The sequence below is a fragment of the Embleya sp. NPDC059237 genome (assembly GCF_042754105.1).
Taxonomy (GTDB): Bacteria; Actinomycetota; Actinomycetes; order Streptomycetales; family Streptomycetaceae; genus Embleya.
Genome location: NZ_JBHZAE010000013.1, coordinates 173,015 through 228,545, shown reverse-complemented (window position 1 = coordinate 228,545; position 55,531 = coordinate 173,015). Strand labels below are relative to the sequence as shown.

The 55,531-nt window shown below is 70.5% G+C and carries 54 protein-coding genes and 3 pseudogenes (1 of these 57 only partly in view); 25 read left to right on the top strand and 32 right to left on the bottom strand.

Annotated features, from left to right (window positions below; translation table 11 throughout):
• Nucleotides 1–238: 238 nt before the first annotated feature.
• The 10 genes and pseudogenes from ACFXKZ_RS34845 to ACFXKZ_RS34800 form a co-directional block, all read right to left on the bottom strand.
• On the bottom strand, nt 239–562 hold the full coding sequence (locus tag ACFXKZ_RS34845; protein ID WP_380005953.1) for a transcriptional regulator: 324 nt from the start codon (nt 560–562) through the stop codon (nt 239–241).
• Nucleotides 559–1,020: a hypothetical protein gene (locus ACFXKZ_RS34840; protein WP_380005951.1), complete on the bottom strand. Its 462-nt coding sequence runs from the start codon at nt 1,018–1,020 to the stop codon at nt 559–561. The genes ACFXKZ_RS34845 and ACFXKZ_RS34840 overlap by 4 nt, the downstream gene beginning before the upstream one ends.
• A gap of 626 nt (nt 1,021–1,646) precedes the next feature.
• Nucleotides 1,647–2,645 (bottom strand): zinc-dependent alcohol dehydrogenase family protein, encoded by a 999-nt coding sequence (locus tag ACFXKZ_RS34835; RefSeq protein WP_380005949.1) that lies wholly within the window; start codon nt 2,643–2,645, stop codon nt 1,647–1,649.
• Nucleotides 2,645–3,448, bottom strand: a complete 804-nt coding sequence (locus tag ACFXKZ_RS34830) for a HisA/HisF-related TIM barrel protein (RefSeq protein WP_380005947.1) — start codon at nt 3,446–3,448, stop codon at nt 2,645–2,647. The genes ACFXKZ_RS34835 and ACFXKZ_RS34830 overlap by 1 nt, the downstream gene beginning before the upstream one ends.
• Complete coding sequence (locus ACFXKZ_RS34825) at nt 3,445–4,347, bottom strand: FAD-dependent oxidoreductase (protein ID WP_380005945.1); 903 nt, start codon at nt 4,345–4,347, stop codon at nt 3,445–3,447. Before ACFXKZ_RS34825 ends, ACFXKZ_RS34830 begins: the two co-directional genes overlap by 4 nt.
• Nucleotides 4,348–4,573: 226 nt before the next feature.
• A pseudogene (locus ACFXKZ_RS34820) lies at nt 4,574–4,732 on the bottom strand (NAD(P)-binding protein); the annotation flags it as partial.
• Nucleotides 4,733–4,814: 82 nt separating this feature from the next.
• Nucleotides 4,815–5,462: a hypothetical protein gene (locus tag ACFXKZ_RS34815; RefSeq protein WP_380005943.1), complete on the bottom strand. Its 648-nt coding sequence runs from the start codon at nt 5,460–5,462 to the stop codon at nt 4,815–4,817.
• 73 nt (nt 5,463–5,535) lie between these two features.
• On the bottom strand, nt 5,536–8,628 hold the full coding sequence (locus ACFXKZ_RS34810; RefSeq protein WP_380005941.1) for an amino acid adenylation domain-containing protein: 3,093 nt from the start codon (nt 8,626–8,628) through the stop codon (nt 5,536–5,538).
• Nucleotides 8,629–9,012: 384 nt separating this feature from the next.
• Nucleotides 9,013–10,113: an FAD-dependent oxidoreductase gene (locus ACFXKZ_RS34805; RefSeq protein WP_380005939.1), complete on the bottom strand. Its 1,101-nt coding sequence runs from the start codon at nt 10,111–10,113 to the stop codon at nt 9,013–9,015.
• The gene (locus tag ACFXKZ_RS34800) at nt 10,114–10,287 is read right to left on the bottom strand and encodes an FAD-dependent oxidoreductase (RefSeq protein WP_380005937.1); all 174 of its coding nucleotides are present in this window, start codon (nt 10,285–10,287) and stop codon (nt 10,114–10,116) included.
• Nucleotides 10,288–10,775: 488 nt separating this feature from the next.
• Between ACFXKZ_RS34800 and ACFXKZ_RS34795 the strand changes: the two genes are divergently transcribed.
• From ACFXKZ_RS34795 to ACFXKZ_RS34785, 3 genes are all read left to right on the top strand, one after another.
• Nucleotides 10,776–10,949 (top strand): CsbD family protein, encoded by a 174-nt coding sequence (locus ACFXKZ_RS34795; RefSeq protein ID WP_380005935.1) that lies wholly within the window; start codon nt 10,776–10,778, stop codon nt 10,947–10,949.
• Nucleotides 10,950–11,438: 489 nt separating this feature from the next.
• Nucleotides 11,439–11,753, top strand: coding sequence for a hypothetical protein (locus ACFXKZ_RS34790; RefSeq protein ID WP_380005933.1), 315 nt, complete (start codon nt 11,439–11,441; stop codon nt 11,751–11,753).
• A gap of 193 nt (nt 11,754–11,946) precedes the next feature.
• Nucleotides 11,947–12,309: a hypothetical protein gene (locus ACFXKZ_RS34785; RefSeq protein WP_380005931.1), complete on the top strand. Its 363-nt coding sequence runs from the start codon at nt 11,947–11,949 to the stop codon at nt 12,307–12,309.
• A gap of 339 nt (nt 12,310–12,648) precedes the next feature.
• On the opposite strand, the gene ACFXKZ_RS34780 is transcribed toward ACFXKZ_RS34785, so the two are convergent.
• The 11 genes from ACFXKZ_RS34780 to ACFXKZ_RS34730 form a co-directional block, all read right to left on the bottom strand.
• Complete coding sequence (locus tag ACFXKZ_RS34780; RefSeq protein WP_380005929.1) at nt 12,649–13,206, bottom strand: hypothetical protein; 558 nt, start codon at nt 13,204–13,206, stop codon at nt 12,649–12,651.
• A gap of 138 nt (nt 13,207–13,344) precedes the next feature.
• Nucleotides 13,345–14,991 (bottom strand): SpoIIE family protein phosphatase, encoded by a 1,647-nt coding sequence (locus ACFXKZ_RS34775; protein ID WP_380006113.1) that lies wholly within the window; start codon nt 14,989–14,991, stop codon nt 13,345–13,347.
• On the bottom strand, nt 14,991–16,766 hold the full coding sequence (locus ACFXKZ_RS34770; protein ID WP_380005927.1) for an ATP-binding protein: 1,776 nt from the start codon (nt 16,764–16,766) through the stop codon (nt 14,991–14,993). Before ACFXKZ_RS34770 ends, ACFXKZ_RS34775 begins: the two co-directional genes overlap by 1 nt.
• Nucleotides 16,767–16,768: 2 nt before the next feature.
• On the bottom strand, nt 16,769–17,767 hold the full coding sequence (locus ACFXKZ_RS34765) for a SpoIIE family protein phosphatase (protein ID WP_380005925.1): 999 nt from the start codon (nt 17,765–17,767) through the stop codon (nt 16,769–16,771).
• A gap of 68 nt (nt 17,768–17,835) precedes the next feature.
• Nucleotides 17,836–18,270, bottom strand: coding sequence for an anti-sigma regulatory factor (locus ACFXKZ_RS34760; RefSeq protein ID WP_380005923.1), 435 nt, complete (start codon nt 18,268–18,270; stop codon nt 17,836–17,838).
• Entirely contained in the window at nt 18,267–18,665 is a 399-nt protein-coding gene (locus tag ACFXKZ_RS34755) for an STAS domain-containing protein (RefSeq protein ID WP_078980827.1), read from the bottom strand. Before ACFXKZ_RS34755 ends, ACFXKZ_RS34760 begins: the two co-directional genes overlap by 4 nt.
• Nucleotides 18,662–19,546, bottom strand: a complete 885-nt coding sequence (locus ACFXKZ_RS34750) for an STAS domain-containing protein (protein ID WP_380005921.1) — start codon at nt 19,544–19,546, stop codon at nt 18,662–18,664. The genes ACFXKZ_RS34755 and ACFXKZ_RS34750 overlap by 4 nt, the downstream gene beginning before the upstream one ends.
• Nucleotides 19,547–19,690: 144 nt before the next feature.
• Nucleotides 19,691–20,524 (bottom strand): DUF1295 domain-containing protein, encoded by an 834-nt coding sequence (locus ACFXKZ_RS34745; protein ID WP_380005919.1) that lies wholly within the window; start codon nt 20,522–20,524, stop codon nt 19,691–19,693.
• Nucleotides 20,525–20,627: 103 nt separating this feature from the next.
• Nucleotides 20,628–21,902, bottom strand: coding sequence for a class I SAM-dependent methyltransferase (locus ACFXKZ_RS34740; RefSeq protein WP_380005917.1), 1,275 nt, complete (start codon nt 21,900–21,902; stop codon nt 20,628–20,630).
• Complete coding sequence (locus tag ACFXKZ_RS34735) at nt 21,899–22,681, bottom strand: DUF1365 domain-containing protein (RefSeq protein ID WP_380005915.1); 783 nt, start codon at nt 22,679–22,681, stop codon at nt 21,899–21,901. The genes ACFXKZ_RS34740 and ACFXKZ_RS34735 overlap by 4 nt, the downstream gene beginning before the upstream one ends.
• Nucleotides 22,678–23,949, bottom strand: a complete 1,272-nt coding sequence (locus tag ACFXKZ_RS34730; protein ID WP_380006111.1) for an NAD(P)/FAD-dependent oxidoreductase — start codon at nt 23,947–23,949, stop codon at nt 22,678–22,680. The genes ACFXKZ_RS34735 and ACFXKZ_RS34730 overlap by 4 nt, the downstream gene beginning before the upstream one ends.
• Nucleotides 23,950–24,202: 253 nt before the next feature.
• On the opposite strand from ACFXKZ_RS34730, the gene ACFXKZ_RS34725 reads away from it, so the two are divergent.
• Complete coding sequence (locus ACFXKZ_RS34725; RefSeq protein ID WP_380005913.1) at nt 24,203–24,850, top strand: carbonic anhydrase; 648 nt, start codon at nt 24,203–24,205, stop codon at nt 24,848–24,850.
• Between the two features lie 79 nt (nt 24,851–24,929).
• On the opposite strand, the gene ACFXKZ_RS34720 is transcribed toward ACFXKZ_RS34725, so the two are convergent.
• Nucleotides 24,930–25,916, bottom strand: coding sequence for an L-threonylcarbamoyladenylate synthase (locus ACFXKZ_RS34720; RefSeq protein ID WP_380005911.1), 987 nt, complete (start codon nt 25,914–25,916; stop codon nt 24,930–24,932).
• A 268-nt stretch (nt 25,917–26,184) separates the two neighbouring features.
• Nucleotides 26,185–27,108: an NmrA family NAD(P)-binding protein gene (locus tag ACFXKZ_RS34715; RefSeq protein WP_380006109.1), complete on the bottom strand. Its 924-nt coding sequence runs from the start codon at nt 27,106–27,108 to the stop codon at nt 26,185–26,187.
• Between the two features lie 106 nt (nt 27,109–27,214).
• Here ACFXKZ_RS34715 and ACFXKZ_RS34710 point away from each other — a divergent pair, with 106 nt between their 5' ends.
• Entirely contained in the window at nt 27,215–27,778 is a 564-nt protein-coding gene (locus ACFXKZ_RS34710; protein ID WP_380005909.1) for a TetR/AcrR family transcriptional regulator, read from the top strand.
• 210 nt (nt 27,779–27,988) lie between these two features.
• On the opposite strand, the gene ACFXKZ_RS34705 is transcribed toward ACFXKZ_RS34710, so the two are convergent.
• Nucleotides 27,989–28,903, bottom strand: a complete 915-nt coding sequence (locus tag ACFXKZ_RS34705; RefSeq protein WP_380005907.1) for an MBL fold metallo-hydrolase — start codon at nt 28,901–28,903, stop codon at nt 27,989–27,991.
• A gap of 101 nt (nt 28,904–29,004) precedes the next feature.
• Between ACFXKZ_RS34705 and ACFXKZ_RS34700 the strand changes: the two genes are divergently transcribed.
• The 3 genes from ACFXKZ_RS34700 (at nt 29,005) to ACFXKZ_RS34690 (ending at nt 33,824) form a co-directional block, all read left to right on the top strand.
• A complete protein-coding gene (locus ACFXKZ_RS34700) occupies nt 29,005–29,934 on the top strand; it encodes an AraC family transcriptional regulator (RefSeq protein ID WP_380005905.1) in 930 nt (309 codons plus the stop codon).
• Nucleotides 29,935–30,851: 917 nt separating this feature from the next.
• Nucleotides 30,852–32,564 (top strand): FAD-binding oxidoreductase, encoded by a 1,713-nt coding sequence (locus ACFXKZ_RS34695; RefSeq protein ID WP_380005903.1) that lies wholly within the window; start codon nt 30,852–30,854, stop codon nt 32,562–32,564.
• 534 nt (nt 32,565–33,098) lie between these two features.
• Nucleotides 33,099–33,824: an alpha/beta fold hydrolase gene (locus ACFXKZ_RS34690; protein ID WP_380005901.1), complete on the top strand. Its 726-nt coding sequence runs from the start codon at nt 33,099–33,101 to the stop codon at nt 33,822–33,824.
• Between the two features lie 428 nt (nt 33,825–34,252).
• Here the strand turns inward: ACFXKZ_RS34690 and ACFXKZ_RS34685 are convergent, their stop codons facing one another.
• The 3 genes from ACFXKZ_RS34685 to ACFXKZ_RS34675 all read right to left on the bottom strand — a co-directional run bounded on the left by ACFXKZ_RS34685 (nt 34,253) and on the right by ACFXKZ_RS34675 (nt 36,211).
• The gene (locus ACFXKZ_RS34685) at nt 34,253–34,672 is read right to left on the bottom strand and encodes an ATP-binding protein (RefSeq protein ID WP_380006107.1); all 420 of its coding nucleotides are present in this window, start codon (nt 34,670–34,672) and stop codon (nt 34,253–34,255) included.
• A gap of 422 nt (nt 34,673–35,094) precedes the next feature.
• Nucleotides 35,095–35,607, bottom strand: a complete 513-nt coding sequence (locus ACFXKZ_RS34680; RefSeq protein WP_380005899.1) for a universal stress protein — start codon at nt 35,605–35,607, stop codon at nt 35,095–35,097.
• Between the two features lie 73 nt (nt 35,608–35,680).
• Nucleotides 35,681–36,211, bottom strand: a complete 531-nt coding sequence (locus ACFXKZ_RS34675) for an HPP family protein (protein WP_380005897.1) — start codon at nt 36,209–36,211, stop codon at nt 35,681–35,683.
• A gap of 248 nt (nt 36,212–36,459) precedes the next feature.
• Between ACFXKZ_RS34675 and ACFXKZ_RS34670 the strand changes: the two genes are divergently transcribed.
• The 3 genes from ACFXKZ_RS34670 to ACFXKZ_RS34660 all read left to right on the top strand — a co-directional run bounded on the left by ACFXKZ_RS34670 (nt 36,460) and on the right by ACFXKZ_RS34660 (nt 40,524).
• Nucleotides 36,460–37,344, top strand: coding sequence for a universal stress protein (locus tag ACFXKZ_RS34670; protein WP_380005895.1), 885 nt, complete (start codon nt 36,460–36,462; stop codon nt 37,342–37,344).
• A gap of 50 nt (nt 37,345–37,394) precedes the next feature.
• On the top strand, nt 37,395–37,955 hold the full coding sequence (locus ACFXKZ_RS34665) for a hypothetical protein (RefSeq protein ID WP_380005893.1): 561 nt from the start codon (nt 37,395–37,397) through the stop codon (nt 37,953–37,955).
• Between the two features lie 142 nt (nt 37,956–38,097).
• Nucleotides 38,098–40,524: a glycoside hydrolase family 65 protein gene (locus ACFXKZ_RS34660; protein WP_380005891.1), complete on the top strand. Its 2,427-nt coding sequence runs from the start codon at nt 38,098–38,100 to the stop codon at nt 40,522–40,524.
• Between the two features lie 13 nt (nt 40,525–40,537).
• On the opposite strand, the gene ACFXKZ_RS34655 is transcribed toward ACFXKZ_RS34660, so the two are convergent.
• The gene (locus ACFXKZ_RS34655) at nt 40,538–40,879 is read right to left on the bottom strand and encodes an SHOCT domain-containing protein (RefSeq protein ID WP_380005889.1); all 342 of its coding nucleotides are present in this window, start codon (nt 40,877–40,879) and stop codon (nt 40,538–40,540) included.
• A 277-nt stretch (nt 40,880–41,156) separates the two neighbouring features.
• Between ACFXKZ_RS34655 and ACFXKZ_RS34650 the strand changes: the two genes are divergently transcribed.
• A complete protein-coding gene (locus tag ACFXKZ_RS34650; protein WP_380005887.1) occupies nt 41,157–41,564 on the top strand; it encodes an HPP family protein in 408 nt (135 codons plus the stop codon).
• A gap of 116 nt (nt 41,565–41,680) precedes the next feature.
• Nucleotides 41,681–41,869: a hypothetical protein gene (locus ACFXKZ_RS34645; protein WP_380005885.1), complete on the top strand. Its 189-nt coding sequence runs from the start codon at nt 41,681–41,683 to the stop codon at nt 41,867–41,869.
• Between the two features lie 51 nt (nt 41,870–41,920).
• On the opposite strand, the gene ACFXKZ_RS34640 is transcribed toward ACFXKZ_RS34645, so the two are convergent.
• Nucleotides 41,921–42,952, bottom strand: a complete 1,032-nt coding sequence (locus ACFXKZ_RS34640) for an Acg family FMN-binding oxidoreductase (protein WP_380005883.1) — start codon at nt 42,950–42,952, stop codon at nt 41,921–41,923.
• Between the two features lie 350 nt (nt 42,953–43,302).
• Between ACFXKZ_RS34640 and ACFXKZ_RS34635 the strand changes: the two are divergent.
• The 4 genes and pseudogenes from ACFXKZ_RS34635 to ACFXKZ_RS34620 all read left to right on the top strand — a co-directional run.
• Nucleotides 43,303–43,689, top strand: a pseudogene (locus tag ACFXKZ_RS34635) (CBS domain-containing protein); the annotation flags it as partial.
• Between the two features lie 206 nt (nt 43,690–43,895).
• The gene (locus tag ACFXKZ_RS34630; protein ID WP_380005881.1) at nt 43,896–44,921 is read left to right on the top strand and encodes a zinc-dependent alcohol dehydrogenase family protein; all 1,026 of its coding nucleotides are present in this window, start codon (nt 43,896–43,898) and stop codon (nt 44,919–44,921) included.
• Nucleotides 44,922–45,023: 102 nt separating this feature from the next.
• Nucleotides 45,024–45,443: a CBS domain-containing protein gene (locus ACFXKZ_RS34625; RefSeq protein WP_380005879.1), complete on the top strand. Its 420-nt coding sequence runs from the start codon at nt 45,024–45,026 to the stop codon at nt 45,441–45,443.
• Nucleotides 45,444–45,557: 114 nt separating this feature from the next.
• Entirely contained in the window at nt 45,558–46,337 is a 780-nt protein-coding gene (locus ACFXKZ_RS34620) for a potassium channel family protein (protein ID WP_380005877.1), read from the top strand.
• A 68-nt stretch (nt 46,338–46,405) separates the two neighbouring features.
• On the opposite strand, the gene ACFXKZ_RS34615 is transcribed toward ACFXKZ_RS34620, so the two are convergent.
• A complete protein-coding gene (locus tag ACFXKZ_RS34615; protein WP_380005875.1) occupies nt 46,406–46,894 on the bottom strand; it encodes a hydrogenase maturation protease in 489 nt (162 codons plus the stop codon).
• A gap of 161 nt (nt 46,895–47,055) precedes the next feature.
• Here ACFXKZ_RS34615 and ACFXKZ_RS34610 point away from each other — a divergent pair, with 161 nt between their 5' ends.
• Genes ACFXKZ_RS34610 through ACFXKZ_RS34590 form a run of 5 tightly spaced genes read left to right on the top strand, consistent with a single transcriptional unit; the run spans nt 47,056 to nt 51,641 of the window.
• Entirely contained in the window at nt 47,056–48,201 is a 1,146-nt protein-coding gene (locus tag ACFXKZ_RS34610; protein ID WP_380005873.1) for a 4Fe-4S dicluster domain-containing protein, read from the top strand.
• Nucleotides 48,198–48,662 (top strand): cyclic nucleotide-binding domain-containing protein, encoded by a 465-nt coding sequence (locus ACFXKZ_RS34605; protein WP_380005871.1) that lies wholly within the window; start codon nt 48,198–48,200, stop codon nt 48,660–48,662. Before ACFXKZ_RS34610 ends, ACFXKZ_RS34605 begins: the two co-directional genes overlap by 4 nt.
• A complete protein-coding gene (locus ACFXKZ_RS34600; protein WP_380005869.1) occupies nt 48,659–49,456 on the top strand; it encodes an FAD/NAD(P)-binding protein in 798 nt (265 codons plus the stop codon). The genes ACFXKZ_RS34605 and ACFXKZ_RS34600 overlap by 4 nt, the downstream gene beginning before the upstream one ends.
• 2 nt (nt 49,457–49,458) lie before the next feature.
• Nucleotides 49,459–50,265, top strand: a complete 807-nt coding sequence (locus tag ACFXKZ_RS34595; protein WP_380005867.1) for an oxidoreductase — start codon at nt 49,459–49,461, stop codon at nt 50,263–50,265.
• A complete protein-coding gene (locus tag ACFXKZ_RS34590; protein WP_380005865.1) occupies nt 50,262–51,641 on the top strand; it encodes a Ni/Fe hydrogenase subunit alpha in 1,380 nt (459 codons plus the stop codon). The genes ACFXKZ_RS34595 and ACFXKZ_RS34590 overlap by 4 nt, the downstream gene beginning before the upstream one ends.
• 136 nt (nt 51,642–51,777) lie before the next feature.
• On the opposite strand, the gene ACFXKZ_RS34585 is transcribed toward ACFXKZ_RS34590, so the two are convergent.
• Nucleotides 51,778–52,032 carry a universal stress protein gene (locus tag ACFXKZ_RS34585; protein ID WP_380005863.1) on the bottom strand — a complete coding sequence of 85 codons (255 nt, stop codon included), beginning with the start codon at nt 52,030–52,032 and terminating at the stop codon, nt 51,778–51,780.
• 863 nt (nt 52,033–52,895) lie between these two features.
• Here ACFXKZ_RS34585 and ACFXKZ_RS34580 point away from each other — a divergent pair.
• Nucleotides 52,896–53,417, top strand: a complete 522-nt coding sequence (locus ACFXKZ_RS34580; RefSeq protein ID WP_380005861.1) for an RHS repeat domain-containing protein — start codon at nt 52,896–52,898, stop codon at nt 53,415–53,417.
• On the opposite strand, the gene ACFXKZ_RS34575 is transcribed toward ACFXKZ_RS34580, so the two are convergent.
• The gene (locus ACFXKZ_RS34575; protein WP_380005859.1) at nt 53,390–53,989 is read right to left on the bottom strand and encodes a lytic polysaccharide monooxygenase; all 600 of its coding nucleotides are present in this window, start codon (nt 53,987–53,989) and stop codon (nt 53,390–53,392) included. The two genes, ACFXKZ_RS34580 and ACFXKZ_RS34575, sit on opposite strands and share 28 nt — an antisense overlap.
• Nucleotides 53,990–54,330: 341 nt before the next feature.
• On the opposite strand from ACFXKZ_RS34575, the pseudogene ACFXKZ_RS34570 reads away from it, so the two are divergent.
• Nucleotides 54,331–54,405 (top strand): annotated as a pseudogene (locus ACFXKZ_RS34570) (TetR/AcrR family transcriptional regulator); the annotation flags it as partial.
• A gap of 160 nt (nt 54,406–54,565) precedes the next feature.
• Nucleotides 54,566–55,531: the 5' portion of a hydrogenase expression protein HypE gene (locus ACFXKZ_RS34565; RefSeq protein WP_380005857.1), read on the top strand. The gene runs 120 nt beyond the window's last position; only the first 966 of its 1,086 coding nucleotides appear in the window; the start codon lies at nt 54,566–54,568; its stop codon lies off the right edge, out of view.

The window sequence follows — 55,531 nt, the reverse complement described above, 5'->3', positions numbered from 1 at the left end:
CCCGGCTCCCGGGCCGACGGCGGGATGCCGACGGTTGCCCGCGAACGTGGCCGTGGCGCACCTTCGCGAATTGTGCGTCACGGCCACCTTCAAAGATCGCCATCACGGGTCGGCCAGGAACTCATCCGATCGTCAGGCGGATCGCCCACGCGTGGATGGCGGCACCGGGAGTGGGGTCGTCGCCGGCGTCGGTCGTGCCGCGCCGGGCGGGTGGTGCGCCGGCGCGGCCGTGCCGGCGTCAGGAGCGGGTGGCGGGACTGTCGGTGGGCGTTGTGGCGCCGGCGACGATGGCCTGGAGCGCCGCGACGTGCCCGTCGAAGGCGTTTCGGCCCGCGTCGGTCAGGCGGGCGCGCACCTTGCGGCGACCGCTGCTGATGCGGCGCTCGGTGGTTGCGTATCCGGCCTCTTCGAGGGTGGCGAGTTGCTTGGACAGCGCCGATTCGGAGAGCCCCAGTCGGTCCTTGAGGTAGGCGAACTCCGCCCAGTCGGTGGCGGCCAGCGTCGCCACCAGCGTCAACCGGGTGCTGGGGTGGATCAGTTCGTCGAACCGCGGCGCCGTCATGCCCGCGCCCACCGGCGCGCAACGCTCAGGATGTCCGGTCCGCCGAAGCCGATGACGGCGGCGACCAGCACGGCGGCCCAGATGGCGGCGTGCTCCGCGCCGTCGGCGTCCAGTGCGAGCGCGGCGGCGATGGTGGCGCCGACGAGCACGACCAGCATGCCGATCACGACCAGTGGGGTGCGGCGCCCGGCAACGGCCGCGCTGAGCTGTACTCGGCCGGTGCGTCGGCGTCCGCCGAGCAGGCGCGTCGCGACGATCGCGTGACCGGTGCCGAAGGCCGCGGCCGCGGTTGCGCCCAGCCACGGCCATACGCTGCCGAGCACGCCCAGCACGGTCCAGGCGGCGGCCATCGCCCACCAGTAGCCGCGGGGCAGACCGACTTCGTCGGCCACGTGGCGCCGGGCACGGTCGACGGCGTCCAGCGCGGCGCGGGCCTGCTCCGGAGCGGTGTCGGTCATGATGGAACCTCACTTTCCTGATGGGAAAGTAAGCATCCGACTTTCCCGCTGGGAAAGTCAAGGGCCATCGGGCGGGCGAATCGACGTCCGGCGCCGCTATCGCGCAACTCTTGCTTTCGGGCCGTGCGTGGGCCCGGGTCGCCGGGGGCTGTGGGAGGCACCCGGCCCGCGAAGTCCCCCCGGGGACGGGGACTTCGCGGCGGGCGTGGCCGTGGTCGCCGGGCGAATGGCGACTGCGGCGGTGCCGGTACGCGGTCGGGTTCGGTCGTTCCGGGCCGACGAGCACCGCGACGACGACCCCGCCGTCCTCGCCTCCTGCGGACGCCCCGTCTCGGGGAAACCGCGGCTCGGTGTGGGTCGTTGGTGACAACTGTCGCGCTTTGGTCCATCGGACCGGGACGCCGGGTCGGCGGCCGGGTGTCGACTGGTGGCCTCGCGGAGCGATCCTGGCCGGGGCGGGTTGGTGGCCAGGTACCAGGTGGATCGCGCGGGCAGGGCGGCCGGATCCATGGTGGCGACCACCAGGCGGGCGGTGCCGTCGCCCATTCAACGACACGGCGGCGAGCCGTCCCACCCCGGGTATGGCGCCCGGCGGGAGGGGAGTCGCCTGTGCACGCTTTCGGCAGTCAGCCCACGAGCAGGATCTTGCCTGTGCCCGCGCGGCTTTCGGCGTTTCGGGCGGCGTTGCCGACGTCCGCGAGGTCGTGGCGACCCGCGACGGGCGCGTCCAGGTGATGGTGTGCCAATTGCTCGGTCACCGTGCGCACGAGTTCGCCGACCTCATCGGGCAGCATGGCCTTCAGGCGTTCGGGGAGCCAGAAACCGTCGAGGGTGACGCCGTGGAAGACCAGCGAGTCGGGTGGGAGCGCGATGTCGGATCCCGAGAGCATGCCGTAGACGGTCATCCGTCCGCCGTCGCGCACGCAGTCCAGCGCGAGTCGGCCGGTGGCGCCCCCGACCGCGTCGAGGGCGGCTGTGACGCCCCCGGCTCCGGCGAAGGTCGCGATCTGCTCACGGGCCCGCTCCGGGGGGTCGGCGAGGACTTCCGCCGCATCGTCGTCCGACGGGGTCGGGCGGCGGTGACGTCGGCGGATCACACCGACGCACCGGATGCCGCGTCGTCGCGCCAACGCCGTGATCATCCGACCCACCGTGGAGGTGGCGGCGGTGTGGAGGAGCACGTCACCCGCGGCCAGATCCAGGTCGTCCAGGAGCAGGTTCGCGGTCATCGGGTTGACGGTCATCTGGCAGGCGAGGTCGTCCGGCAGACATTCGGGGATCTCGATCACGTCCGCGACGGGCACGTTGAGGTACTCCCGCCAGGTTCCGTCGGCGGACACCGCGACGCGGCTGCCCGGCCGCAGGTGCACGTCGGGAGCCGCCTTGTCCACGACTCCCGCTCCCTCGAAACCCACCGGGGCGGCCGGTGGACAGCCCGGTGCGAGCGGCCCGAAGCGGGCCGCTCGGCCGTAGCGTCCGCGGATCCACAGCAGGTCCGAGGGGTTGATGGGGCGCGCGGTCAGGCGTACGCGGACCTCACCCGGGAGGGGGTCGGTCGGCGCGATGTCGGTCACGGACAGCACGTCGGCGGGTTCTCCGTGCTCTCGGAAGACGACGGTGCGCATCAGTGGCCCGGCCGGTAGAGGCTGTCGGCGAGGAGGAAGTCCCGGATCTCGGCGACGGAGTGTTTGCCGTCGTGGACCATCTTGTTGACCAGTACGTAGGTGGCGTGGCCCTCGCGCAGGGCGTCGCGCAGATGTTGGAGCGTGCCGCACCCTCCGGAGGCGATGACCGGCAGTCCGGAGGTCTCGGACACGGCCCGGGTCAGGGCGAGATCGAAGCCCTGCCCGGTTCCCTCGCGATCGATGCTGTTCGCCAGGATCGCTCCGACCCGCAAGCCGGCGAATCGGCCCGCCATGGACGCGGCGGTGGCTCCGGAGGGCTGCTCGCCGTCGCGGACGTACGCCTCCCAATCGTCCGGACCCGTCCGCCTGCTGTTGATGACACCCATGACTTGTTCCCCGCCGTATTCGCTCACAGCCGCTTCCAGGATCTGCGGGTCGTCCACCATCGCGGTGCTGACGGACACGACGTCCGCGCCGGCCGCCAACAGGTCTCCCATGTGCCGTACGGACGGGAGACGACCGTGCTCGACGGAGACCAGCGGATCGATTCCGACCTCCTTGATCCCGCGCAGCACGCCGGGGAGGTAGTCGATGCGCTCCCACGTGTCGAAGACGTCGAGGAACACCTTTCGGGCGCTGCCGGCGGCGTAGGCCCGGGTGATCTCGACGACGTCCGACGGGTTGCGCAGCCCGGGTATCGCGGACGGCTCGGTGGTGACGCCGCGGGAGACGTCGATACAGGGGATGACGAGGTCGCCGATGTGGGCCTCGCGGTTTTGGAACGCGGGCGTGGGGGTGGTCATGGTGTCGCCTTCCGAGGTGGGGTGAGTGCTGCCAGGCGGGGGCTGTCGGGGGCCAGGGCTCGTGCCACGTCCACGGCCGAGACCACGGCCGATTCCTGGGTCGAGACCTGCGTCATGACGTGGCCTGCGAAGTACAGGCCGCGGTGGCCCTGGAGTTCGCGGAGTCGGCCTTGTGCGGCGAACGTCGCCGGGAACGGCAACAGGGTGCGAAACCCGGCCCGGGCGAGGAGGCGACGCGGCAGGCTTTCGCGGTGGTCGAGTCGGCTGACGAAGGCTTCGCCGCCGTCGTCGAATCGGCGTCGGACGGTGCTCAGTGCCCGGCCACCGTCGACGGTGACGTTCGTCGTGGATCGGTACAGGGAGTCGGGACAGAGGTAGCAGGGATCCAGGTGCACGCCGTGAGCGATGTCCGCGTAGCGGTATGCGCAGAGCGCGCGGCGGGCCACGTCCGCTTCCGGCAGGTCCCGCAGCGCCTCCGCGGCGGCGTCGGCCGAAACGGCCAGGACGATCGCGTCCACGGTGTGCGTGTCGCCCCGAGAGTCGATCATCGCCAGTCGATCGCCCACGCGGCGGATGTGCCGCAGCGCGGTGCCGGGGCGCAGGTCCGCGGTATTCAGTCGGGCGGCCAGTCGGTGGGCCACGTCCTGCATGCCCTCGCGCAGGGTCTGCGTGGTCGGTGTCGTGCCGGCCGGCGCGTCACTTGCGAACACCGCCGCCGTCGCCCGCGCGGACAGCGTCGACGCCCGGGACAGATCACAGGCCCAGAGCGAGGAGGGCAGGGCGTAGACCAGGTTCTCCTTCACCGCCGCGGGTAGCGGCCACGGTTCCACGACGTCGCGCAGCGGAGTCGCCCAGTCCAGGTCTTGGGCGATCCAGTCGACGGCCTCGCGCACGAGCATGGCGATCGCCCGCCGCGCGTCCGCGGTCGAAGGGCCGCTCTCCGCCGCCTCGTCGTCGCCCGGCGCGGTCAGGGGGGCCTTGGAACAGCGGGAGTTCCCGTCCGGCCTCCGCGATGGTGTAGGTCGCCGCGGTGGTGATCCAATCGTCCTCGCCCAGTCCGAGGTTGCGCGTCAGGCTCTCGAAGAGCGTGAACGCCTCCAACGACACGCTGTACACGCCCAGGTCGATCACCCGCGCGACGCCGCCCGCGTCGACGAACCGCCGCGAACGCAAGTTTCCACCGAGGTCGTGCCGGGCTTCGAGTACGACGCTGTCGTGGATTCCGTCGATCAACCAGGCCAGGGTCAGCCCGGCGACACCCGCCCCCGCGATACCGATTCTCACCGGGTCTCCTCCTGTCGATCGAATCGTCGGCCGGTGACCGGGCGCCGAGGCGGCGCGTCGGCTCCGGACCGCTCTGGGGTGCTCACACGGCGGCCGCGGCGCGCCAGAAGTCGCCGATGCTGTCGTCCAACAGGCGGGCGCACAGGAGGACTTCGTCGGGGTCGTCACCTCGGTCGAGACCGTCCTGGACGACCTCCAGCGCGAGGCGACACAATTCGTCGGGGCTGTCGTCCTCGTAGTAGGACAGGAACTCGTCCGGCACCTTCAGGCCCACTGCCCGCACACGCGCGACCAGTTCGGCACACCCGGAGTAGTAGCAGGTCAGGTCGGCGTACGAGGACATTCCCGTGGCCGCCTGCGATCCCTGGACAGCCACCCAGGAGACGACGCCGTCGAAGGCGTACGCCGCGCTCTCCGGCGGCCGGAACTTCATCTCGGCCGGGTCCAGGCCCAGGGCCCGGGCGCACTCGTCCAGTTTGGGGGACGCGTCGTAGACCAGGCGGCCCAGTTGCAGGTACAGGTCGGCGGCGGGGCGGTGCGGGAAGCGGGAGAGCATCGTGCCGTAGGCCGCCAACTCCGTGCGGTGACACTGGGCTTCGATGCCGATCAGGCGTCGCAGGTGGTCCGGGGTCAACTCCGTGTCGGTGGCGAGCAGGGCGTTGGGGACGGGGTGGGCGAGGCGCCGGTTCTCGACTTCCTCGACGAGTCGTGCGGCGTCGATGCGGGTCATCGGGGATCTCCTGATTCGTTGTGTGTGGTGGTCCGGTCGCGCGATTTCGCGCGTCGGGCTCGGGTGGTTGCGGTCAGTGCCCTTCGGGCGGCGGTGCGAGATATCCGGTGTGGCGGAACTCGCGCAGGTAGGTATCCAGTAGCTCCGCGTCCACGGGCGGGCAGACCAGGCCGCTTTCGGCGAGCGCCGCTTCGGTGTTGTGACGACCGAAACGAGGGAAGGTGCCGTCGGTGTACATCTGCTTGACCGTGACGTCGCTGTCATGGGCGGGTTCGACGAACATGGCGACATACGGGGCCATGGGGTGATCGGGCAGTTGGGCGGTGAGGTCGGCGAGCATGCCACTCCAGGCGTCGTAGGGCATGGTGCGCACGGGGTAGCCCATGGCGACCAAACGCTCGACCAGCAGCGGCAGTCGGGCGTCGTGGGGGTTGGTGAGGTGATAGACGCGGCCGTCGGGTTCCTGGTGGGTGATGATGTGCACGATCGCCTCGGCGGTGAAGTCCACGGGCACGAAATCCAGGGGCAGGCCCATGTCCGGTGCGAGGCCGGTCTCGGCGATGGTGCGAAAGAGCGCGCACATCATCGTGTCGGTGTTCCACACGCCGCGGTCGCGGGTGCCGGTGATCTCGTAGGGCCGGTGGATGGCCACCGGGAGACCGCGCCGGCCGGCCTCGGCGATCAGCTTCTCGGCGACCCACTTGGTCTCGGGGTAGCCCAGGGAGATGCGGTCGGCGTGCTCGAGCGGGGTGTCCTCGTCGACGTGCTCGATCCCGGCGGTACCGAAGCCCGCGATCACCGCGATGCTGGAGATGTGGTGGACCGGCTTGAGGGTGTGCTCGCCCGCGAGTTCCAGGACGGTACGGGTTCCCCCGACGTTGATCGGCGCCAACGCCGCATACGGGTAGGCGAAGTTGACGCGCGAACCGCAGTGCACGATCAGGTCGATCCCGCGGGCCAGGCCGTTCCAGGCGTCGTCGGAGAGGCCGAAGCGCGGCTCGGCGAGTTCGCCCGGCACGGGGACGACGCGGTCCGTCAGCGGTTCGGGGTCCACGCCGTGCCGCCGCATCCGGGCGGCCAGGCGGTCGAGGGCCTCCTGCGCGTCGTCCGCGCGGATCAGGCAGTGCACCCGCTCCACCCCCGCGCCCAGGAGCTGCTCGACGAGGTGTACGCCCAGGAAACCGGTCGCTCCGGTGAGGAACACCTGCCGAGGGCTTCGCGGATGCGTGGACGCGGGCGCGTCGAAGCGCACTTCGGGAGCGAGTCGGGCCTCCGCGGCGAAGTCCACGGGCGTGTCGTCGTGCGCACGTCCCTCGTGCAACGCGTGCACCGCGGCGGCGAAGTCGGCCAGCGACGGGTCGCCGACCAGGTCACGGATCATCGTGCGGCCGTATCCGGGCTCTATGTGCAGCCGTTCGCGAAGAGCGGCGGTGATCCGCGTGGCACTCAGGGATGTGCCGCCCAACGCGAAGAACGTGTCGTCGCGGGACACCGCGTCGGCGTTCAGGACGTCGCGCCACACCCGGGCGACGGCCTGTTCCCATTCGCCGCGCGGTTCCTCGTCGCCGGTGTCCGGTGTCGATGCCGGTGCCGACAACTCGGCGAGTCTGCCCCGGTCGATCTTGCCGCTGGTGGTCAAGGGCAGACGATCGACCACGGTGATGCGGGCGGGGACCATGTAGGTGGGGAGCCGGTCGCGCACATGCTCGTGCAGGCGTTGCGCGAGGCGCCGCCGCTCCCGGTCGGAATGTGCCACGACCGCGGCCACCAACACCTCGCCGGCGCCCTCGCCCACGACGCCCACGGCGGCCTGCCGCACACGTGCGTGGGCCGACAACACCGCCTCGACCTCGTCCAGTTCCACCCGGTAGCCGCGCAGCTTGACCTGGCGGTCGCGGCGCCCCAGGTACTCGAGCGCGCCGTCCTCGCGCCACCGCGCCATGTCGCCGGTGCGGTACAGGCGCGAGCGCACCTCGGGGGGCGTCCAGGGGTCCTCGACGAAGCGTTCCGCCGTCTTCTCCGGGTCGTTGAGATAGCCCAGCGCGACGCCGTCGCCGCCCACCCACAACTCGCCGGTCTCGCCGGGGTCGGCGATGGTCCGGTCGTCACGGACCACGTACGACGTCGAGCCCGCGACGTTGATCCCGATGGGTACGTTCTCCGCCCGCGCGGACAACTCGTCGACCCGGTGGGTCGTGGACAGCGAGGAATTCTCGGTGGGCCCGTAGCCGTTGAGGAGCATTCCCGGCCGCCCGTGGCGCAGCACGGCCCGCACGGCGCGCGGTCCGACCGTGTCGCCGCCCACGATCAGGCAGCGCAGGCTCGCGAACATCTCCGGGGCGACGTGGGTGTGTTGGTGGAACAGTCCGGCACTCAGCCACGTCACGCTGATCCGCGCTTCGCGCAGCACGCTCTCCAACGCCTTGGAATCCAACAGGTCCTCGTCGCGGGCGACGACCAGGCAGGCGCCGTTGAGCAGGGTCGCGAACATTTCGAGGCAGGAGACGTCGAAGGTCGGATTCGTGGTCGCGAGCCATCGGTCCTCGGGCAGGACACGAAGGTCGCCGGTGTCGCGGGCCAGCCTCGTCTGGCCGCGATGGGGACACACCACACCCTTGGGCGCGCCGGTGGAACCGGAGGTGTGGATGACGTACGCCGCCTCTCCCGCGGCGCGCCCGCGCCACCATTGTTCGTCGGCTCGGTCGGGGGCGGCGAACAACTCGTCCGTGCCTACGACGTCCACGCCGTCGGGTACCTCGATGTCCGCGCCGGGCGCGGACACCGCCGTGCGGACGTCGGCGTCGGTGAGGATTTGTGCGATGCGGTCGGCGGGGTAGGAGGGATCGACGGGCAGGTACACGGCACCCGCGTACAGGATCGCGAGGGTTGCGGCCACCGCGTCCGCGGAGCGACCGATCAGCACGGCGATGTGGTCCCCCTTCGCCGCGCCGCGTGCCCGCAGGCCCGTGGCGCCGCGGCGAACCCGCTCCCCCAGCTCGCCGTAGCTCCAGACTCCGCCGACCCATTCGACGGCGGGCGCGTCGGGGCGCGCGGTGACCTGCTCCGCGAAGAGCGCCGGGATGCCGGCATCGCGCGGGTAGTCCGTGCGCGGGCGGTTTCGGATACGGGCGTGCTCGGGACACGGGGGGTGATGCGAGGTGACCATGGAATCTCCTGCGAAAATGAAAAAGCTCATGGAAAATGCAGGTCCCGACGCGTCCGCAGGAAAGCGTTGGCAGTCGGAGCCGCGATCATGGAACCCGGTTTCCGATGTGCAAGTCGGCGGAATCCGGAAGGCGCCTGAATATCGATCATGAATTACCGGAAAGACGCCGTTGGTAGGCTTGGCGTCCTTCGATCCGTTACGACCCGGACGATTGATCGACAATCGGTGTTTGTGAATCACCGAAGATGCCGGGTATCGGAAACCCGAAATAGCGACTTCGCCTCGCGCTTGCTCGGCATCACGTTTCGCGGCCCGCTCGCTTGCCCGATTGTGCGCTGCTACGGCGGCGGTGTCGGCCGTCTCCTGGCGGACCGGGGTGGCCGGTCAGTGCCGGGATGGGTCGGCGGCGACCACGGCCAATCGGTCTCCGCGGGTGACCAGCGCACGCACCACCCGGATCGCCGAGCGCACCGCGCTCTCCTGGCTGTCGGCGCCCCCGAGGTGGCTGCCCGCGAAGTACACGCCGTGGCGGCCCTGATGACTTGCGAGCGACCGGGCGGCCCGTGCCCCGGCGACGGTGGGGCGCAGTTGGCGAAAGTCCGCGCGGGCGATGATGTCCTCGGGCTCGGCGCGGTGGGTGATCCAGCTCTTGAACACGTCGGTGCCCAGAACCGGCCCCAGCCGAACGGTGCTCTCGGCCCATCGATCATCCGTGGTGATGCAGGTGGTGGACCAGTACGCCCGGTCGGCGGGCATGTGCGCCGGATCGCGGTGCAGGGCCACCGTGGTGGGGACGTAGTCGAACGCCGCCAGCAACTCCGCCGAGGGCTTCAGATCGGAACAACCCGCGACGAGGTCCAGGGCTCGGGGAGCCGAGGTCGCAACGACGACCGCGTCGTATGCGCTCATGCCGGCCGCGCCGAGCAGGCACGGGCGCCCGTCCTCGACGTCGATGGCGCGTACGGGTGCGCCGACGCGGACGTTGCTGCCGAGGGAGTCGGCGATGCGGGAGACGAGTTCCCCCAGACCGGTCGCCAGCAGGTGCCAAACCGGGGCGGCGTCCGGGTGCTCGGGCGACGCGCCCGTGATCCAGCCGGCCACCGCTCGTGCGGGTATCTCGGCGGCCTGGTCCACGGTGCAGCCGACGAGGGACGCGCACCAGGCCAAGAAGGTGTCCCGCACCTCGTCGACCGGCAAGTCCCGTGCGCCGGCGAGGTCGCCCACCGTCGTGGTGACCGGCCCGTTCTCGGCCTCCAGTCGTGCCGTAGCGGTGAGCAGTTCCGTGAACGTGTGTGCCGCCGGGCCCGACACCGGCGTACGCCCCTCGGTTGCCGCGGCCGAGGAGTCGGGGGTGACCAGCGTCGGCGCCGCCCGACCCGCCCGCGAGAGCGTCGTGGTCACCGGGACGTCCAGCGTGTGGTCGACGCTCAGCCCCAGGGCCCGGCGCAACGCCGTGTGGCACGGGTACGCCGTCGGGGAGAGCAATTAGGCACCGAGATCCACCGCGACCGGGCTGTCCCCGGCGCCGCCGAACGTGGCGGTACGGATGTTGCCACCGATGCGATCGGCGGCCTCGTACACGGTGACCTGATGCTCCTCGTCCAGCAGCCAGGCGGCGGTCAGCCCGGCGATGCCCGCTCCGATGATCGCGATGCGCATCGTTGTCTCCCCAAGGGTGGGGGAGTGGCACCGGGAGTTTCGCCGAGGTCCGACAGTATGCGCCGCGACACTCGGAGGAAGCCCGGAAACCCACGCCCACCCGATTATTCGTTGACGGTTGACAGGACGCTCCTCACCAATTTCCCGGGTCCAATGCATTGTCCACCCATAATGACCGGAAATCATCGGCCCGAATTCCCCTGTGCAACTGGAGTGGCGCGGCACCTCTCATTTCCCGTGCGTATCGAATTCTGGGGATTCGATCATTCGATTCAAGCCGCCGGGCCCAAGAGAAGGGATGATCCCCGGAACCCGATGGTGGATGACACGGACCGGTAGCAGCAGACAAGAGGGCCGCCACAGGTCTGGGCGGCCCAACAGCGCCGGCATGCGCGGGGTGGGGGTTGTGTTCCGGCGTCTCGACCGGGGTGTGAATCGGCAAGGTCGGGGCAGGCGTGGGACGTCATCGTCGATCCGGAGGAGTACGCATGAGCGCCGCGAACAAGGCCGACAACATGGCCGACAAGGTCAAGGGCAAGGCCAAGGAGACCGCCGGACGTGCGGTCGGCAACGAGCGACTCGAAGCCGAAGGCCGTGCGGACCAGGTCAAGGGCGACCTCAAGCAGGCCGGCGAACACGTCAAGGACGCCCTCAAGGACTGACGACGCACACGAACGACCCGGGGCCGGCGCCGACACCCATCGGTACCGGCCCCACGCACGTGCGGGCCGGCGGCGGGGGAGCGGAGCCGGGCCAAGTACCCGGCACGGTCGGTCTCCTCCGTGCCGGTTCACCGGCCCGCGGCCTCAGGTGGACTCGAAGCTGCCGGCCCCGAGTAGGAGGGCGCCGTCGCGCGCTGGAACGAGGCGGCGGAGATGCCGGACGGGGTGTCGGTGGCGCCGCCCGAGGCACGGACGCCCACCCGGTTCCTCACGCCGGGGACTCACCCCGATGTACACCCGCGCGGGTCCGCCCACCCGAAGGGCCCACCGCCAGGGGCGCTCCCGCACCGGATGGCATTGGATGGGCGAGGAATCATGGGCGACCATCGGGTCCGCCCACCCGCCCACCCGCCCACCGCCCGCTGCTGAACGGCAGGGACGCGACTGCCGCGGCGCGCGGTGCGGCACCCGAGGGAAGGATCGACACGGATGAGCGAGACGACGGAGCGGCCGGTCCTGCGGGCCGCCGGCTCACATCTGTATCCCGGCGCGTTGGTACGTGTGCACACTCCCGGGTCGACGGACCCGCACCGGGCCGGCAGGGTACCGGGCGACCTGATGTTCGCCGACGGTTCGCGAACCACCGCACAGGTGCTGATCGATCCGGACGAGCGGGCGACCCTGTGGGTGGCCGAGTACACCACCACCCGCGGCACCACGATCTCCGAACGGGTCTGGTCGACACACCCGTCCCCTGACGGCTCGGGCGACGTCATCCTCCGCATCGGCACCCGACTGCCGTAGTGGTTCCTGCCGTCGGTACGGCGGGTTCCCGACGGTCGGCGAGGAGCCTTTTGAGCATGAACTCCCTTGTGTTTCAACGTACTTCCTTGCGGATTAGGTCACATGGATCATGCCGGATCCAGTTCAATCCGATGGTCGGGTCGTTCGATCCGGCGGCCGACACCCGTCGGTCGTTTCCCCGAAAGGAAGGTCCATGAACCGCAAGCTTCGTAGGGCGTCGGGAGTCCTGGCCATCGGCCTGGCCCTCGGCGCGCTCTCCGCCGTCGCTCCGGCCGTCGCCGCGCCCGGCACGGCGCCTACCGCGGCGGCCACCACGTCCACCGGCACGAGCCCGTCCGCGCTGGACGACTTCCAGTGGCGGTACAAGCGGGCGTTCTCGTCCACCTACGCCTGCGAGCAGTACGCCGTAGGCCTGTTGAACAACCCCCACTACAAGGCGTACGCCTGCCGTCCGCGTTGGGACGAGCCCGGCGTCGAGCTCTGGATCCTGTCGGACGTCCCGCTCCCGTTCGCGGTTTCGCTCCGTCAGGAATCCGCAGTGACGTTCCCGCTGTAGTTTCGACCGGTTCATCGAGACGATCCGCCACACACCGTCAGCCTCCCGGTCGACCGTCCGCATGTCGGTCCTCGCAACGTAGGTGTGCCGCTCCCGACGCCGTCACGTCCTTCGCGACGGTCCGGCAGGGGACACCGCGCGCCGTTTCGTGCATTCGACCGACGCAGGTCCGTGACCCGGGCGGTTGTGGGTGAGGGTCTCGAGTACGGCACGTCGGCCGCACCGGTTCGTCGGGCGGCCGGCGTGTCGAACGACCCCGTCGCCGACCGCGTTTCATCGCGCGGGTCGCCGTGTCGGTGCGTCTTGTTCGATCTTGAGGGAGTCGAGCCCGCCGGCGGATCAGGAGAGGTGGGTGAGTTCCACCACGAGTGGGCCGCCGGCCGCGGTCAGGCCCGCTTCGGTCGTGCACTGTGGCTTGGGCAACGGTGACAGCGTCCGAGTGGTGACCGTCGTGTCGCCCGCGAAACGTCCGGACCGGACCTTGCCCTTGAAGACCGCCGACCGCCCCCCGCCGACCGGGGTTTCGACGCCGCCGGATTCCTCGAGTGTGCTGGTGCCGCCGTCGTCCCAGGTGATGGTCGTCGTGCGCGTGCGCGTGCCCCCGTCGCAGCTCATCAACCCCGACATGGTGGAGGTGACGCGGCCCGAGGCGGGCAGCGCGCCACCGAACGGCAGGCAGGACGTCAACTCGCCACTGCCCTCGCCCGCGACCTGACGCAGCGTCGAGTTCAACCCCGGAGTGAAGGTCTCGGTCTGGTACCCGGTACAGGTCTGCACCACGGGCACCGGCAGTGCGCGCGCGGCGGATTCGGCCGGACTCGCGACGCCGGCCACGACGAACGCCGGCACGGCCGCGAGACCGACCAGTCCCAGGCCGAGAAGTCGTGTGCGGTTCATGGGTCAACCTCGCAGATGGATGGTTCGCGGCGGATACCGCGACCGTGCAACGACTCGGGACCGGAGGGGAGTTACGGCTGGTCGCCCGAACGGATGAAACCGGGCGTGCGAGGCCGCCGACCGCCGCCTGCGGGACGGCTACCCGGTCCTGCGCAGCAGGAGAAGGGCGATGTCGTCGCGTTCGTCTCCTTCGAGGGCGGACAGGAGATGGTCGGCGAGGGCGTTCAGGTCGGTGCGGAAGGACTCGTCCCGGAGTGTCTCGGTGCGCAGGCGTGCCATGCCCGCGTCCAAGTCGCTGGTGCGTTCCTCGACGAGGCCGTCGGTGTACAGGAGGATGGTCGCCTTCGCGGGCAGTTCGTGGCGTACGGTCTCGGGCCTGGGCACTTCCAGTCCGAGCAGTGCACCGGCGACCGTGAGGTAGTGCGTATCACCGTCCGCGGTCACGATCAGCGGGGGCAGGTGGCCGGCATTGGCGATGTCGATCGTGCCGGTGCGGGGGTCGAGCATCAGCACGCACACCGTCGCGGTCTCGTACGGGTGATAGCGCATCAACATGGCGTTGAGGCGTTCGAGGATCGTGTGCGGTTCGTGTCCTTCGCTTGCGTAGGCCCGTAGTCCGTGGCGTAGTTCGCCCATGATGGTCGCCGCGTGCAGGGAGTGTCCGGCGACGTCGCCGATGGCGACGAGCAGGCGGTCGCCGATCGGGACGGCCTCGTAGAAGTCGCCGCCGATCTCGGTCTCGTCGGACGCGGGACGGTAGCGCACCACGATGTCCACCGAGTCGGACGAGGGCAACCGGGACGGCAGGAAGGTGCGTTGGAGCGACAGGGCGAGCGCGTGCTCCTGGGCGTGGGAGCGGAACGCCTCGACGGCGAGGGCTCCGGTGCGCGCGAGTTCGCGCAGCGCCCGCTCCTCCTCGGGGTCGCGGGCGGCGGTCGCGGGAACGGCGAGGGCGGTGGGCGGACGGCTGGCCTTGGTCCGGCAGATCGCCAGACGGACGTTGCCTTGCGCGAGGCTGTCCGGGAGCGTCCGCAGCCAGTTCTCGGCACTGATCACGACGGATTTCGAGCCCGTGCCCTCGTGGAGATTCGTGAGACGCGAGAGAGCGTCGAACAGCGTCGGTGGAACGTTTCCTTGTTGGGGGTCGAGGCCGAATTCGCTGATCAGGGTGCGGCGGGTGATGCCGCCCTCGCCCTGGACATAGGAGGCGGCCGGCCCTCGGCTGATCAGGGAGGCGCCCGTCACGATGGCGTCGCCGAGTTCCTCGAGGGTGGAGGCGGCGTTCACGAGCATGGTCGCGCGGGCGAGCTCGGACAACACCGCCGCGGTGTGCTCGGCACGACGGCGCGCACGCGAGTAACGCAGCGCGGACTCGAGGGTGGCCAGCAGTACGTCGGGATCGATGGGATCGACGAGGTAGGCGTCCGCGCCCCGGTACAGACCCTGGGCGCGCTCACCCACCGTGATGGCGGACGCGGAGACGTGGACCACCGGCACGGAGGCGGTACGGGCGTCGGACTTCAGGCGTTCGCACACCTCGAAGCCGCCGGCGTCCGGCAGGCGTACGTCGACGATGGCCGCGTCCAGCGCGTCGCCCTCGTCGGCGGCGGCGAAGGCCAGGTCCAACGCCTCGGCGCCGGTCGCGGCCTCGACGACGCGGTGCCCGGCCCGCCGGAGCCAGCTGCCGAGGATGTAGCGCTTGGTCTCGGTGTCGTCGACGACCAAAACGGTGGCGGCGGCTTGGGGCGCGACACGGTGATCCGCGGCGGTCGCGGGGGGTCGCATCACGTGGCGCCTCCGTCGGCGTGGTCGGCTCGCGACACGTCGAGGGCGTGGGCGATGTCGTCGGTGGTCAGGTCGGTCTTGGGGAGGCTGTACACCGCCGCGACGCGTTCGAGCAGCATCGATCGATCGAGCGAGGTCACCACCACGACCGGTACGCGCGAGAGTGTGGGGTGCGCCGCGAGTCGCCGCATGACCTCGAATCCGTCGGGATCGGGCATGTGGAGGTCGAGGAAGATCACGTCGGGCGGGTCCTCGGCGGCAAGGGCGAGGCCGAGGGTTCCGTCGCTCGCCTCGACCAGTCGGGTGACGAGCGGCCGAACAAGCATGCGAAACACCTCTCGGAAGGCGGGATCGTCGTCGATCACGAGTGCGTGGTCGACCCGCGGCGCGTGCTCCCCCGACGGCGCGGAGGTCGCGGTGGGCAGGGGAAGTCGGACGGTGGCGGTGGTTCCGACGCCCGGGGTGCTCTCCAGGGTGAGCGTGCCTCCGAGCAGGCGGGTGAGGCTACGGGCGTAGGGCAACCCGAGGCCGGTGCCGGCCGACCGCGTCTGCAAGGGTCCGGGGATCTGGTAGAACTCCTCGAAGACCTGCGCGAGATGGTCGGCCGTGATGCCGATGCCGGTGTCGCGGACGGTCAGCACCAACTGCCGGGCGAGCGGGTCGTGGCCCGCGACGAGCACGACCTCGCCGTTTTCGGTGAACTTCAGTGCGTTGGACAACAGATTGCGCAGGACCCGAGTGAGGACGACCTCGTCGGTGACCACCGTGGGCGGGTGATCGCCGACGTCCAGGCGGAACGTGACGTCGGGGGCCGCGACCGGGTGCATCACGCCGTGTATGTGGGTGAGCAGTTCGACGAGGTCGACCGGGGTCAGGTGCGCTTCCATGCGTCCCGACTCGGCCTTGGCGATGTCGAGGAGTTCGTTCACCAGGGTCGAGAGCGTGGCGCCGGACGACTCGATCAGCGTCGTCTGGCGGCGCTGCTCCTCGGTGAGCGGGTCGGCGGCGGGATCCAGGAGCAGCCGGGCGAGGCCGATGACGGAGTTGACCGGCGTGCGCAGTTCGTGGCTGACATTGGCCCAGAACCGGGTGCGGGTCTCGGCGATCACGTGCAACTGCCGGGTCTTTTCCTCCAGTTCGGCGTAGAGCGCGACCACGCCGGTGTTGGTGTCCGCGAGTTCCTGGGACAGTTCCGCGTACAGCGCCAGGACACCCTGATTGGTTTCCTGGAGTTCGTCATTGAGGCGCAGTAGGTCGTCCTGGCGGGCCTGGAGGTCGTCCAGCGCGTTGAGCAGTTCCTGGTTCTGGGAGCGGAGTTCTTCCAGCGCGCTGCGTGGACTCGAGGCGGCCAAGGCCGCTCTGGCCGGTTCCACGTCGCCGGGTCGGAAATCCACCAGCCGTTTGCGGACCACGATGCGGCCCTCGAGCCGCTCGACGTCTTCCACCAGGCGTTCCGCGGCGCCGCCCGTGGGCGGCATGACGCCCGCGCCGTTCGGACCCGGTGTCTCCCAGGCGATCTCCACCACGAGAGAGGGTTCCACACCGTCGAGTTCGACGCCGAACTCGACGACGGCCGGGCCGACGACGTCGATGAGTTCGCGGCCGATCTCGCTCAGGGCGGTGGCCACCCGCACGCGGTCCTGACGGCCGAGACCGACGGCCTCGGCGACGTTGCGCGCGAGTTGCCGCACGACGAAGACGTCATGGGCGTCGCGCAGGGGGCACCTGGTCAGGAGCGTGATCGTGGCCCGCCATTGCGAGTGTCGGTCGTCCACGATCAACCGGTCTTTCGGGGCGCCCTGACCGCCACGACACACGCGTCGTCGGAGCGAGTGCCCGCGTCGCGCAGCAGCGTCGCCGCGACCACGAGCGGTGTGTGCGACGTCAGACCGGGAGCGTCGGCGGCGCGTCCGCGTTCGGTCAGTCCGTCGGAGTGCAGCACGACCATCGCTCCGGCAGGCAGGTCGTACTCGAACACGCGCCGGGTGCGCGCGTGCTGGCCTGCGATGCCGGGCAGGGAGACCATGCCCCGGCGGGGCCCATCGCTCAGGATCGTGCCGGAGACGTTACCGATGCCGCAAAAGCGTACGACGCCGCCGGCCGCGTCGAGTTGTGCGATGGAGAGCGCGCCGCCGCGGGTACCGTTCATCGCCCGATGCAGGTGATCGGCGTAGGCGTCGGGCCGTCCCGGGGGAGCGGCCTCGAAAGCCTGCACCGCGACGCCGGAGGCGCGTGCGGCCATCGGGCCGTGCCCCAGACCGTCGCACACCATGACGGTGGTCGTCCCCTCGTCGACACGCACGGCGTACGCGTCACCACACACCGTCTCGCCGCTGATCGGCCGCGTCAGTCCGGCCACCTCGTCCCATGCCGCGTCACCCGCCGCCCGGCTCCGAAAGCGCAGGGCCAACGTGACTCCACGACCGGGAAGCGAGAACAGGTCGGCGTCGTCCGCCAGGCGCAGGATGCCGCCCAGGCCGATACCGAGAGTGCCGCGGCTCGAGTTGCCGTCCGTGCTCGCCCACGCGACGTCGGAGATCCCGGGGCCGCTGTCGACGGCCACCACCTCGATCGCGACGCGCGCGCCCGAATACACCGACCGCAGCAGGACGGCGCCGTCGTCCGCATGCCGGTGCAGGTTCGTGGCGGCCTCCAAAACCACGATCCCGATCTCCTCGGAACGCACGGCGTCGAAGCCGAGACGATGCGCGAGTGCGGTCGCGGCGCGCCGCACCGCGGCCGGCATGCTCGGATCGCCGTGGCGAAACCAGGACACGTCCGTCGCTCGTGCGGGCCTTGGCGACATGCATTTCTCGCGGTCCGCGGGTCCGTTCGTACCGGCGGTCATCGCGACCACTTCACTATCTCCACGCGCGTGCCGCCCCCGACCTCGGTGTCGATGTGAAAGTCGTCGACGAGTCGACGTGCCCCGCTCAGTCCCAGACCCATGCCGTCGCCACTGGTCCAGCCGTCCGTCAGGGCCTGGTCGAGGTCCGGGATACCCGGGCCCTCGTCGACGAACCGCACCTGCACCCCGCGCCGCCGACCCCTTTCCACGACCCACAGGTAGGCCGTGCCCCCGCCGCCGTGGATGAGTGTGTTGCGGGCGAGTTCGCTGGCCGCCGTGACCAGTTTGGTCTGATCGACCAGGGACAGGCCGATGCGTTGCGCCGACTCCCGCACCGCCTGACGGGTGCGCACCACGTCGTCATTGCCGCGGATCGGTTGGATCTGGGCCTCGGTATCCCCGTCCGTGGGGCCGGCGCTAGGCGTGGTCATCCGCCGGACACGTCGATCGAGGCGTCACCGAACAGGTTCGCCCGCCGGCGTGCCAACAATGCCAGTCCCTTCTCCAGGTCGAGCGCCGTGTGCACCCCACCCATCGACAGCCCCAGTTCCACCAGTGTGATCGCCACCGCGGGCCGCATGCCCACCACCACGGTCTCCGCGTCGAGCATGCGCGAGACGGCCGCGATCGTGGCGAACATACGGCCGATGAAGGAATCGACGATCTCGACGGCGGAGATGTCGATGGCAACGCCGTGCGCACCCGTCCGCACGATGCGTTCGGACAGGTCTTCCTGCAACGCGAGCACGCTCTCGTCCTGGAGATCGACCTGGATCGACACCAACAGGACGTCACCGATCTTCAGGATCGGCACACGTTCCATCACGACCTCCGGGCAGGCGAGGAGCGAGGCGCCTCCACCCCGCTGCGGCGCAGGGCGTGGGACAGCGCGTCGGCGAGCGAGGCCTTCGTGGCGATGTCCCCGAACTCGATGCCCAGTGCGACGATGGTCTGCGCGATCTGTGGGCTGATCCCGGAGATGGTGCACTCGGCGCCCATCAGGCGCGCGGCCACGACGGTCTTCAACAGATGCTGGGCGACCTGGGTGTCGACGGCCGGGACGCCGGTGATGTCGATGATCGCCTGTTCCGAGCCCGTGTCCACCAGGGCTTGGAGCAGCTTCTCCATCACCACCTGGGTGCGCGCCGAATCGAGGGTGCCCACCAACGGCACCGCCACGACTCCGTCCCACAGCTTCACCACCGGGGTGGACAACTCCAGCAGTTGTTCCGTCTGGTCGGAGATGACCTCCTCGCGTGCCCTGGAGTACGTCTCGAAAGTGAACAGGCCGAACGCGTCCAGCAGCCGCGCGAGCCTTTCCGCGGTCTGGTAGTTCGCCAGCGACGGCTGCTCGCTCGCGACGAGGTCGAAGACCACTTCCTTCAGCCCGAACACGCCGACTGCGGTCTCGGACGGCGTGAAGCCCTGCCGGGCCCGATTACGGGACAATTCCGACAACAGGGCTCGCAGTTCGCCGAACGACTCGCTCCCGGAACCCTCCAACTCGTCGTCCCGGGTCCCCGCCTGGAGCCCGGCGAGCAGCGCCGAGAACAGCTCCCGCAACTCGCCGGTGACCTCGGCCCCGGACACCCGTCCGCGCAGGCTCCCGGCCACCTTCGCCGACCAGCGCTCCGTCAGCGCGGTCTCGTTCGACGTCAACAGGTCCAAAACCCTGAGGCGAACCCCGATGTCGCCCTGTTCAGCCACGACGTGCTCCCCTCAAGCATCCATTGTCATGCGACAACAAAGCTTAGGTCATGGGATGAGCCGCCCCGAAGGCACCCGGGGCCAACCGCCGCTCAGGCCCGCCCACCGGCCGGTGCGCATGCGGTGGGAGCGGGCCGTCGAGGATCACCGCCGCGGCTTCCGGGGTGTCGTGGTGGCCGGAGCGCGGCGGGGCGGCAGCGGCAGGAAGCCGCTGGTGCGGTCGGCGTACTCGATCCAACCGGGTCGCTCGGCGGCCAGTTGCCGCTCGAGCATCGGCTTCCCGCTGCCGAAAGCGAGCAGATAGGTCATCAACAGCGGACTGAGGACGAAAGCCCAACCGACGGCCGTGTCGGCGACGAGCAGGAACAGACCCCACCACACACAAGCGTCGCCGAAATAATTCGGGTGGCGCGTATAGCGCCACAGGCCGCGGTCCATGATGCGATTGCGGTTGGCCGGGTCGGACTTGAACCGCGCGAGCTGCCGGTCCCCCACCCCCTCGAAGAACAGGCCGACCGCCCACAGGGCCACACCCACCCAGGCGAGCGCGCCGGGCGCGGACGAAACGTACTGCGCCGCCTGGATGGGCAGCGAAACGAACCACACGATGCTCGCCTGGAGCAGGTAGACCATCCGCAGCGCGTACCGGGTACGGGCCGGACCCTCGGGTGCCCGCGAGAGCATGCGGGCGTAGCGGCGGTCCTCCGGTGCGCCCCTGGCCCGCCACCCGATGTGCGCGGACAATCGAGTCCCCCACAGCACGACCAACACGGTGGCCAGTCCTCGACGCGTCGGGTCCCCGTGCCCGGCGGACAGGACGTACCCGGTGGCCGCCACGCCCACGAACGCCAACCCCCAGGCGACATCCACGCCGCGGTGTCGCCCGGTGCGCGCACCGACGACGAACGCGGCGAGGAATACGCCGAGGGTGACCGCGGCGGTGATGACGAGGTTGGCGGAGAAGGCGGCCTCGTTCACGATGGCTCCTCAGATCGACGGGTGGCGAGAACTCGATGCCCGGACGGCGTGGACGATTCGCCCGGTCGAGGCGTCGGTACATCGCCGAGCGCCGTCGCCGGGTTCAAGGCGTCGATTCCTCGCGGGTCAGTACGAGTTGGTGGACGTCCAGGTAGCCGCTTCGGAATCCGGCCTCCGAGTAGGCGAGGTACAGCTCCCAGGTGCGGCGGAAGACCTCGTCGAAGCCGAGGGCGGCGATGTCGCGCGCGTGTGCGGCGAAGCGCTCGCGCCACAACCGCAGGGTCTCGGCGTAGTGCGGGCCGTACGCCTGAACACTCACCACCCGCAGCCGGGTGTGATGGGCGGCGCTCTCGACGATCGCCCGCACGGACGGGATGAGGCCCCCCGGGAAGATGTACTTGAGGATCCACGTCTGGGTATCCGCGGTGGCGAGCATCCGCTGATGCGGCATGGTGATCGCCTGGAGGGCAACCCGGCCGCCGGGTGCCAGTCGACGGTCGAGGGTGGTGAAGTAGTCGGGCCAGAACGGCCGGCCGACGGCCTCGATCATCTCGACGCTGACCACGGCGTCGTAGGTGCCTTCGGCCTCGCGGTAGTCGCAGAGCCGGACCTCGGCCCGGTGTTGTTGTCCGGCGTCGGCGATCCGCCGCCGGGCTAGGGCGAGTTGCTCCTCGGAGAGGGTCAGGCTGACCACCCGGGCGCCGCGGGCCGCGGCGCGCATCGCGAGTTCGCCCCAGCCGGTGCCGATCTCCAGCACCCGGGTGTCGCGGCCGACGTGCGCGAGGTCGAGCAACCTGTCGATCTTGCGGTGTTGCGCGGCCGGCAATCCCGCGAAGCCGGCCATCGGCCTGCCGTCGGGCCCGGTCGGGAAGAGCGCCGAGGAGTAGGTCATCGTCGGGTCGAGGAACAGGGCGAACAGCTCGTTGGAGAGGTCGTAGTGGCGGTGGATGTTGCGTCTGGCGTTCGCGGCGGTGGGCAGGTCCTCGCGCGGCGGCCGTCGAACGTGCAGTCGCCTCAGCCGCTGCGCGAATCCCGGTACGAGGTTCTGCGGGTCGGTGGCGAGCGCGGTGAGGAGGGCGACGAGGTCGGGACTCGCCCAGTCGCCGGCCTGGTAGGCCTCGCCGAAGCCGATCAGGCCGCTCTTGCCGACGCGGTGCGCGAACGCGCGCGGACGGTGCAGACGCAGAACCGGTGCGTCGGGCGGGGCCGGGCGCAGGACGCGGCCGTCGGGGCCTTCGACGCGCAGGGCGCGGCGGACGGCGACGCGGTCCAGGAGGCGTTCGACGACGGCCGCGCGCAGCGGAGCGTGCGGTACGCGGGCGACGTCGGGCCAATGGTCGGGGTGGACGACAGGCGTCGGCGAGGCCTGTGTGGTCACGGTACGGGCACCTCTTCGGGGGGCGTGGGGTTCACGGCCGATGGATCGGAGCCGGGTCGGGAATGGACGGGAAGGCCGCGCAGCCACAGACGCACGCCCCGGTAGCGGATGTGCAGGCTCACGGCCCAGGTGGCGAAAGGGTGGGTGAGCGCGGCACGCAGCAGGGCGATGGGGCTCGCGGGTCGACCGGTGCCGTGGACGGTGGCGGTGAAGGCCCGAACGCCCGCGTGCTCGAAGTGGACGGCCAGGTCCAGGTGCCCGCCCGGCTCGGGCAGGACCAACCGGTAGTGCCCGTCGACCGGGAAGAACGGCGAGACGGGAAACTCCTTGGCGGTTCGGGCCCGACCCGCGGGATCCGGGCGCAGGAGGTAGCGGTGCCGGCCACCGTGGGTGTTGTGCACCTCGGCGACGGTGCACAGCGGACGGCCCTGGTCGTCGCGGCACCAGTACACGGTCAGTGGGTTGAAGACGTATCCGAGGGAACGCGCCTGGGTGAGCATCAGCACCCGGCCGGTGCCGAGCCACACGCCTCGGGCGGCCAGGTAGCGCGCCAGGTCCTGACGGATCGTCAGTTCTGAGTGGGCGGCGTCCTGGATGTGGTCGCTCGGCCGAAATCGCGCCAGGGGCCGCAGCGGTCGGGGCACGACCGGAGGTCGGTCCGGGTCGATCAGCCACAGGTATCCGCGGTGGTGGAAGGCGTGTCGATGGGGTGTGGTGCGCACGTGGGTGATGCGAGTGTCGTAGAGGACGGCGCCCCAGGGGCCGGGCGGGATGTTCACGGTGCGCTCACTTCCAGCAGGGATCCGGCCGCCTCGACGCCGGAGCGGCAGCCGTCCTCGTGGAATCCCCAGCCGTGGTACGACCCGGCGAACGCGGTACGCCCGCGGGCCAGTTCGGGCAGGCGGCGCTGGGCGGCGACGGTGCGTGCGGTGTAGACGGGATGCTCGTACACGGTGCGAGAGAGCACCAGGTGTTCGGGGATCGGGTGCCGCGGGTCCTCGTTGAGGGTGACCAGGTAGTCTCCGACGCCTTCCAGACCCAACAGCCGGTTGAGGTGGTAGCTGACCCGCACCCGATCGGAGGGGGCGGAGCAGTGCGGCATGCGGTAGTTCCAGGAGCCGCGGGCCGATCGCGCCTGGGGCAGGACGGTGGAATCGCGGTGCAGCACCATGGGGTTGCGCGAGTAGGTGAAGGCGCCGAGGATCTCGCGCTCGCCCGCGGTGGGGTCCGCGAGGAGCCGTAGAGCCTGGTCGGCGTGGGTGGCGACGACGACGGCGTCGGCCGGGGTGCCGCGTCCGTCGTCGGTGATCACGGTGACGCCATCACTGTGGCGGCGTACCGCCCGGACCGGGGCGCAGCGGTGCACGGTGGCGAGGCGCTCGGCGATCTTGTCGACGTAGGTTCGGGAGCCTCCGACGACCGTGCGCCAGGTCGGTGAGCCGCTCACGCCGAGCATGCCGTGGTTGGCGAGAAAGACGAAGAGGTAGCGCGCGGGGTAGTCGCCGGCCAGATCGGGGGCGCAGGACCACACGGCCGCGACCACCGGGGTGATGAAGTGGTGCACGAAGTAGGTCGAGAACCGTTCGGACGCGAGGAACTCGCGGAGGGTGGGATCACCTGCCGCAGGGTCGGCGAGCAGGCGGCGGGCCGCCCGGTGGAAGCGTGGTACTTCGGCGAGAAGCCGCAGATATCTGCCACGCAGCACGACATCGGGCCGGCCGAGCAGCCCGAGCAGGCCGCGGGCGCCCGCGTATTCGAGGCCACACTTGTCGCAGCGCACGGACATGCTCATGTCGCTGTCCCGGGTACGCACTCCGAGTTCCGCGAACAGTCGCACCAGGTGCGGGTAGGTCCGCTCGTTGTGCACCAGGAAGCCGGTGTCGAGCGCCGAGACCCGGCCGTCGGGCTCCACGACCGTCCGGGTGTGCGCGTGGCCGCCCAGGCGCTCGTCGGCCTCGAACAGTTCGACGTCGATGCCTGCCCGGGACAACTCGTACGCGGCGGTGAGGCCGGCCACCCCTGAACCCACCACCGCCACCCGGCCCATGCGCGCGCCGGAGCGTGCGGGTGGATGGCCCACGGAGGTGGAAACGGTGTCGAACATCGATGCGATCGCCCCTCGCGTCGGGACCGCGGCGCGGTCGCCTCGGTCTCCTTTACGGGATCTTCGGAGCGGATCGACGCGCGGATTGGTCCGTCCGATCGTCCGCGTGGCATGCCCCCGTCGATTGGCGAACCCAAAGGCCGCCCACCCGCCGGCCGCCACCAACCTCACTGGTCACTGCACATAGGCTGCGGTCATGACCGACCCACAGATCCCGACGCCCCGCGAAGCCTTCGAACTGTTGTTGGCCGGTAATCAACGTTTTGTCTCGGGCTCTCCCGAGCATCCGAACCAGGACGCGACGCGTCGCGCCGAGACCGCTCCCTCCCAGCAGCCCTTCGCCGTGCTGTTCGGGTGCTCCGACTCCCGACTGGCCGCCGAGATCATCTTCGATCGAGGGCTGGGCGACCTGTTCGTGGTGCGCACCGCGGGGCATGTCGTCGGTGCGGAGGTGCTCGGCTCCGTCGAGTTCGGTGTGAGCGTCCTCGACGCGCCACTGGTCGTCGTCCTGGGCCACGACTCGTGTGGCGCCATCGCCGCGGCCAACTCCGCCTTGGAGGACGGGCAGACGCCGGGCGGCTTCCTGCGCGACGTCGTCGAACGGGTGACCCCGAGTGTGCTCGCGGCCCGTGCCGCCGGACGCGACACAGCCGACGAGATCCTGGCCGAGCACATCGAGCACACCGTCGACCTCCTGCTGGAACGCTCCCACGTCCTGGCCGAGCGAGTGGCCGCGGGCCGCGTCGGCGTGGTGGGCCTGTCCTACCGGCTGGCCGACGGCAGCGCCCACCTCGTCGCCTCGCGCGGACTCGACGAGGCGCGTCCCGGTCCCCTGGCTTCCTGAGCGCCTCGGCGCCGACCGCGTCGCCCGGCAACGAGGGCGATACTTCCCGCAGCGCGCCCAGGCCCATCCCGATCAGCGGTTACGGGGTGGGTCGGGGTCCTGCGGCACGGCGGAGCCGGTTGGCGATCGCCAGTCCCAGTCCCTCCTCCTCCGGCAAGGACGCGATGATGAGGTCGCACCCCTGCCGGTCGAGTCGGCGCAGGAACCCGTACAGCCCGCGCGCGTAGGCGGCTGTCGAAGCAGGCACCGCCACCACGGCGTGGGCCCTCACCGGCGTACCGGTGAGGGGTGCCGGCAGGAAGACGCCCACCCGGTGTCCCAGATCCCGAGCGAGTTCCGCTTCGGCGACGATCTTCTCGGGCTCGACGAGGACGACGCGCGCCTGCGGCGCGTAGTGGGACGGATGCCGGCCCGGTACGCGAATGGGGCTGGTCGACGGGACCGAGAGCGGGAACCCCAGCACCGCTTCGAGGTCCTCCCGCGTCACCCCGCCGGGCCGCAGGATGCTCGGGACGTCCCCCGTGACGTCGACGATGGTGGATTCGACGCCGACCTCGCAGGGGCCGCCGTCCAGGACGAAGTCGACGGCCTCCCCGAACTCGGCACGCACGTCGTTCGCCGTGGTGGGGCTGACCCGGCCGAACCGGTTGGCGGACGGAGCCGTCACACCCCCGCCGAAGGCCGCCAGCAGCGCGAGTGCCACGGGATGGTCGGGCACGCGCACGGCGACCGTCTCCAGGCCACCGGTCGCTTCGAGGGGCACCCGGCTGCCGCGCCGCAGAACCAGCGTGAGCGGCCCCGGCCAGAAGTGTTCGGCCAGCAGGCGCGCCGTCGCGGGCACGTCCTTTACCCAGTCGTCCAGTTGCTCCGCCCCGCCGATGTGGACGATGAGCGGATGGGAGGGCGGACGTCCCTTGACCTGGAAGATGCGCGCGACGGCGGCGGGGTCCTCGGCGTCGGCGCCCAGTCCGTAGACGGTTTCGGTGGGCAGGGCCACCAGGCCGCCGGCGCGCAACACGGCCGCCGCCTTCTCGATGTCATCGGTGCTTGCCGTCACCCTCGTCATCCAATCACGGTTTCGCGATCGCAACGAAGCGGGGCCGCTGCCGGATCCCGTCGTGTGCGCGGCGGGCCCGGCAGCGGTTTCATCACGCGTTACGGTCCCGGTCCTCGCGGGACGCGAGTGCGAGGGCCGGCCCCCGCCGCGACGCGGCGGAATGCCTCGTCCGGTGCGTCGTCCCTCGGGTCCAACGGCTCGGATGTTCCGGGGGGTTGGACCGTCCCCGGCCTGGCTGCACTCCTGTGATCACCACTGCGATGGATCGCGCTCCCGCTCAGGCGGCGGTTCGCAGATGCTCGTGCGCCCACTCTTCGAAGCCGGTCGGCTCGATGCCCAGCGCACGAGCGAACCGCGGCCGGGCCGGCTGGCCGACCACCTGTATGAACTCGTGCGTGGCACCCATGTCTCCCATGCCCGCCGCACGTGCCTGTTCCTCGGTCATGTCCGGGGCGCTCAGCGGGACTCCGACGGCGCGGGAGAGGATCTCGGCGATCTCGGCCATGGTCAGGTAGTCGCCGGCGAGCTCCAGTTCCACTCTATGAAACTCGGCGGGGGCGGACATGGCGGCCGCCGCTGCTCGGCCCACGTCCTTGGCTGCCACGAGTGCCAGGTGCGTGCTCGGTTTGACGATGGTGACCAGTCCTCCCTCGAGGCCGCGGGGGAAGTAGAACCGCATGGACGGCTCGAAGTTCTCCATGAAGAACGACGGTTTGAGCAACGTCCAATACGTGAAGTCGAGTTCGCGCAGCCGGTCCTGGATCGCAGCCTTCGTGCCGAGCGGGGCTTCCAGTGCCGCCCATCGTCCTTCGGCCCAGCCAGGGGCCTCGACGTGCTGTCCCACGCCGCTGGTGGAGGACTGGACGAACTGTTCCACACCGGCGGCCCGCGCAGTCGTCATGAGGTTGTCCGCCTGGCGGACCTCGCCGGCGAAGTCGAATCCCTCCTCGGTGTACGCGGGCATCTGCACGGAGAAGACGGCCCGCACGCCGTCCACGGCCGCCTCAAGGGTCGCCGGTTCGGTGAGATCGCCCACGAACAGGTGGGCGCCGAGTTCTTCGACGGCTCGCGCTCGCGGCGTACTCGGGTCGCGCACCAGGGCGCGCACCGGTGTTCCCTGCGCGAGCAGGACGCGGGCGACGGCACCGCCTTGACGGCCGGTGGCGCCGGTGACGAGAACCGGTATCGCGGCATTGGTCATGTGCACGTCTTCTCCTCGGCGGCCACGCGACATAAACGGCGGGGCCCGCCGTTTCGTGCTCGCTACGATATGGCGGGGCCCGCCGTTTATCAATGTTGGGGAGATCATGACCGGCCAGCGTTCGGACGCCCGCCGCAACCACACGCACATCCTGGCCGTGGCCGAGGCCGAGGTGGCGGCCCAGGGGGCCCAGGCATCCCTGGAACGGATCGCCCGTATCGCGGGAGTCGGATCGGCCACCGTGCGGCGCCACTTCCCCACCCGCAAGGCCCTGCTCGAAGCCGTCTTCAAACAGCGCGTCCACGACCTGTGTGATCGCGCTCATACGCTCGGCGGCGAGCAAGACAGCCGCTCCGCGCTGGTGGAATGGCTGCGCGAGCTGCTCGCCTACTCGCTCGCCGCACGCGGTCTGGCAGACGTCCTTTCCTACGAGCCTCTCGGGAAGGAGGCCACCCCGGACTCCTGTGCGCCGGCCATCGGTGCGGCCGGAGCCGTGCTGCTGCGCAAGGCCATCGACGACCGGACCGTCCGGGCGGACGTCACCATCGACGATCTGCTCGTACTGATCGTCGGAATCGCCCTGGCCACCGAGAATCACGCCGACCCGGCGATGCAGGCGGACCGCGCCTTCCGGCTGGCCGTCGCAGGCTTCGGCACCGACGGCACCTGAGCACGCACGTGTGACAGTCACAACGCCCACGACGCCGGGGGTATCCGCTACGGCTGCGGCGGTTACGAGCTCGGGCGCGCTCGCGCGACGCGCGACGTGCGTCGCCGAGGCAGGCGAGCTGTCCGCGTGCGCGGCGGCGAGGAGGATGACCTCGGGCCGTCCGACACGCGAATCCCGGAGAGTGCCGGGACCGAGGGAGCGACCGCGGACTCACAGCGTGCGGTAGGCGGCCCACGGTCCGAGGGTGAGGCCGCTCCCCGCGCGTCGGACCTCCACGGCTCCGGCTCCGCCGAAGTGCGCGGGGATGACCAACTCCCGCTCGTCAGCCGCCCGTTCGAGTACGCGCCGTCGACTGGCCGCAGCCCGTACCGGGTCCAGGCACAGGCAACTGCTGCACGCGGGGGCGAGGATCTGTACCGGGCTGTGGACCAAGTCGCCGACCAGGACCGCCCGTTCGCCCCCGGAGTCGACCCGCAGCACGGACGAGCCGGGTGTGTGGCCCGGGGCCGATTCCAGCGTGAGAACCGCGTCGATGCGGTGCGCGCCGTCCCACGACACGACCTGCCCGGCCCGGTGGAGCGGGGCAATGCTGTCCTCGTAGATCAGCCGGTCGTCCACGCGCAGTTCGCCTCCGTACGCGTTGGCCGGGCCGAAGTGGAAGTCGTCGGCGGCGGGCAGCAGGTATTGGGCGTTGGGGAACGTCGGTACCCACTCGCCCGCGGGGCCCGTGGTGTTCCAGCCGACGTGGTCGGCGTGGAGGTGGGTGTTGACCACGATGTCCACGTCCTCGGGGCGGATTCCGGTGCGCCGGGTCAGCCGGTCGGGGAAGTCGCTGCGCCAATGGTGGAACACCGATCCCGGACGCTCGCGTTCGTCGCCCACCCCCGGGTCCACCACGATGGTTCGGCCGCCGCTGCGCAGGATCCACGTCTGCAACGCGACCACCGCCTGGTCGTCGTCCGGGTTCCAGTGGTCCGGGGCGAGTCGGTCGCGGTTCTCCTTCCACAATCCCTCCGGCGAGTCGGGGACCAGCGTGCGGGCCGGTACGTACGACCCCTGCCACTCCACGAGGCGGATGATCTCGACGTCTCCCAGCACGATGCTCGGTGCGTTCTCGATGTCCATGCCGTCGACCCTAGAAAGCATGAATGGAGCTCTCAATGTCTCGAAAGCTCATTCGGATACGCGTACGTCTCACTCCTTCGACTCATGGATACCCTGACCCCATGGATGTCGTGAGCGATGCGATAGGCGCGGTACGGATCGGGCGCCCCTCCTGCACCCGCGTCGGCATCAGCGGAAGCTGGTGCACCCGGCTCGCCCCGTACGACGGCGCGGGTTTCCACGTCGTACTCAAGGGCGGATGCCGCCTGTTGCCCGACGGCCCCGGCCCCTCGCTCCTGCTCGGCACCGGCGACGCGGTACTCCTGCCGCACGGCGCGGGGCACACGATCGCCGACCGCCGCACCGAACCGGACGCCGCCGCGCGGGAACGGGCCGTTCCGTTCGAGCGGTGGCAGGCGACACGTCCCCCCGACCATCCGGCATCGGACACCGACGAAGTGCGCATGTTGTGCGGCAAGTACCGGCTCGACCGCGCCCGGATGCATCCGCTCATGGCCGAACTGCCCCAGGTCGTACACCTCCCGCACCAGGTGGGCGGCCATCCCGCGCTCCGGTCCGCCATCGACCTGCTGGGCCGGGAACTGGGCGAACGGCAGCCCGGGGCCTGCGTCGCGGTCCCCAGCCTGCTCGACCTACTCCTCGTCTACATGATCCGCGCGTGGCTGAGTGAGGACACGACGGGAACCTGGCCGACCGTACTGGGCGATCCGGTGACCGCCGCCGCACTCAGGGCTCTGCACTCCGATCCCGCGGCGCCCTGGACCAACGACCGCCTCGCCGCCGAGGTCGGCGTGTCGCGCCCCACTCTGGCAAGGCGATTCGCCGTCCTGGTCGGCCGCCCCCCGATGAACTACCTCACCTGGTGGCGCCTCACCCTCGCCGCAACCCTCCTGCGCGACACCCCCGACTCCCTGGCCACCATCGCCCGCCAGGTCGGCTACGGCACCCCCTACGCGCTCTCCCACGCCTTCAACCGCGAGTTCCACACCACCCCGGGACGCTACCGCGCGGCGCCGTCCCGACCGGAGTGACCACGAACCGACCACCGGCGCCGCCGGGAGAGCCGCCCCGCAGGCGGCGAAACCACGGGGCGCACATCGCCGACGGATCCGAACAAGACCCGACAACCGTGCCCGTCACCGACGGCCGGAACGAGCGTGCCCCGAACGAGGAGTCCGACGCCGCCGAGCCTCGTTCGACGGTCCGGAACCCGGCCGAGGTTCGGGCGGCCTGCCTGCGTCACGCGGACTGCGTGGTTTGCTCCCGGTCGGCCCCGTATGGCCGCAACGGCCGTCGACCGGGTCGAGCCGTTCGTCGTGCGGGGCGTGTTCGACCTCGACAACCGACACCCGGCGTCGGAAAGACCGTTCCGACTCGCTCGTCGACCATCCGATGGCGAGTTCCGCAAGGAGCCTGCCACGGCGCGCGCCGGCGGGTGTCGGACGATCTTCGACCGGGCCCACCCGCCGCGAACCGGGCCGAGCGTGCGACGAGCGGCGGCTCGCCGGACAGCCTGGCGCGAGACCCACGGCGTGTGACGGCCGTCGGCGGATGGACCACGGGGGACTTCCGGCGGTTCCACGCGGGATACGAAGGCTGCTGCGGTCGGCTCGGCCATCCGGCGAGTCCCCGGCCCTCGGACCGAGCCGCCGCCACGTTCCGGCCATGCCCCGCGCACCCCGTTACCGGCCGTCGTTCCGGCCGCGGCCACCCTCACCCCTGTGGCAGGCACGGACGGGGCGCCCGTCCGCATCGAAGCCTACAAAGGCGAGAACGAGACTAAGGCGCACATCGAGGGCGGGGTGGCCGTTCGCACCATCGGGGTTTTTGTCGAGTCGTGGGATTCGGCGGATGTCCCGGTCCTTCGGGGTGCGGGAGGATCGCCGTATGGGGCGCCGGCGGGCGGGAGTTCGGTCGGCGTCGCAGGTCCGGACAGAGGGAGATCGTGATGAATCCACCCGATCCGAAGCCCTACTCGATCGATCGTCGAGGGTTGCTCGCCGGCGCCGCCGGTGTGTTGGCCGCGGGCGGACCGGCCGGTGCGCTCGGCCCCGAAGCCACCGCCGCGCCCGCCGATCCGACGCCCGAGGCGCCGGCGGCCCCGGCCCCGCCCGAGACCCCCGCGCCGCCACAGGAAGCCGCACCGCCGGAGGCCACCGCGTTCGGGCCCGTGACGGTGCGGCCGAATGACGCTCGCTACGGCGCGTTGGTACGCGGCAACAACTTCCGGTTCGTGGGTCGTCCGGGCGAGATCCGGGTGCTCGGCTCGACCGAGCAGGTGGTGCGCGCCGTCTCCGACGCGGTACGCAACGGTCGGCGCATCGCGGTTCGCAGCGGCGGCCACTGCTTCGAGGACTTCACCGCGGACCCGGCCGTACGGATGTTGCTCGACCTGTCACCGATGGACGCGGTCGGATACGACGCCGGACGCGGCGCGTTCGCGGTGCAGCCCGGGGCCACGCTCGGACACGTGTACCGGACCCTGGCCAAGGGCTGGGGTGTGACCATCCCGGCAGGCGGATGCCCCGAGGTGGGCGCCGGTGGCCATTTCGTCGGCGGCGGATACGGGCCGCTGTCGCGCCGCTACGGCTCGGTGGTGGACCATCTGTACGGCGTGGAAGTGGTAGTGGTCGGCCGGGACGGCACCGCGCGGGCGGTGGTCGCGACCCGCGAGGAGGGTGACCCCCATCGCGACCTGTGGTGGGCACACACCGGTGCGGGCGGCGGCAACTTCGGTGTGGTCACCCGGTATTGGCTGCGCTCGCCGGACGCCGTGGGCCGCGATCCGTCCCACGTGCTGCCGCCCGCGCCGCGCGACATGTTGGAATACCTGGTCGTGTGGGCATGGGACGACCGGATGACCGCGCACGTGTTCACGTCCCTTCTGCGCAACTTCGGCCGCTGGCACGAGCGTTGGAGCGCACCGGACTCTCCGTACGCCGGCCTGTACGCGATCATGCTGCCCAGACACCGCAAGGCCGCGTCCTTCGAGATGATCGTGCAGATCGACGCGGACATCCCGAACTCGGCCGCGATGGTGGCCGACTTCGTGACGGCGATCCGCGGTGACACCGACGTGGAACCGATCGTGAACCAGGGACTGACCATGCCCTGGATGCACCTCACCACCTGGCCCGGCCTGGGCGAACCCGGCGACGTGTTCACCCGTCGGTACAAGCTCAAGGCCGGCTATCTGCGCCGCTCCCTCACCGATACCCAACTCGACACCATCCACCGCTACCTGACCGACGACACCGGCACCGAGCACGGCGGCATGCTGCTCATCGGCTACGGCGGCCGGGTCGGCGCGGTGGCCCCGGACGCCACCGCGATCGCCCAACGCGGCGCGATCATGAAGGCGGTCTACCAGACGCTCTGGCTGAGCGAGGACGACGACGCCGACAATCTGGCCTGGGTCCGCGCCTTCTACCGCGACGTCTACGCCGACACCGGCGGCGTCCCGGTGCCGGGCGAGGTCAGCGACGGCACCTACATCAACTACCCCGACAGCGACCTGGCGGATCCGGCCCGGAACACCTCCGGCGTCCCCTGGTACACCCTCTATTACGGGGCCAACTACCCACGCCTGCAACGCGTCAAGGCCAAGTGGGATCCCCGGGACGTCTTTCGTCACACCCTGTCGATCCGCCCGCCGAGCTGACCGGTCGGATTCCGGGACGGACTTTGTCTGCTCCATGCGAACTCGACCGGTCACCTGCCGACCGATCGGCATGCCGCGGCCGACGCTCACGCGTGAGCCGGACCGGGCCGTTCTTTCGAGAGCGAGTGTCGCGTCCGTGTGATCTTGTCGATCGCGGCGCGGGCCGCCTCGCCGGGATGATCGATGTTCGCCAGGCCGCGAGCTGCGGCTTGCGTTCCGGAGCCGAAGAGCGGCATCGGGGGCGTACCCGGGGTGTGCAGCCGCACCTCTCCGACCTGCCGGAGATCAACTCGGCCCGACCGGCGCGAACCCGATGGCGTGGGCGCTGTTTCCCCCGGGCCGCCGTGACCGGCCGGGTCGGTCGGAGTCGTAGACGCGTTCCCTGGCCTCCTCCTCGACCTCGCGTCGCTCCTGCTCGCAGCGTGAGCTTCGCTGTCGGTGACCCCAGGCATGCTGTTCCCCATGACACTACGGATATCGGGCGAGATCCCCGCCGAACCGTCGAGATCCTGTCTGGACGTGGACGGGAGGAGCTTGTCGTTCCTCGACTTCGGCGGGTCGGGGCGTGTCCTCCTCGCCCTGCACGGCCACTTCGACGAAGGCCGCACGTTTACCCGCCTGGCCGAGGAGTTGACGCCCGACTGGCGGGTGATCGCACTGGATCAGCGAGGGCACGGTTTCTCGGACCGTACGGCCGACTACTCCCGCGCAGGGTACGTCGACGATGCAGTGAGATTGTTGGATCACCTCGGCGTCGGCCGGGCCGTCGTGCTCGGCCATTCACTGGGCGGGGTCAATGCCTACCAGCTCGCCGCTCGCGAGCCGCACCGCGTTGAGGCCTTGGTCATCGAGGACATCGGGGTCGAACTGGATCACGACCTCTCGTTCGCTCTTGCCTGGCCGCGTCGGGCGGCGACTCGATCCGGTCTGATCGAAGGGCTCGGTGACTCGGCTCGCTACCTCATGGGTGCCGTGCGTGAGTTCGCTGACGGGTGGGGCTTGGCGTTCGACCGGGAGGACATGGTCCGCTCCGGGCGCCAACAGGTCGGCGACTATTGGAGCCAGTGGCTGGCCACCGATTGTCCGGCCCTGCTCATCCACGGCACCAAAAGCGACATCCTCGGATCCGTAGAGGCAAAGGCGATGGCGCAACGCCGCCCCGGAACACGCTTGGCTGAGCTCCCGACCGGCCACACCGTTCATGCGACCGACCCAGCCGGGTTCATCGACGTCGTCCGCGACTTTTTGGCGTCGCTGTGATCCGGGTCGCCTACGGGCCCCTCGACCTGCTGGAGATCAACCGGGCCTGACCATCGCGAACCCGACAGGACATCACCAGCCGATCCCGGCGAGTGCCCGCGATGCGGACGTGACACCACCCCGATGCCGGTACTCGCCCCGCGTCCGGGCCCGGGCGATGCGCAGGAGGCGGAACGCCGTGTCGGGCGTCGGTGAGCGTCGCGGGATCGGTGGCGTGGCGGTGTCCGGTGACGTCGACGTCGGTGGGGCCGCTGTGGGAGGGACCGGGTGCTTCACCTCGCCGGTGGACCGGGTCGGGGCGATGGCCGCATCCCGCGAGGCCGACGCGTGTGGTGTCCATGCCCGCGGAGCCGGGTTCGCGAGGGCTCCTCGTCGTCACCGTCGGCAGGCAGCGGTCCCGGGGCGGGTGTGATCCCGGCGGTGGTCCGTCACGGTGCGCGGCCGGCGGGGTCTCCCGCGGGGTCGTCGGCCAAGGCGATGGTGGCGGTGATGCGTTTGCCGACGGGTTCGCGGCGGGCGGTGAAGCCCCGGGCGACGGCCAGGACGATCTCGAGTCCGTGTTGGCCGACCCTGCCCGGGTCGGCGGCGCGGGCGATCGGCAGCGTGGGATCGCTGTCCCACACCGTGACGTCGATCGTGCCGTCCGATGCCTCCAGGGTCAGCGTGCACGGTCCGGGGGCGTGTCGGCGGGCGTTGGTCACCAGTTCGCTGACGACGAGTTGCACCACGCCCATGACGCGGTTCGAGACGGGAAGGCCGTGCACGGCCTGCAGGTCGGTCAGGAAATCGCGGGTCAGAGCGCGGGCGGTGGCAATCTCCTCGCCGCCCTCGAACATCGCGGTGACCATGACGGGCGCCCCGACCGGCACCCGCCGGTCCCCGTCGTCGACGACCCGAACCATGACGGCCCACCCCGCATCCCCCGTCGCGTGCATCCGAAGAGATTATGCGTGCCCTCGAATCTTCGCTCCATGCCTGCCCGGCCCACGGCGGAGTGAAAATGTGATCGGGGTCCGGGGAGCAGGTTCCTTGCGCCCCGAGTCGTCGGCGCCGGCGTGCTCGCCCGCTCCTTTCACCACCCCGCGTGGGCATGCCCGGCACCACGGCTTTCGAGGTGGACGATGTGGATCGCTACGCCCGCCCGGGTTGGAGCGTCCTGGTCATCGGTGTGGTCGAACCGGTCACCGGGCTTCGGGAATGGCGTGAACGGGCGACTGCCCGAGCCTGGACGGCAGGCTCGGTCGGTCGGGTGCCGGGTGACTGTGTGGGATCAGGCGTCCGGCGCGGGGACGAACACCACCGGGGTGGCGCTGTGGCGCAGGCAGTACAGCCCGGTGGGGCCGGGGATCGTGGGGCATTCGATGCCGCTGGTGCCCAGTACGAGCAACCGGGCGTCGCGTGCGCGGGCGACCAGGACCTCGCCGGCGCTGCCGTGCAGCGGGGTGGCCACGATGCGCTCCGGCGGGATCGGCACCCGCACCAGGTTGGCCAGCGCGTGCTCCAAGCGCTCGCGGGCCACGGACAGCGGCGCGTCCGGCCGTTCCAGGGTCGGCAGTTCCGGGTCTGCGTCGGTCCATGCCGCGACCACGTCCAGGACGACGCCGAGCTCGGCCGCCTCCCGCGCGGCCCACCGCAGGGCGATCGCGGACCCGTACGAGCCGTCCAAACCGACCACGATCCGACTCTTCGGGTGGTTCTCCGTGCCCTTCTCGGCGGGCGCTTCGCCCTGTCGGGAGGCCATGCCCGTCGTGTCCCGGTCGAAGCGGGTGTCGAGGGATTCCATGTCGAGTTCTCCTTCGGGTGGTCCTGGTGGTCTCGGTTGCGGGGCGGCGAACGTCGTGCTCCGGGCGGGCCGATCAGGAGCGGCGCGACGGGGGAAGCACCGGTTCCAACCGGAACAGCACGGGGCCGTGATCCCGGGGGCCGTGCGGTGACGTACGTCCGGCGAGGGCCGCGACGAGGTCGCGGGCGGTCACCAGACCCACCAGGGCGTCGTTGTCGTCGGTGACGGCGACCGCGTCCACCGCGTGCTCGGTCATCACCTCGGCCGCCTCGGCGAGCCCGGCGGAGATCGACACCCGCGGTTGCACGCTGCCGGGCAGGAGCTCGCTCACGTACCGCTCGGAGAGCGAGATCGCCGGAAGCGCACACGCCACCGCGAGTTCGCCGCGCTCCAACAACCCCACGAAGCGGCCGTCCTCGTCCACGACGGGCAGGTGGTGGAATCCGGTGCGCTGGATCAACTCCCAGGCCATCAAAAGGGACTCGTCGCCGACAACGGTGAGCAAAGCCGTGCTCATCACGTCGGCCACGCTCCGCTCCCGCACCGCCTCCTCCGTGGGGAGGGTGGATACCGTCCGCAGGGCGGGTCCGCTGCTCGTCCTCATCGCGTTCGCCTCCTGTGGCTCCGGGGCCGCGATCGCGCGGTTCGCCCTGTCTCCACCATCGAGCCTTCGCGACCTCCGGCACAGGGCCGGTGGGGGTGGTCGACCGGGCCGAAGGTCCCGGTCCCGCGGTACCGGGCAGCCCTGTGTCCGGCGGTCGCGTGGGCGCAGGCTGAGGGTGAGGGGCCGACCGGATGTCGCAAACCCGACTCCGCCGCCCGAGGCGTCGTTCGGCGACGATTGGACAAGTCATGAGTACCGGAACCCATCTCCCCGACCTCGGGGTCCTGGTCGGCTACGACGGCTCGCCGGGGGGTGAGCGCGCGCTCGTGTGGGGTGCCCGCGCCGCCGCCGACACGAAGACGCCGCTCCACCTGACGATGGCCGTCCCGGAAGCCGCTCTCGGCGGTCATGCCCGCGCGGACGAGGTCCGCAGGGGCGCCCGGGCCCTCCTGGAAGAGGCGGCGGCCCGGACCCGCGCGGCGTACCCCCACCTGACCGTCGAAACGTCCCTGCTCGAGGGACCGGCGGCGGGCGCGATCCTGGAGGCGAGCCGGCGGGCGGAGACGATCGTGGTGGGCACGCGCGGCCACGGCGGCTTCGCGGGCCTGCTGCTCGGATCGGTGTCCCTGCGGGTGTGCGCGCACACGTCCTGCCCCGTGGTGGTCGTGCCCGAGGAGGCCGACGAGGTGGACACCCCGAGCGTCGTCGTGGGCGTCGCCGACCACAGCGACACGCCGGCGGTCGAGTTCGCCGTGGAGCGGGCGCGGCTCATCGGCGGCAGGGTGATCCCCGTCCACGTGTGGACCCTGACGATGGCGGGCTACTTCCCGGGCGTGGTGGCGCCGCTGCTGGGCGACCCGCTGGACATGGCGGCCGGCCACGACCATCTCCTGACCGAGATCCTGGAGCCGATCAGGGCCAAGGCGCCGGACGTCACGATCGAGGCCATGGTCACCACCGGGGCGCCCGCCCACACGTTGATCGGCGTCGCCGCGCACGCGGATCTGCTGGTGGTCGCCGCCCACCGCGCCCACGGCCCCTTCCCGATGCGCCTGGGCCCCACCACCCACGCGGTACTGCACCACGCGTCCTGCCCGGTGGCGGTCGTGCCGATACCCGCGACCGCGCCATGAACGCCGCGAGGCCGCACGGGCCCGGAACGCTCGCACGAGGGCGACGCCGCATGCGCGCCCTCCTCGGCCGCGAGCCGCTGTATCGGCGCTGCGACGTCACGCACCTGCGGTCCACGCTCGCGCTGACGATCCTGGCCCTGATCCTGGTGCCGCTGGTCGTCCTGGCGGCCGTCCATGTCCAGATCCACTCCGGCGAGACCGCTCGGAGCCGCGAACTCGCGCACAAGCACCGGGTTTCCGCCGTGCTGATGACCAAGCCGCCCATCGTGGCCAGGCCCGGCGCCGAGACGGTGGCGGCGGATGTGAGCTGGGTCGCGGCCGATGGCACCACCCACACCGGCGTGGCGCAGGTGCCGCTCGGGGGAGCGGCGGGCGACACGACCGGCATCTGGCTCGACGCCGAGGGCCGACCCACCCCGCCCCCACCGACCCACGACGCGATCGTCGTCGACGCGATCACCGCCGGGATGCTCGCGTTCGCCGCGACGTTCATGGTCACGGCCGGGGCGTTCGGCGCGGAGCACCTGCTGACCTCCCGCCGCCGAGCCCGCGCCTGGGAGCGCGAGTGGGCGGTCGTGGAGCCGACGTGGACCGGCCGCATCGAGCACTGAGCGCACAAGGGCGCGCGACCCGGTGGAGGGCGCGCGTACCCTGAAGATGTTCGGCAGGCGCCCAGGCACTGCGGGACCGACTCGATGCGGAACCGGGCTGGACGGCCGTCGTGCCTCGCCCGGGAGAGCGGATATCGATCCGATGAGCAGACCCAGACGCCCACCCCCGCAAGATCCCTGGACTCTGGCATTCCAAGGCTACGAAGCCCAGGACGAGGGCCGGAGAGAGGCGCTGTGCGCGGTCGGCAACGGCTATCTGGTGACCCGAGGGGCCGCGCCGGAGTCGCGTGCCGACGGGATCCACTACCCGGGCACCTATCTCGCCGGTCGCTACGATCGTGTGGTCTCGACGATCGACGGGCGTCGGGTGGAGAACGAGGATCTGATCAATTGCCCGAACTGGCTGCCGATCACGTTCCGAGCCGGCGGCGCGACCGGATGGTTCGGTGAGGACTCCTCGACGCGGATCGTGTCCCAGCGCCTGGAACTCGACCTGCGCCGGGGAGTACTGACACGCGACGCGCTGGTCGTCGACGCGGCCGGCCTGCGCACGCGCCTGCGGCAACGGCGATTCGTCAGTCTCGCCGAACCGCACATCGCGGCCCTGGAGACGGTGCTGACCCCGGAGAACTGCTCGGGCCCGCTGCACGTGCGCGCGGCGCTGGACGGCACCGTCGCCAACACCGGAGTCGCCCGCTACCGGGACCTGGTCGGCCGCCACCTGACTCCGACCGGGCAGGGGTGCGAGAAGGAGGCCCTGTGGTTGTGTGTGCACGCCCTCGGATCCCCTCTGCACATCGCGGTGGCGGCGCGCATCGACCTCCGCCTCGACGCTGCGACCGTCGACGTCGAGTCCGAACCCGAGTCACTCCCCGGCCGACCGGGGCGGATCTTCACCGTCGAAGCCGTCGCAGGGCAGTCACTGAACATGGACAAGACGGTGGCCGTGTACACCTCCAAGGACCCGGCCGTCGGCGATCCACGGACCACAGCCCTGCGCGCGCTCTCGCGCACGGGCTCCTTCGACACCCTGTTGCGCGACCACGTCACCCGCTGGGAACATTTGTGGCGCCGATTCCGCACCGAAGCGGAGTTCACCGACCGCGCCGGCGAGGACAACACCCTTCACCTGCACCTGTTTCACACCGCGCAGACCTACTCCGAACACACCGTCGACCTCGATGCCGGAATGCCGGCCCGCGGCTGGCACGGCGAGGGATATCGCGGACACGTCTTCTGGGACGAACTGTTCGTGCTGCAAACGCTCAACCTGCGTACGCCGCAGATCAGCCGGGCCGTGCTGCGATACCGGTACCGGCGCCTGGACGCCGCCAGACAGGCCGCCGCGGACATCGGCGTGCGCGGGGCCATGTACCCGTGGCAGAGCGCCGCCGACGGCACCGAGCAGGCCCCGAGCACACACCTCAACCCGATGTCCGGACGGTGGCTCTCCGATCGCACACACCTGCAACGCCACGTCGGTCTGGCTGTCGCCTACAACACGTGGCAGTACTACCAGGCCACCGGCGACGTCGACTTCCTCGACACGTCCGGTGCGGAAATGTTGCTGGAGATCGCCCGCTTCTGGGGAAACACCGCCCGGTACGACCCCGCCTTGGAGCGCTACCGGATCCGCGGCGTGATGGGTCCCGACGAGTATCACGACGCCTATCCGTGGGCCGACCGCCCCGGCATCGACGACAACACCTACACGAACGTGCTCGCTGCGTGGGTGCTGTCCCGCGCGCTCGACGCGCTCGACGCGCTGCCCGGCTACCGACGCGACGAGTTGACCGAACGCCTCGACCTGACCCACGACGAATTCGACCGATGGCGGACGGTCGCCCGTCGACTCCACGTCCCCTTCCACGACGGCGTGCCCAGTCAATTCGCCGGATACGAGCGCCTCGCCGAACTGGACTGGCCGCGCTACCGCCGGCGATACCCGAACAATCGACGCCTGGACCGCATCCTGGAGGCCGAGGGCGACAGCGTGAACCGCTACAAGGCGTCCAAACAAGCCGACGTGCTGATGCTCTACTACCTGTTCCCCGCCCGCGAGATTCGCGGACTGTTGCGAAGCCTGGGTTATCCGGCGGCCCACGAGATGACGCAGCGCACCGTCGAGTACTACCGGGCCCGAACCGTGCACGGATCGACGCTCAGTTCGGTGGTGCACGCGTGGGTGCTGGCCCGCACCGATCGCCGGCGATCGTGGCGATTCTTTCGCGACGCCCTGGGCGGTGACGTCCACGACGTCCAAGGGGGAACCACAGCCGAAGGCATCCACCTCGGCGCCATGGCCGGGACGGTGGACCTGATGCAACGCTGCTACACCGGGCTGGACACGCGTGGTGACGTTCTGTGGCTCGATCCTCGCCTCCCCGCCCGCTTGCGTCGACTGGAGGTCGAACTGCGCTACCGAGGGCACTGGGGCGTGATGGTCGAGGTGGACCGGCGGGAAGTGACCGTGAGCCTGCGCCCGGGACAGGGCGGTCCGGTCCCGATCGGGTTCCGCGGCGCGGTGGTCGAGATCCCGCCCGGTGGTAGCCGTACGTTCACTCTCTGAAACGCACGCGGCGTCAGCCGCCCGGTGCGTCCGAGTCGCCACGGCCAGGACCCTTGCCGCCACGCGGCGTGTGCGAGCCGGTGGTCAGGACCGCCATGCGCTCGCGGTACTCCTCGGTGTCGATCTCGCCTCGGGCGTAGCGCTGAGCCAATACCTCGGTCGCCGACGGACCGGCCGGCTCCGAGGGTCCGCGGCCGTGTGTGGCGCCGCGTGCCAGGAACCACACCACCGCGACGATCGCCGCGATCAGGAGCAGCATCATCACCGACCCCCACACCCAGTTCCAGCCGTCGTCCTCGTACATGTGTCCCACGTGGCGTGCGGGCGCCACCGTCAGGGTCGAAAGCGCTTCCATCGCCCTCACCTTCCTCGGATGCCGAACCGGCTTCCGTGTTCATGCTGCGTCGAATGTTCGACCAGCACCGGAGCCGACCGGCCCACCCGACAGGGCCGATCGACCCTTACGAGGAGGTATCGCCGCGTCGGACGCTGGGGGCGTGGACGAGGCGGATCCACCCCACGCCGAGGGGACGCCTCGGGCGGACGGATCGACGGAGAGCGATGTGAACTCCGCAAGGACGCAGACGACGGAACCGAAGCGGGTCTTGACGCAACACGATTCGATTCCCAGGGTGAGCGACGTCATGAGCGCGCCGGTCGCGTACGTGTCCCTCACGGACACCCCGCGCAGAGCCCGCGAGTTGATGCTCGCGCTCGGACTGCGCCATCTCGTTGTGATCGATCCGGGCAACGGCGAGGCCGTGGGGGTGCTCCGTGACCGGGACCTCGCCGAACCGCGGGCGCTGCACCGCTGCCGGCATCTGGGATGGGGTCCCCGTAGCGTCACCGAGCTCCTACGGCGGTGCGTGCCGATCGTGCGACCGGAGATCGACGCGCTCACAGCCGTCGAACGCATGCTCGACGCGAGCGTCGACGCGCTGATCGTCTCCGGTCGATCCCGACTGCCGCTCGGTATCGTCACCAACCACGACCTGGTACGTGTCCTGACTCGGATCCACGACGAGGGCGCGGCGGGATAACCGCGGGGGCGGGGTTGATCGCGGATCTACGTGCGTACCCGGCGCGCGGTTCTTGTTCCGTCCGCCCCGGGGCTACCGTGGAGAGGGTCGCGGCCTATCTCATGGATCCGAACCGAGTGCGTGATGCCTTCCGTTCGCCCACCGAAATCCTGGACGAGGCTGCGGAGCGGATGAACGAATCCGCCGTCGCGCGCACCCCGACCATCCTCGGAACGGGCCACGGCGACAGGCGCCCACGAGCACGCACCGCCACCCGCACGGCCGCCGGGGTCGCCTACGACACCGAGGCCGGGGCCGTGCCGTAGTCGGCGTTGCGCATGACGTGGTCGGCACGCCCATCAGAGGTTCCACGCCGATCAGGTCCGGGCCGTGTCCGTTGCGTTCGGGGTCTTCGTGCCGGCGTCGTCCGCGGCCGGCCCCAGTGTCTCCGTGACGGGTCGGCGAGGGGTCTGGGCTCCGGGAGGCCCGTACCCCATCCGCAGCACCATCTGGACGTGACCGGGGCCGGTCCGCGGGTCGCGCAGGGTGGCACGGGTGTCCGGCCATTCGACGGCCTGATGCAGGACCGACATACGCAAGCCGTGGACGGTCGCCAGCAGCCATACCCGCTCCATGGCCTGCCCCGCGCGCAGCCAGTCTTCCGGACGGTCGAAGTGTGTGGTCAGGGTGGCCACCTGGGGCAGTGCCTCGAAGCGCTGCGTGGAGGTGGGAAAGGCGGGCGGGTGCCCGGTGAAGGCGCGCACCGGCACCCGGGCGTCGTGGTCCTGTGGGCCCAGGGCCGCACGCGGGATGCCGTCGGTGGTGAGTTCCTCGAGGCGCAGCCATGTGCGGGTTTCCGCCTGCCGGGCGAGGTCCGCGGCCGTGCGTCGTTCGGCCTCGGCCGTCAGGTTCAGCACGCGGCGGGCGTCGGCCTCCTCCAGCACGTCCAGGACCGCGCCTTCCGCCGCGGCGGCGGTGATGAGTTCACCGACGACGCGTTCCGGCACGTCACGGTTGGCGAATGGCAGTCGGCTGGAGTGCCGGTCACCGATCGCCGGGTAGAGATCCGGACCGTACGGCTGCGAGTCGTGGGTGAATCGACTCAGGTCGAGGACGGCCGCCGCAGGCGGTTTGCTTCCCTCGGGCAGCAGCGTCACGTGCGGATCCCGGCCCAGTCGTCCGGCGGCGACGCGCATGTTGAAAACGGCCGCGCCGACCGAGATGTACAGGGCCCGACCATCGGGATCGGTGAGCGGAACGGCACGCGTCTTGTCCGCGTACACCGTGATCCCGCGATCGTCTTTCGTGGCTCGGAAGTACCACGGTTGGCTGTTGTGGAGTGAGGGTGCCGCGCCGCCCGCGGCAGCCAGATGCCGCATATCCGCGGGACTCAGGGATGCGTTTGCCATATCGATCTCTCCCCACGGCCCATCGGTGCGGCCGTATGCCGGGAACGGCGCGTCGGGGCCGCCTCCGCGGGGCCGGCGCCGGATATGACCAGTTTCGGGGATTCGGCCCGGGGGCCACAGGGCCGGACGTCCCCGAAGGACCCGGGTCATGAGTCCCATGCGCGACCCGGTGCGGCGAGAAGCGGCCGACCCGATGTGCCGCGTCGAGCCGCCGCTCGGTCGGCCCGGGCCGTTCGGCCCTGTGCGAGCACGAGTCGTCGGCGCATTCTGGGGTTGGCGGCCGGCGAAAGCCCTGCCGCCGCCGTGAACTCGGAAAGTCGGAAAGGGGAGCGGCGACATGGAGGCGCGGGATGTCGGCGCCCGCGGTATGCGTACGTCCGGACTGGACCGTGGCCGGCGCGGCCCGCCTCATGGCGGTGCACGACATCAAGCGACTCCCGGTGGTGGACGAGGACGACCGGCTACAGGGCATCGTCAGCCGCGGTGACCTGCTGCGCGTCTTCCTACGCGACGACGACGCCATTCGCGACGAGATCGATCAGGACATCCTGCGGCGAATGTTGCGCCTTGCCCCCTCCGAGGTGACGGTCGAGGTACACGAGGGGCAGGTCACCCTCGGGGGATCCGTCGAGTTCAAAAGTCGAATCCCCATCATCGAACGACTGTGCCACAGCGTCGACGGCGTGGTCTCGGTACACGAGCACATCGCCTACCGCACCGACGACACCCACGATTAGTCCGGCGCCATGTGACACCTTCGAATCCGTCGCTCCTACCGCTCCGCTTGAGCGGGACCGCGATGAACGACGGCACGGCACGGGGTCGCCGACAGGACCTTCGGCCCGGGCGTACGGCACCATCGGCCCTGTGCTCCATGGTCCGCCGCCCACGACGCTGGAAGACGAAGGCACACGCTCGACCATCCCGCATGGGGGCGAGACTCATGAGCACCGATACCTCCGCGCGTGGGCGCGCCGGGCGATCATGGGTGGTGACGCGCCCCGGGCCGATCGACACCCATCCCCTCGAACTCGTCGAACACGAGCGCGCGGAGCCGGGCCCGGGGGAGATCCTGGTGCGGGTGGAGGCGTGCGGCGTGTGCCGTACGGACCTGCACCTCGCGGAGGGCGACCTGGCGCCGCACCGGGCGAACACCGTCCCCGGGCACGAAGTGGTGGGCGTCGTGGAGTCCGTCGGCACGCGCTTCGTCTCCGGTGATCGCGTCGGCATCGCCTGGCTTCGCCACACCTGTGGGAAATGCCGCCACTGCCGAAGCGGCGCCGAGAACCTGTGCCCCGATTCGACGTACACCGGTTGGGACGCGGACGGCGGGTTCGCCGACGTCGCCTCGGTGCCGGAGGACTACGCGTACGCACTGCCCGCCGATCGTGACGCCGAACACCTGGCGCCGCTGCTGTGCGCGGGCATCATCGGCTACCGGGCCCTGCGGCGCGCCGACCTTCCACCCGGTGGCAGGCTCGGCATCTACGGTTTCGGCGCGTCGGCCCACCTCGCCGCACAGATCGCCCTGGCGCGGGGCGCGTCCGTCCATGTCATGACCCGCTCCGCACAGGCCCGCCGACTGGCGCTGGAACTCGGCGCCGCCACCGCCGGAGACACCTACGACTCCCCACCCGAACCGCTGGACTCGGCCATCGTTTTCGCCCCCGTCGGCGACATCGTGCCGGCCGCCTTGGCGGCACTCGACGCTTCCGGAACCGTGGCGGTGGCGGGCATACACCTGACCGACATTCCGCCGCTGAACTACCAGCGGCATCTGTTTCGGGAACGAAATCTGCGCAGCGTCACCGCGAACACCCGCGACGACGGCGTCGAGTTCCTACGCCTGGCGAGGGAGATCGACCTACACGTGACGACCACCCCCTACCCCATGGGCCGCGCGGACCGCGCGCTCGCCGATCTCGCCGCGGATCGAGTGCACGGCGCGGCGGTCCTGATCGCCGATTGACCCGGAGAATCTCGAACAACCTCGAATCCGAGCAGGTGAATCATGTCCACGACACACATTCATCCAGGGCGAGCGACGCCCGTTCCGGCGGTTCGCGAGGTGATGCATGGCCCCGTTGTCGCCGTCGCCGGCCAGGACACCCTGTGGCAGGCCATGGATCGTATGCTCACGGCCCATCTGCGCCACGTGGCCGTCGTCGACGAGGGCCACGCCGCGGGCTTGCTCAGCGACCGCGACCTCGCGTCGGTGTGGGCCCTCGACCCCCTGGGACTCAAGCACCGCACGGCAAGTGACGTGCTCGGATCCGAACCCTGTCTCGTCACCCCCGACATCGACGTGATCAGCGCGAGCGAGCGACTTCTGGGAGCCGGCGTCGACGCCCTCCTGGTGGTGGACGAGACGACTCGCCCCGTGGGCGTACTGACCGACCACGACCTGCTCGACGTACTGGTGGACCTGTACGGGAAGCGCGACGATCACGGGGAGCGTGGCCCTCGTCATCCGAATATGCTTCCCGATTGACCTTCGGGTGCGACGGACCTGCCGACCTCGCGAGAGGCCCGCGCCGTCGTTTAGCATGCGCGGGGAGCGACCCCCGGTCGGTCCGGCGATGTCCCTACCGTGACGGAGTTCGTGATGCGGGGCCCGAACGGAGACCAGGAGCCCACGGCATATCAGCGGTGGGAGAGCGCGATAACCCCGTGGCTGACTCTCCTGGCGGCCGTTTCGTTGACCACGTTCGTCCTGAGTGAGGCGTTGCAGGCCCGCGAGCGCCCGGTGCTGTGGATCGAGTACGGGGTGTGGGCCGCCTTCCTGACCGACTACCTCGTCAGGCTCGGACTCAGCCGGGACCGCTGGAGGTTCGTGCGCGCCCACCCGCTGGATCTTGCCGCAGTCGCGATGCCCGCGACGCGGGTGTTGCGCCTGATCGCGGTGATCGGCCGGGTCGGGGCTGTCGCCCGCAGCGGGCGCACCGGCCGCCTGTTGGCGAGCACCGTCGTGTTGGTCCTCACGATCCTGGTCGCCGGCGCCGCCGCCGTCCTGGAGCCGGAACGCCGTGCCTCGGACGCGAACATCACGGGTTACCCGGATGCTCTGTGGTGGGCGATCAGCACGATCACCACTGTCGGGTACGGCGATCTGCACCCGGTCACCACCGAGGGTCGCCTGGTCGGTGCGGTGCTGATGGTGGTGGGCATCGGCATGATGGGCGTGGTCACCGCGACCATCGCCACGCGGTTGATCCTCCCCGAGCAACAGGCCGAGGAACGCCTCGAATACGCGCGTCTGGACAAACGCCTGCAGGCCATGGAGGAGCAACTGCGTCGCCTGAACGATCATTTGGGCGCCCATCCTCGACCCGATTCCGTCGTCGACGTCCCCGCCCGACAGCCCGACCGCCCCTCCGCGCAGTGAAGGCAAGGATCGAACCGCCCGTCGGTTCCCCGCGCGTGCGGAGGGTTCGGGCGCTGCCGAAGAATCCCTCAGTCGACACGCGAGCCGATTTCTCGCGAGATTCGCCGTGCGAGGGGTTCCACCGCCGCAGCCACGGCCCCGGTCATGCCGTTCCCCGGGCCGGTGTCGGCGCTCTCGACCGCATAGACGACCAAACGCCCGGGCAGGCGGTCCAACACGCGGGCTAGTTCGACGGCTTCTCCGAGGCCGAGGCCGTGGGAACTCGTCGTATCGCCGGACGGGGGCAACCGCTCCGCGTCGAGTACCAGGCGGTGCACACGCCCCGGCCGTCCGGGGTGGGCGTGGGCCGCGTCGACCACGACGGCGAGATCGGCGTCGTCCCACAACGCGATCAGCCGAGCGGGATCGCCGTCGCACGTGCGCAAGGCGACACCGGCCGGCAGCGGGGACGTGGCGGCCTGCTCGGCCAAGCGGGCCACGACCGCCCATCCCACGCCGTCATCGCGCCGATACTCGTTGCCGACACCGATGACGACGATTCGTACGCTCACGTCCATGACACCTCCCCTCCCCACCACACCCTCCGGACGGTCGGTTCGGGCCCGAACGAGGGAACGATTGGCCCACCTGGACCAGGAATGATTGCGACAGGTCACGGAAGTGACACACATCGTGACGATACTGATGCGGGATCGGATCGCGATGCGGAGGTCGGCGAATGATGCGGTGCGACGACGCGGTGATCGACAAGGACGGTCTGGACGCCCTGATCACCATCCTCGCCCGCCGGGGGCGCACCGTCATCGGGCCGACCGTCCGCGACGGCGCGATCACCCTCGCCGAAGTCTCCGGCGGCACGGACCTGCCCTACGGCTGGGGAGTGGAACTGGAAGCCGGACGCTATCGACTCGTCGCACGCGAGGACGGCGCCGTGTTCGCGCACAGCGCGGGCCCACAGTCGTGGAAGACGTTCCTGCATCCGCCGCGGGTACGGGAGTGGAGCGCCGACCGCACCGCCGACGGCGGCATGGTGGTGACGCCCGACGACACCCCGGCGCCGGCGTACGCGTTCCTCGGCGTGCGTCCCTGCGACCTGCGAGCCATCGCCGTTCAAGACCGGGTTCTGACCGGCGGCCGATACAGCGACTCGGCCTATCGCCGCCGCCGGGACCGCGTGTTCCTGGTGGCGGTGGAGTGCACCGAGCCGGGGGCCACCTGCTTCTGCGTGTCGATGGGGTCCGGCCCCGCCGTGGAACAGGGCTACGACCTCGCGCTCACCGAAGTGCTCGACGCCGACGGCCACCGCTTCCTGGTCCGGGCCGCAAGCGGGGAAGGAGCGGCGGTCCTCGCCGAACTGCCCGGCCGCGTCGCCGACTCCGCCACCCGCTCCGCCGCCCGGGAGCGGGTCGCCGATGCGGCCGACCGCATGGGTCGAACGATGCCACTCGTCGACCTGCGCACACTGATGCGCGAGACCCTGGACGCCGAGCGCTGGGACGACGTGACGGCCCGTTGCCTGACCTGCGGCAACTGCACGATGGTGTGCCCGACCTGCTTCTGCACCACCGTCGAGGACGTCACCGACCTCACCGGCGACCACGCCGAACGATGGCGACACTGGGAGTCCTGCTTCGACCGGGACTTCACCCATCTTTCGACCGGCCCGGTCCGCGACTCCGCACGCAGCCGATACCGGCAGTGGGCCACCCACAAACTCGGCACCTGGCACGACCAGTTCGGCAGCTCCGGTTGCGTTGGATGCGGTCGCTGCATCGTGTGGTGCCCCACCGGCATCGACATCACGGAAGAGGCCCACGCACTGCATCGGGAACGCGAGCAGGGCCGGCGACGGGAAGTGGGATGAGCGTGGCCCGGTACGGCTTCCTCGGCGCCCTCGCGCCCCCGCACCGCGAGCGGTTGCTCGCCTTCGCGCGGGAGGTGCGCTTCCCCGCCGAGACCCGCGTCTTCGAGGAGGCAGGCCCCGCCGACCGATTCTGGCTCGTCCGCTCGGGACTGGTCGCGCTGGACATCCACGTCCCGGGCCGCCGCGCAACCGTCGTGGAGACCCTGGGGCAAGGCGAACTGCTGGGCTGGTCCTGGTTGTTCGAGCCCTACCGATGGCACCTCGGCGCGCGGTGCCACGCCGGCGTCACCGCGTACGAGTTCGACGCCGAGCCGATCCGTGCCGCCTGCGAGGAGGACACCGACTTCGGACTCGCGCTCACGCACGGCGTCGCCGAGGTCATCGCACGCCGACTGAAGGCGACTCGCACCCGCCTGCTGGACCTGTACGGACCTCCCGGCAGCGGCGGCGCGACACCATGACCACGCCCGTCCCGTACCGCGTGGTGGCGCGCCGGGTCGATACGCCGGACACCGCGACGATCGCCCTGGAACCCGTCGGAGCGGCCCTTCCGCCCTTCGACCCCGGCCAGTTCGCCATGGTGTACGCCTTCGGCGTCGGCGACATCCCCCTGTCGGCCTGCGGCATCGACGGCCCACGCCTGACGCACACCGTCCGCGCCGTCGGAGCCGTCTCCAGCACGCTGCACGGCATGCGCGTCGGCCAAACCGTCGGGGTGCGCGGCCCCTTCGGCACCGGGTGGGACCTGTGCGAAGCCGAAGGACGCGACCTCCTCGTGGTGGCCGGGGGTATCGGCCTGGCGCCGCTGCGCCCCCTCGTACTGGCCGCACTCGCCGCACCCGAACGCCACGGACACCTGAACGTACTCGTCGGGGGACGGACACCCGGCGAACTGCTCTATCCCGACGAGCCCTGGCAGACCGCGGCTCGGGTCCGCGTCACCGTCGACCGCGCCGGCCCCGAGTGGACGAAAGACGTCGGCCTGGTCACGACGCTGATCGACCGGGCCGAATTCGATCCGCCGCGGACGGCGGCGTTCGTCTGCGGGCCCGAACCGATGATCCGGGCCACCGCCGCCGACCTCATGCACCGCGGCGTTGCCCAGGATCGGATCCGGGTCTCGCTGGAGCGCACGATGCACTGCGGCACCGGACACTGCGGCCACTGCCAACTCGGTCCCTTGCTGCTCTGCCGCGACGGCCCCGTCGTCGACTGGATCCATGCCGAACCTCTGCTCGCGGTCCGGGAGTTGTGACGATGCCCGACAACGACACGCCGGGTGGCGGCCATCCGCGCCCAAAACTCGCCGTATGGAAGTTCGCCTCCTGCGACGGCTGCCAACTCACCCTGCTGGACTGCGAGGACGAACTCCTCGGCATCGCCGCGCACGTCGATATCTCACACTTCCTCGAAGCGTCCAGTGCCGTCGCGCCCGGACCCTACGACCTGTCCCTGGTCGAGGGATCGGTGACCACCGAGCAGGACATCGAGCGGATCCGGCACGTGCGAGCCGTCTCACGCCGCCTGGTGACGATCGGCGCCTGCGCGACCGCCGGCGGCGTCCAGGCCCTGCGCAACTACGCCGACGTCGCCGAATTCCAGGCCGTCGTCTACGCCCGACCGGACTACGTCGCCACCCTGGCCACCTCCACCCCCATCGCCGCCCACGTCCCCGTCGACTTCGAGTTGCGTGGTTGCCCCATCGACCGCGGCCAGTTGTTGGAAGTCATCACCGCCCACCTGGCCGGCCGCACGCCCGGTGTACCGCGACACAGCGTCTGCTTCGAGTGCAAGCAGCGCGGCACGACCTGTGTGACCGTGGCTCACGGCACCCCCTGTCTCGGTCCGGTCACCCACGCCGGATGCGGCGCGCTGTGCCCCACGTTCGGGCGCGGCTGCTACGGCTGCTTCGGCCCCTCCGACTCCACCAATTTCCCCGCTTTCATTCCGCTGCTTCGACGCGACGGCATGGACACCCTCGACGTGGTGCGTGTGCTGCGCACCTTCAACACCGCCGCCGAGGAATTCGACGCGGCCTCCCGCGAGGAGGAAGAGTCCCGGTGACCCATCGCGGCTCGCGTGTGCTGCACGTCGGTTCACTCACCCGAGTGGAGGGCGAGAGCGCGCTGCACCTGGACCTGCACGGCGACCGGGTCGTCGAAGCCCGGTTGGCCATCTACGAACCCCCACGCTTCTTCGAGGCGTTCTTGCGCGGACGCTCCTACACCGAACCACCCGACATCACCTCCCGAGTCTGCGGGATCTGCCCCGTCGCCTATCAGTCGAGTGCCTGCCGCGCGGTCGAGGACGCCTGCGGTGTCGTGGTGGACGGACAACTCGCCGCTCTGCGACGCCTGCTCTACTGCGGCGAGTGGATCGAGAGCCAGACTCTGCACATCCACCTGCTCCACGCCCCCGACTTCCTCGGCCGCGACAGCGCCATCGACCTGGCCCGCACCCATCGCGACGACGTCGAACGCGGCCTGCGGCTCAAACAGGTCGGGAACGCGATCCTCGAACTGCTCGGCGGCCGGGCGATCCACCCCGTCAACGTCCGCCTCGGCGGCTTCCACCGCGTCCCGTTCCCGGCCGAACTACGACCCCTGGCACAGACGTTGCGCCGAGCCCGGGACGACGCCGCGCAGACGGTGCGCTGGGTGGCCGGCTTCGAGTTCCCCGACGCCGGCTGCGACCACGACCTCCTCGCCCTGGCGCAACCCGGCAGCTACGCCATCGAGGCCGGCACGCCGACGCTCATGCCGGCCCCGCACACCGCCGGCCTGCGCCCGGACAGCGACCGGGCACTGCCCACGCGCACCTTCGCCGTCTCCGCGTTCGACGACCACGTCGTCGAACACCCGGTGCCGCACTCCACCGCGCTGCACTCGCGGCTCGACGGCCGCCGCCACCTGACCGGTTCACTCGCCCGCTACGCCATCAGCGGGCGTTGGCTGTCCCCGCTCGCGCTCCAAGCCGCCCTGGAGGCGGGACTCGGCGACCCCCGACAGGGCACGGTCTGCCGAAATCCCTACCGCAGCATCATCGTTCGCGCCGTCGAGGTGCTCTACGCCGTCGACGAGGCACTGCACCTGATCGAATCCTATGAACCCCCTCCGCGTGCCGCCGTCGACGTACCACCGCGCGCCGGCACGGGCCACGGCGCCACCGAAGCGCCACGCGGCCTGCTCTACCACCGCTACACCCTGGACGCACAAGGGACCATCACCGATGCCTCTTTGGTCCCACCCACCGCGCAGAACCAGGGGGCGATCGAAGAGGACCTGCGCCGCCAGGTCCAGGACCGACTGGCCGGCGGCGACGCGACCGACGCCGCGCTGACCACCCTGTGCGAACGGGTCATCCGCAACCACGACCCGTGCATCTCCTGCTCCGCCCATTTCCTCGACCTGACCGTCGACAGGACCGGCACCGCCCTTTGACGGCACGCACTGCGGCGAACGGGGGAGTCCGGGGCCACGTCGCGGCATGGCGAGTGCCTCAGTGGAGGCCTCGGTGAGGGTGTCGACCGGGTTGCCGAAGACCACCTCGTGCTTCGTCGGCACGTGCGGAAACCGTTCACCCGATCCCGCGAGCGTCCCCGCCAGGCGGATCCGCCCTTCTCTCATCTGCTCGGCCCGGACGTCGGTGGTAGTGACCGGCAGTCGATCGAAGCGCCGTACATGCCGACAGCGAGGCGCCACGCAGTGTGGCCTCCTCGCAGGCGAACGCCACCGCCGATACCGAGGCCTGCGAGCCATCCACGCCCACGACGACGGTCGCGGGCGCGAAAGTGTGGGCGATCAGCGGGACCGCGACGGCACGAGCGGTCATGACCTACCAGACCAATGACGATGATGGGGGCGTCGGGCCGACTGTCCCGCAGCGCCGCGCGGATGCCAGGGCTTCGGCTTCGTCCAGGATGCGCAGCCCGGCGATACGCAGGGCCTCCTCGGTCGTCCGTCCTGTGTCGATCGCGAACGACTCGGCCGCGGGCCGTTTGCACACGAACGACGCACGAGGCGACTCGGGACGTGCTCGGGGCCGGACAGGGTCCGCGGTCACCGGGTCATCCGGCCCTGTTGCCTGGGACCGGTCCCATGTTGGTCTGGTAAGTGTCGACGACTCTCGGGGGACGACATGGAGTGTTCTTTCGCGACTCGCATCGGCGGGTCGCAAACCCCCAGGAGGTGGGTATCGTGCCACGCATCAGGGTCGTCAAGAAGCCCACACGCCCGCGCACCGTGCCGCCGATTGATCTGCGGACTCCATCGGGGCGGCTCCTGCGCTATTGACCGCGTCCACCCCGTCAACGCGGGCACGAGTGCGTGGGCGGGACGGGAAGACCACCGGGCATCCCATCCCCGCCTCCGGGGCGGGCACGGACTCGACGAACCCGCCTGCGGTCGGGTCCCTCCCAGCGCACGGTGACGATGTCGCCGGCGGCCCTCGTCCGCGTCCGCGAAAGGGGGACCCGGCGCCTTGCGGACGAGATCCTCACCGTTCGAGACCGACGGGCCGACGACGGGCGGACGGTCGTACGAACACGACACGACCGACCGTCGCGCCCACCGGGGTGCCGGTCGTCGCGTCGTCCTGGCCGATGACGTCCTCGTCGCAACGGACAGGGATGGCAGGGACCTTCGAGGGGTCTGTACGCGTCGTGGGCCGAGGGTGCGGAAGCGGGCCCTACTCGGGTGCACTTGAGTACGCGTACTCCTCGCGGACACCGAGGCCACCCGGGTCGACGGCCACGACGCCTGGTACTCCGAGGGCCAGTGCGTCCTCCTGGGCACCGATCGGCCGCCGCTGCGCACCCGCGTTACCTTCATCGACACCGGCGGCGACGCCGTTCTCTTCACGGACAGCGCGAGCTCGCCCGCACGACGGGACGAGATCGCCATGATCACCAAAAGCCTGCGGATCCAATAGACCAACGCCGTTGCAACCCGCGCGAGGAGCTGAAGTCGGTCACCGACGCGGGCGGCAACACCCGGACGTACACCTACGACTTCCTCGGCCGCGTCATCGGCACCACCGACGCCCGCGGCCCATCGGCACCCGCACGACCGTCCCCGCCGCAGAGGGAAAAATCGCCGGGATCTACGACGGTCGGGCCGGCCCGAGCGGGCCGCATGGATCCGGCGGCGTGCCCCTGGGTCGCGCCGCCGGACCCGTGGTCACGCCGACGTCAGAACTTGACGTCCGAGCACGAGTAGAACGCGTTGTTGGTGTCCGCCACGTCCCAGACGGCGAAGACCACCGCGCGGCCGGTGCGTCCGGCCGGCAGCGTGCCGGTGTGCGAGGTGAGCGCGGCCGGCAGCGCACCCTGGTAAGGCACCGTCAGGAACGGCGTGCTCTCCAGCTGAGCGCGGGTGATGGGTGTGGTGGGGTCCCAACTCGGCTTGGTGATGTAGTACCGGAAGGAACTGGTCGAGTGGCGCGCCGTGATCTTCCAGTTGAAGGTCGTGGAAGCGCCCGAAGTCACGGTCGTGGCAGGCCAGTTGCCGCCGCGCGGGTCGTCGAGCGGAGACCAGCGACCGTCGGCGCCGGCGCACAGCTTGCCGTCGGCCGGGCCACGCGACGGGTAACCCTTGGGGCCCTCGACGCTCATCGGCTCCCACTGGATCTGGCCGCAGTTCCTGACCGTGCCGTTTCCGCACAGCGCGGAGCGGCTGGCCGGGCCGGTGACGAACCCGTGGGACGCGGCGGGACTCGCCAGCATCAGCGGGGCGGCGACGGCGGATGCCGCCAGCGTCGACACGGTCGACACGATGGTCCTCTTGCGCATGGAGCTCTCCTCGTGGATGAAGACATGCGGAGACGATCGAACCGCTCGGGCACCGACAGGAGCGGTGACGGGGACGTCGCACGGTGTCCGAGCATGATGTGCCGGGGACGTACGCCCTCAAGGTAGAAGGACCGGATCCCCCTGGGCAATGGTCTGGACCATTCTCGTTTGGGAGAGTCGCGGTGAACCGGTTCGCGTGACGTTCGAAAGACGATATTTGCAGGACAATAGCTGCTTTGCCCTATTGGCATCGTGTCCTATATAGAGCGTCGTATATGGAACGTGCACCCCGGAACGCCCAGGGCCTCGCACGGCATTCTCGCCGGGCGTGACGGCTCCCCGTGATCGTCGAGAACGGCTACGCCGCCGGGACGACCAACCGCATCGCCGAACACGCCCGGATCTCCATCGGATCACGCCCGCACCCATCGGCCCTCTCCGGATCGGCGCCGTCGCGGGGCGGACGCGGCGCGACTCGTCCGAACGGACCGGATGTGAGGCGCGTTGCGTGTCGGACTGATAGGAAGATCCGAGAGTCCGTTATATCGGACAAGTAACCTTTGAGGAGGTGTCCTCATGCGCGCCACGTCCGAGAACCCCACAGGGCACTCGACCGCCGCCACGCCGGTCGAGGAAGCGTCCCCGATCCATATCCTCTGGATCAACGCCGGCCTCAGCTGCGACGGCGACTCCGTCGCGCTGACCGCCGCGATGCAACCGTCGATCGAGGAGATCGTCACCGGCGCGCTGCCCGGATTGCCGCCGATCGCCGTGCACTGGCCGCTGATCGACTTCGAGTGCGGACCGGTCCAGGGCGCGGACACCTTCATCGAGTGGTTCTTCAAGGCCGAACGGGGCGAACTCGACCCGTTCGTGCTGGTGGTCGAGGGATCCATCCCGAACGAGTCGATCAAGACCGAGGGATACTGGAGCGGGTTCGGCGACGATCCGGCCACCGGCCAGCCGATCACCACCAGCGAATGGCTGGACCGGCTCGCGCCCAAGGCCACCGGCGTCGTGGCGATCGGCACCTGCGCCACGTACGGCGGAATCCACGCGATGGCCGGCAACCCCACCGGTGCGATGGGCGTTCCCGACTACCTGGGCTGGGACTGGAAGTCCAAGGCGGGTCTGCCGATCGTGTGTGTGCCCGGGTGCCCGATCCAGCCGGACAACTTCGCCGAGACGCTGACCTACCTGCTCTACCAACTCGCCGGGTCCGCGCCGATGATCCCACTGGACGACAAGCTGCGCCCGACCTGGCTGTTCGGCGCCACCGTGCACGAGGGCTGCGACCGCGGTGGCTACTACGAGCAGGGTCAGTTCGCCCACGAGTACGGCTCGCCGCTGTGCCTGGTGAAGCTCGGCTGCTGGGGCCCGGTCGTCAAGTGCAACGTGCCCAAGCGCGGCTGGATCAACGGCGTCGGCGGTTGCCCGAACGTCGGCGGAATCTGCATCGCGTGCACGATGCCGGGCTTCCCGGACAAGTTCATGCCGTTCATGGACGAACCGCCCGGCGGCAAGATCTCCTCGACCACCAGC

Excerpts from the sequence above, each read along its gene's own strand:
- ACFXKZ_RS34660 (WP_380005891.1), top strand. The coding sequence starts at position 38,098 with ATGAGCAGACCCAGACGCCCACCCCCGCAAGATCCCTGGACTCTGGCA.
- ACFXKZ_RS34605 (WP_380005871.1), top strand. The coding sequence starts at position 48,198 with ATGAGCGTGGCCCGGTACGGCTTCCTCGGCGCCCTCGCGCCCCCGCAC.
- ACFXKZ_RS34845 (WP_380005953.1), bottom strand. The coding sequence starts at position 562 with ATGACGGCGCCGCGGTTCGACGAACTGATCCACCCCAGCACCCGGTTG.
- ACFXKZ_RS34825 (WP_380005945.1), bottom strand. The coding sequence starts at position 4,347 with ATGCTCGTGCGCGAGGCCGTCGACTGGATCGCCCAAGACCTGGACTGG.
- ACFXKZ_RS34685 (WP_380006107.1), bottom strand. The coding sequence starts at position 34,672 with ATGGTCACCGCGATGTTCGAGGGCGGCGAGGAGATTGCCACCGCCCGC.
- ACFXKZ_RS34705 (WP_380005907.1), bottom strand. The coding sequence starts at position 28,903 with ATGGACATCGAGAACGCACCGAGCATCGTGCTGGGAGACGTCGAGATC.
- ACFXKZ_RS34665 (WP_380005893.1), top strand. The coding sequence starts at position 37,395 with ATGCGCGCCCTCCTCGGCCGCGAGCCGCTGTATCGGCGCTGCGACGTC.
- ACFXKZ_RS34620 (WP_380005877.1), top strand. The coding sequence starts at position 45,558 with ATGCGGGGCCCGAACGGAGACCAGGAGCCCACGGCATATCAGCGGTGG.
- ACFXKZ_RS34670 (WP_380005895.1), top strand. The coding sequence starts at position 36,460 with ATGAGTACCGGAACCCATCTCCCCGACCTCGGGGTCCTGGTCGGCTAC.
- ACFXKZ_RS34680 (WP_380005899.1), bottom strand. The coding sequence starts at position 35,607 with ATGGAATCCCTCGACACCCGCTTCGACCGGGACACGACGGGCATGGCC.
- ACFXKZ_RS34810 (WP_380005941.1), bottom strand. The coding sequence starts at position 8,628 with ATGGTCACCTCGCATCACCCCCCGTGTCCCGAGCACGCCCGTATCCGA.
- ACFXKZ_RS34700 (WP_380005905.1), top strand. The coding sequence starts at position 29,005 with ATGGATGTCGTGAGCGATGCGATAGGCGCGGTACGGATCGGGCGCCCC.
- ACFXKZ_RS34625 (WP_380005879.1), top strand. The coding sequence starts at position 45,024 with ATGCATGGCCCCGTTGTCGCCGTCGCCGGCCAGGACACCCTGTGGCAG.
- ACFXKZ_RS34720 (WP_380005911.1), bottom strand. The coding sequence starts at position 25,916 with ATGACGAGGGTGACGGCAAGCACCGATGACATCGAGAAGGCGGCGGCC.
- ACFXKZ_RS34800 (WP_380005937.1), bottom strand. The coding sequence starts at position 10,287 with ATGCGCATCGCGATCATCGGAGCGGGCATCGCCGGGCTGACCGCCGCC.
- ACFXKZ_RS34595 (WP_380005867.1), top strand. The coding sequence starts at position 49,459 with ATGCCCGACAACGACACGCCGGGTGGCGGCCATCCGCGCCCAAAACTC.
- ACFXKZ_RS34815 (WP_380005943.1), bottom strand. The coding sequence starts at position 5,462 with ATGACCCGCATCGACGCCGCACGACTCGTCGAGGAAGTCGAGAACCGG.
- ACFXKZ_RS34610 (WP_380005873.1), top strand. The coding sequence starts at position 47,056 with ATGATGCGGTGCGACGACGCGGTGATCGACAAGGACGGTCTGGACGCC.
- ACFXKZ_RS34830 (WP_380005947.1), bottom strand. The coding sequence starts at position 3,448 with ATGACCACCCCCACGCCCGCGTTCCAAAACCGCGAGGCCCACATCGGC.
- ACFXKZ_RS34585 (WP_380005863.1), bottom strand. The coding sequence starts at position 52,032 with ATGACCGCTCGTGCCGTCGCGGTCCCGCTGATCGCCCACACTTTCGCG.
- ACFXKZ_RS34655 (WP_380005889.1), bottom strand. The coding sequence starts at position 40,879 with ATGGAAGCGCTTTCGACCCTGACGGTGGCGCCCGCACGCCACGTGGGA.
- ACFXKZ_RS34840 (WP_380005951.1), bottom strand. The coding sequence starts at position 1,020 with ATGACCGACACCGCTCCGGAGCAGGCCCGCGCCGCGCTGGACGCCGTC.
- ACFXKZ_RS34630 (WP_380005881.1), top strand. The coding sequence starts at position 43,896 with ATGAGCACCGATACCTCCGCGCGTGGGCGCGCCGGGCGATCATGGGTG.
- ACFXKZ_RS34675 (WP_380005897.1), bottom strand. The coding sequence starts at position 36,211 with ATGAGGACGAGCAGCGGACCCGCCCTGCGGACGGTATCCACCCTCCCC.
- ACFXKZ_RS34715 (WP_380006109.1), bottom strand. The coding sequence starts at position 27,108 with ATGACCAATGCCGCGATACCGGTTCTCGTCACCGGCGCCACCGGCCGT.
- ACFXKZ_RS34600 (WP_380005869.1), top strand. The coding sequence starts at position 48,659 with ATGACCACGCCCGTCCCGTACCGCGTGGTGGCGCGCCGGGTCGATACG.
- ACFXKZ_RS34730 (WP_380006111.1), bottom strand. The coding sequence starts at position 23,949 with ATGGGCCGGGTGGCGGTGGTGGGTTCAGGGGTGGCCGGCCTCACCGCC.
- ACFXKZ_RS34790 (WP_380005933.1), top strand. The coding sequence starts at position 11,439 with ATGAGCGAGACGACGGAGCGGCCGGTCCTGCGGGCCGCCGGCTCACAT.
- ACFXKZ_RS34695 (WP_380005903.1), top strand. The coding sequence starts at position 30,852 with ATGAATCCACCCGATCCGAAGCCCTACTCGATCGATCGTCGAGGGTTG.
- ACFXKZ_RS34725 (WP_380005913.1), top strand. The coding sequence starts at position 24,203 with ATGACCGACCCACAGATCCCGACGCCCCGCGAAGCCTTCGAACTGTTG.
- ACFXKZ_RS34710 (WP_380005909.1), top strand. The coding sequence starts at position 27,215 with ATGACCGGCCAGCGTTCGGACGCCCGCCGCAACCACACGCACATCCTG.
- ACFXKZ_RS34775 (WP_380006113.1), bottom strand. The coding sequence starts at position 14,991 with ATGCGACCCCCCGCGACCGCCGCGGATCACCGTGTCGCGCCCCAAGCC.
- ACFXKZ_RS34785 (WP_380005931.1), top strand. The coding sequence starts at position 11,947 with ATGAACCGCAAGCTTCGTAGGGCGTCGGGAGTCCTGGCCATCGGCCTG.
- ACFXKZ_RS34780 (WP_380005929.1), bottom strand. The coding sequence starts at position 13,206 with ATGAACCGCACACGACTTCTCGGCCTGGGACTGGTCGGTCTCGCGGCC.
- ACFXKZ_RS34835 (WP_380005949.1), bottom strand. The coding sequence starts at position 2,645 with ATGCGCACCGTCGTCTTCCGAGAGCACGGAGAACCCGCCGACGTGCTG.
- ACFXKZ_RS34640 (WP_380005883.1), bottom strand. The coding sequence starts at position 42,952 with ATGGCAAACGCATCCCTGAGTCCCGCGGATATGCGGCATCTGGCTGCC.
- ACFXKZ_RS34615 (WP_380005875.1), bottom strand. The coding sequence starts at position 46,894 with ATGGACGTGAGCGTACGAATCGTCGTCATCGGTGTCGGCAACGAGTAT.
- ACFXKZ_RS34760 (WP_380005923.1), bottom strand. The coding sequence starts at position 18,270 with ATGACCACGCCTAGCGCCGGCCCCACGGACGGGGATACCGAGGCCCAG.
- ACFXKZ_RS34575 (WP_380005859.1), bottom strand. The coding sequence starts at position 53,989 with ATGCGCAAGAGGACCATCGTGTCGACCGTGTCGACGCTGGCGGCATCC.
- ACFXKZ_RS34795 (WP_380005935.1), top strand. The coding sequence starts at position 10,776 with ATGAGCGCCGCGAACAAGGCCGACAACATGGCCGACAAGGTCAAGGGC.